Here is a 52,920-nt window from a genome sequence, read left to right as displayed (position 1 = left end):
TGAGGGGAGAACAAGCCAGCTTCATCAAAGCGTTGCTCTGCAGCGAGGCGTCCATGCGTCCAGAGATCTTCAATGCCGGTCTCCGTGTCTTGTCAGCTGCCATCTCCGAGGATGGCGGGAATTGCTGGCATTAAGCGGGCCGCCTTGACTGCCGCAAGGCCCGGTGCGAACGGAGACAATCCGGCCGCGATCAGGTCTGCGTTGATGGACGCCGAAAACCTGTCTCGGCAGGCGGCTTAGGCATCATTCCTGGGTTCACGGCGGCGCTTGCGCGATGCCGCCGTCTTGGCCGGAGGCTTCTTGATCTCGGCTTCGAGCGCTGGCACGTCGGCGGTCGATGCCGCGATCAGCCGCTCGCCTGAGCTCTCGAGCTCACGCGCGCGAATGCGCTTCTCTTGGCGCAATCGCAGCCCGTACCCGGCCGCCGCGCCACCAGCGGTCGAGATCGTCAGCAGGCCAAGGGTCAGGAATTGCGCGAACATCATCGCGATCCCGACCCCGACGACCCCGCCCACCGCAACGCCGGTGCGGAGCTTGGCGCCGCTGGAGTCCTTCTTCTTGCGCGCCGCCAGCTTCGCCTTCTCGCGCTCGGCCTGCATGCGCAGCTTTTCGCGCTCGCGGGTGTGGCGCTTGTTCTGCTGGGCCAGCGTCTGCTCGCGCACCGTCCCGACCACCGAATCGAACCAGAGCGCCACCAGGAAGCCGAGCAGCGCCGCCAAGGCCGCGAACAGATAGGCGGTCTGCTCGAGGTCGGTCATCAGCGCGGTATAGGTCAGCAACGCGGTGGCGGCCTGCAACAGCAGGATGCCGATCAGGAACCGAAGCATACCGCTGATACGTCCACCCAACATCAGACACCCTCCATCCGCAAGCAGCTGCTACTGGATCGAGCACCCGCCAGCGCAATCGCTGCGTCCGGTGCCTTGGCACGACTCGTCGATGACGCCGTCCCCGCCGAATCGCCTCGGGTGATTGGAGCAACAGCCTGGGCCTGGGCCCGGGCGGTGCCGTCGATCAGCCAGATCCACTCCTGGTCCGGGGCCGGCGCGGCACCGCTGTCGACCTGGCGGTTCGGGAAGATCTCCCTCAGCCGTCGCGCAATCGCAGCCAGGCTTTCGGGCCGGCCGAGCATGTCGCCCGGGATCGGGCGATCGTAGACATCCACCACCGAGTACATGTACTCGGGGCCGAGCGGCTGCAGATCGACGACCAGCAGGGGCTGCGTTGCGCTCATCGGCACCAGGGCTGGACGCAGGCTGGTCACGAGGAACGGACCCGAGGAGGCCTCCAGCCGATCCGCGAGCCCGACATGGCCGTAGAGCCGCAACTGGCGCGCCAGCACCAACCGTGCCTCGGCCGAGAGCCCCGGATAAACCCGCTCATACAGCTCTCCGTCGGGGCGCAGCACGTCCACCTGTATCAGGAAACCGTGGCGCCCGGTGTCGTCATTGCCGCCGGCCCCATTGCTGTTCATCACATAGGTATCGATTGCCCGCAGCAGCTCGCCATAGGCTGCAACATCAACCGGCGAGCGGGCGTCGGTCGGGCCGCCGAGCAGAAAGCTGTAAAGCCCATAACCCGCGCGCGCGTCCGCATAGAGCTCGGCGAGACGATTCGCAAGCTCGGTCTCGACACCGCTCGGTGCCGGGAAGTAGGCCATTGCATAGAGCACGCCGACCTCGGAATCATCGTCGCGCGTCGGACCCACCGGCCAGCGCGGGGGACGCTTCCAGTGCTCGACCCCGAGCTGATTGGGCTGCGGGGGTGCGCCGAGCTCGAACGTCAGCGAAGCCCCCTTATCATGGGTCACGCCTCCCTCGCTCAACGCAGGGCCTTCGGCTCCGGCGCGATCCGTCGCCGCGCGATCGCCATCGCGCCCGGTGTCCTGTCCGCCGCCGGGGCCGCCCCCCGTTCCGGCGCAGGCGGCGAGCAGGGCGGCAGCAATCAGCACTGTGCTTCTCAGCACTTCAAGCATTGCGATCTCGTTAGCAGCAGGATTGGTAGGCCTCGATCGAGCGCCAGCGTGGCAACCGACCGCGAGACCGCTCGCCATGCGTGGCTAGGCCCATCATAGCCGATCCGCCAGTTCCGCATCAGCGCTTGCCGGCGCCGCCGCACCGCTTCGAGATGGTGGTCGTGTCGGCGCCGGTTGTGAACTGCCAGAGCCGATCCAATCCGCGCTCAATCTGGCGTTGAGCCCGAGGCACGTTCGGCCTCATCGAAGCGGAGGTCAGGCATCGGTCTTATCGGCATCGGTTGCGAACCGCCAGAGCCGGTCCAATCTCCGCCCAGTCTGGCGTTGAACCTCAGGCAGGTTCGGCCCCATCGAAGCGGGGCATCGCGCGCCAAGACGCAGCGCAAGCGACCGAGCGCAGTCAGCAGCACTGGCGGACCGGAGTCATCATGCAAGGCATCATCGATAAACCCTTTTCCCCGGCCTGCGAAGAGAACAAGCAGCCCATCCTCGAGGTGCTCAAACCGCGGCTCATCGCTGCACACTCGGTGCTCGAGATCGGCAGCGGCACCGGCCAGCATGCAGTGCATTTCGCCGCGGCGATGCCGCACCTACGCTGGCAGTGCACCGATGTCCCGGCCCATCTGCCGGGTATTCGGCAATGGCTGGATGAGGCAAAGCTGCCGAATCTCCCGGCCCCGCTCGCCCTAGACATGGAGACAGACTGGCTCGCCGCATTCAGCGGCCGGGGCTACGACGCCGTCTTCAGCGCCAATACCGCCCACATCATGTCGCTCGCGCAGGTCGAGCGCCTGTTCGCCGGGGTCGGTGCGCTGTTGCCTGCCGGCGGCCGTTTCCTACTCTATGGGCCGTTCAGTATCGACGGCCAGCACACCAGCGAGAGCAACGCGCGGTTCGACCAGTCGCTCCAGCTACAGAATCCGGCCAGCGGCGTCCGCGATCGGCGCGAGCTCGAGCGCTTCGCCGCCGAGGCAGGGCTGGCACTCGAGGAGGACATCGCGATGCCGGTCAACAACCGCACGCTGGTCTGGCGTCGCTTGGCGAGTGCTGCGGCACCGGTCGATGGCGGCACCTCCGGCCAGTGAGCGCGCGGATCATTCGAGGACCATACCACCATGCGTGACAGTCAATCCGATCTCGACCGCGCCCGCGCCGCCTGGCGCTATCGCGGCCAACAACGCCCGCCGTTCGCCGAGACGCCCGGGCCGGGACAGGAGTCGGTCTGGGATTATCCTCGCCCGCCGGCCTATGTCCCCGATTCACGCCGCATTGCTGTCTATGCGGGCGATGCGCTGGTCGCTGAGAGCTCAAGGAGCATCCGCGCGCTGGAGACCGGCAGCCCGCCCGCGTTCTATCTTCCGCCCGAGTCGGTCCGGTCGGAACTGCTGCAAGCATCAGCGCGACGGACCTTCTGCGAGTGGAAGGGCGAGGCCGAGTACTTCGATGTGGACGGCAGCGAGGGTTTGATTCGCAACGCGATCTGGCGTTATCCCAATGCAGGCGACGACGCCGCCGTGATCGCCGGCTGGTATGCCTGCTACCCCGCGTTACTGCGGTGCTTCGTCGACGATGAGCCGGTGCAGGCCCAGCCGGGCGGCTACTATGGGGGATGGATCACCAGTGAGATCGTTGGACCATGGAAAGGCACAGCTGGCACCGGCCACTGGTGAAGGTCCGGTGCCAGCACGTTTCAGCACTGGTCTGGCACTGGTCTGGCACGGGCCTGACATCGCTCGCTAGCTGATCGCGATCCGCTGCCGCTTGCTCTCCTCAGGCTTGGGCAGATGGATCTCGAGCAGGCCCTTCTCGAAGGTCGCCTCAGCGGCTTCGGTGTCGAGCCCGGGCGGCAGCCGCAATGTCCGGCTGAAGGCACCGTGCAGGATCTCGGCGCGATAGACATTCTCCTCTTCGCGCTTCTCCTCATGCGCCCGCTCACCGCGGATGGTCAGCATGTCACCGGCCACCTCGATGTGCACATGCTCCTTGTCGATGCCGGGAAGCTCGGCCCGCACCAGCAGCTCAGCCTCGCGGTCGATCATGTCGACCCGCGGCATCCGCACGTCCAGGTCGGGTTGGAAGGGTGCCCAATCCGGCCAGATGTCGCGGAACGGCTGCAGTAGCCCGCGCCGCATCATCTGCTCGAACGACCGATCCATTTCATCGAACCAATGGGACTCGTGACGTTGTAGGGCTTTGGTCTCTTTGCTCTTTGCGCTCATCGCGTTCCTCCTGATCACTTTGCCATCTCCTACCTCTAACTATAGCGCACCGTGACGCTGTGGCAAGCGACTGAGAGAACCCGAAAAGCCTTCAAGAACAGAACGATAGAAACCGTTCTCTGGCTGCAGACCACCGTTTTGGTTGCCGTACCGGTTTTTGGTTGCCGTACCGGTTTTTGGTTGCCGTACCGGTTTTTGGTTGCCGTACCGGAGCTAGCCGGAAGCCAGCCCGTCCAGCCAGTGAGTAAGGGTGCGTCGGCGCCGCCAGAAACGCCGCAGGTCGCGGCGCTCGAGCCGCCAGCGACGGCCGTCTGTGAGGTCCAGCTCGATGCCGCCGACGCGGCCTCGACCGAGCGCAGCGAGCGCCGGGTCAAGCCCGGCTTCCAGCTCCCTGAGCGCCTCGATCCAACGCAGCGGATCGGCGTCCTGCAGCGCCTGCCGCAGCCCTTCAAACACCACCAGCGAGCCTGCCAGTCTGGGATCGGCGGCAGCCGCCTCCTCGCTCAAGGCCGCGTGCGAGGCGGTGATCCCTGCCGCATCGGCAAGGCCCTGAGCGAGCGCAGAGCCCGCGACCAAGCGCTGAAATCCAGGCGCTTCCAGCGGCCGCCATGTCCCGCCTCCCCAGAGCCAGAGGGCGTTGATCGCCGGCTGTCCGCGACGCTCGCGCTCGGCATTGACCGGCGACTGGAACAGCGCCATCTGCACCTCGCTCAAGAACCCGGACCAGTGCTTGGCGTCGGTCCCAGCGGGCGAGGCGCTGTCGATGCTGCAGCCATCGACCTGGTCGAGCGGTTGGGTCTCGAGTGCCGGCGGGGCCGGTGGCTGCAGGTACCAGCGCGAAGGCGCCGGCGCGCTTAGTCTTAGGCCATCATCGGCGAATTCGCGATTCAATGCTGCGACCAGGGCCTCTGCCTCATCCACTGAGAGCGCGAAATGGCTGGCACCGAACAGCCGGAGCTGGTCGCGGTCGGCACGCAGATGCACCGGATCAGCATGCAGCAGATAGCCGGAGCGATCCCAGTCTGGATCATCGGCGGCGCGGGCATAGGGTGCACTCGCCTCGGCGCCGAAACGCTGCAGCAGCACCTGGGTCAGCCCGCGCCGCTCGGCTGCATCCGCCCCGTCGTCGTCCTGGCGCTGGCCCCGGGAGAGCAGACGACTCAACGCCGGCGTGGTCGGGACCTGCTCGGCAGGCAGCGGCACCGGTCCAAGCAGGCCCGGTGCCAGCACCACCAGGTCCCGAGGAGCGTCTTCTGGTTCTGTCCTCTTCATACCCGAAAGCCTGCAGCTGTTGATCGCTTCATCCGCATCCCGACCAGCGGATCGTCCTTCCCAGCACTGCATCACCCGCCCCCGCATGACCCTTGCCGACCCGCCCTGTGCTCAGCAACGCGGCACGCAGCGATGAGGCGACCACCCAAGCGGCCCGTCCTCAAGTGAGAGGCTACGGGCCGAGTCAGGGGGTTCCCGAGTCGAATATACCCATCGCAAACCGATTTTCGGTTTTCCTCGACCGTGCCGAGCATTGACGTGCCTTGGGTATAACTCGACCGCGTCCCGATGCTTAGGCGATTTCTGTCAAAGCTCATACCGCCTTGCCGGTCTTTTCGCTCGCCTTCTTCGTCGCGCCGCCGGTCACATAGCCCGGCTATGCTCCCGGCGACGCTCCTCGAAGGCAAACGAAAATCCTGCGCAATTCGGTACGAGCTTTTCCGGCAATCGCCTTAGCCGCCAAGACTCAGTTGGTCGCCTGGCAAAGGGCGTTCAATCTCCGTGCAGGCAAGCGCTCAGAGCTCGCGCGTCGCATTGAACCGGATCTCGGGCCAGCGCTCCTGGGTCAGATCCAGATTGACCCGGGTCGGCGCGAGATAGACCAGCTGTTCGTCGCCGTCGAGCGCCAGGTTCTCGTAGGCCTTCTCCTTGAAGCGCGCCAGCATCTTCGGGTCATCGCATTCGACCCAGCGCGCGGTGTTGACGCCCACCCCCTCGACCACGGCCTCGACCCCGTACTCGCCCTTGAGCCGGTAGGCCGCGACCTCGAACTGCAGCACACCGACCGCGCCGAGGATGATGTCGTTGTTCTTCAATGGCCGGAAGACCTGAGTCGCGCCCTCCTCGCAGAGCTGAAGGACACCCTTCTGCAGTGCCTTGAGCTTGAGCGGGTCCTTGAGCACGACGCGGCGGAAGAGCTCCGGTGCGAAATACGGGATACCCTCGTACTTGAGGTCTTCGCCCTCGCTGAAGGTGTCGCCGATCTGGATGGTGCCGTGGTTGTGCAGGCCGATGATGTCGCCGGGCCAGGCCTCCTCGACCTGTCGGCGCTCGTCGGCCTGGAAGGTGATCGCATTGGCGACCTGCACCGATTTGCCGATGCGCACGTGGCGCATCTTCATGCCCTTCTTGTAGCTGCCCGAGCACACGCGCAGGAAGGCGACGCGGTCGCGGTGGGCCGGGTCCATGTTCGCCTGGATCTTGAACACGAAGCCCGTGAACTTCGGCTCGGCCGGCTCCACCGGGCGCTCGCGGGTCGGGCGCGGGCGCGGCGGCGGCGCATAGGCGACGAAGGCATCGAGCAGCTCCTTGACGCCGAAGTTGTTGATCGCCGAGCCGAAGAAGACCGGTGTCTGCTTGCCCGCTGCGTAGTCGTCCAGATTCAGCGGGTGACTGGCGCCCTGGACCAGCTCGAGCTCGTCACGCAGCTCATCGGCCTGATCGCCGAGCAGGTCGTTCATGCGCGGGTTATCGAGCCCGTCGATCACCTCGCCGGTCTGGATCTTGCCGCCGTGCGTCGCGCTGAACAGGTGGGTGCGGTCGTGGCGCAGGTCGTAGACGCCCTTGAAGCGCTTGCCCATCCCGATCGGCCAGGTCACCGGCGCGCACTGGATCTGCAGCACCTGCTCGATCTCGTCGAGCACCTCGATCGCATCGCGTCCCTCGCGGTCGAGCTTGTTGACGAAGGTCAGGATCGGGGTGCTGCGCAGCCGGCAGACGTCCATCAATTTGATGGTCCGCTCCTCGACACCCTTGGCGACGTCGATCACCATCAATGCCGAATCGACCGCGGTCAGCGTGCGGTAGGTATCCTCGGAGAAGTCGCCGTGGCCCGGGGTGTCGAGTAGGTTGACGATCGACTCGCCGTATGGGAACTGCATCACCGACGAGGTCACCGAGATCCCGCGCTGCTTCTCGAGCTCCATCCAGTCCGAGGTCGCATGCCGCGCGGCCTTGCGGCCCTTGACGGTTCCGGCCAGCTGGATGGCGCCGCCGAACAGCAGCAGCTTCTCGGTCAGCGTGGTCTTCCCGGCATCCGGGTGCGAGATGATCGCGAAGGTCCGCCGGCGGGCGAGCTCGTCTTGCAGCTGGGACATGATCTCCGCTTGCACTCTATGAAACGTGGCAAAACCGCGCAGTATAACAGAGACTTGGCCATCATGACGCTGGATGATCCCGCCGCCGACCGGGAGCCGTGCAACGCTGCCTGTTGAGGTCGATCCCGAACGCGGATCAGTGCCCGACCATCTTCGAGAACAGGCTAATGATCACGACACCCGCGACGATCAACGCGATGCCGATCAGGCCGGCTAGATCCGGCACCTGGCCGAACACCAAGGCGGCAACCACCGCAACCAGCACGATCCCGAGACCGGCCCAGACCGCGTAGGCAATCCCGACCGGGATCGTCTTCAGCACGAGCGACAGGCAGTAGAAGGCGACCCCGTAGCCGAGCACGACGAGCAGGCTCGGCCCGAGCCGGCTGAAGCCGTCGGCCGCCTTCAACGCATTGGTCGCGATCACCTCGGCGACGATCGCGACAACGAGGTAGAGATAGGCCATAGCATATCGAGTCCAGACGTGATTTCCCGATTTCGGAGCACCCGGTCACGGCAGCTCCGGGGAACACATGATGGACAATTCCTAAGGCGATTGCCGGAAAAGCTCGTACCGAATTGCGCAGGATTGTCGTTTGCCTTCGAGGAGCGTCGCCGGGAGCATAGCCGGGCTATGTGACCGGCGGCGCGACGAAGAAGGCGAGCGAACAGACCAGCAAGGCGGTATGAGCTTTGACAGAAATCGCCTAAGCAGTGTTCGCAGGAGCAAGAACGGACGATCCGATGAATGAGCAACATGAGCCCCAAGAGAACCTTCAGGTCTTCACCGCGACCGGCGTCGAGCTCGACCGCTACGTCCCAGCGCTAGCGGACCTACGCATCCGGGTGTTCCGGGAGTTCCCCTACCTCTACGACGGTGACGCTGATTACGAGGCGCGTTATCTGCAAACCTACCGCGATGCCGAGGGCAGCGTCGTGGTGGTCGTGACCGACGGCGAGCGCATCGTCGGCGCCTCGACCGCGCTGCCGATGGCCGAGGAGACCGACGAGGTCAAGGCCCCGTTCGTCGCCCACGGCTATGATCCGAGCCGGATCTTCTATTTGGGCGAATCGGTGCTGCTGCCCGACTATCGCGGCCGCGGACTCGGCGTGCGATTCTTCGAAGAGCGCGAGCGGCATGCCCGTGCCCTGAGCGAGCAGCAGGGCCTGCAATTCGACTGGTACGCCTTCTGTGCGGTGCAGCGCAGCGATGATGACCCGCGGCGACCCGCCGACCACGTGCCGCTGGATCGCTTTTGGACCAAGCGCGGCTATCGACGCCACCCGGAGCTGACGACGACCTTCAGCTGGCAGGAGCTCGGCGATACAGATGAGACCGCGAAACCGATGGTATTCTGGCTCAAGCCAGCCGACTAGTGCATCGCGTCAGCAATACCGAGACCCTCTTTCTGCCATTTGGGCTCTCAGCGCTGTAGGAGCCCGCTTGCGGGCGACCAGGCCGCGCTCACGGCTGCGAAGATCGCCCGCAAGCGGGTTCCTACCCCACGACCAGCTGCGAAAATCGCCCGCAAGCGGGCTCCTACCCTACGACCGGTGTGGGCAGCGACAACCGGTCTTGGGATTCCCGCTGTCTTGCACTAACCTGCGGCCTCGAGCAGGCGCTCGATCGCCTCAGGCGACATCGGTCGACCGAACAGAAACCCCTGGGCAACGCGACAACCTTTTCCACTCAGGAAAGCGGCCTGATCTTCCGTCTCGACGCCCTCGGCGATCACAGCCAGGCTCAATGCTCGGCTCATCGCGATCACTGCATCGCAGATGGCCATATCGTCCTGTTCATCGGGGATGCCGCGCACGAAGCCTTGGTCGAGCTTGAGCCTGCTGATCGGCAGCCGCTTGAGGTGGCTGAGGCACGAATAGCCGGTCCCGAAGTCATCGATCGCGATCCCGACCCCTTTGGCATGGAGCGTCTGCAGCTTCTCCACTCCGGAGTCGGCACGCCGCATGACGAAGTTCTCGCTGATCTCCAGCTCGAGACAGCTCGCCGGCAATCCCGTTTCGGCGAGCGTGCGCTCGACGTCTCCAACGAACTCGCGGTCATGGACCTGTCGCCCCGCCACATTGACCCCGACCCAGTCAAATTCGAAACCTTGATCCAGCCAACGCCGCGCCTGGGCGCAGGCGCAGCGCAAGACCCAGCGCCCGATCTCCAGGATCAGGCCGGTCTGTTCGGCAATGGGAATGAAACGCATCGGCGGGATGACGCCTTCTTCCGGGTGATGCCAGCGCAGCAACGCCTCGACCCCGAGCAAGCGACCCGATTCGAGATCGATCTGAGGCTGATACAGGAGTCGAAACTCGTCGCGCTCCAGCGCGCCGCGCAGCGCATTCTCGAGGAACACATGCTCGAAGGCCGCCGCTGTCATCTCGGCGGTATAGAACGCATAGCTGTTCCCACCCTCTTCCTTGGCGCGATACATCGCCGCGTCGGCGTTGCGCAACAGGGCTGCGACCGTATTGCCGTCGTCCGGATACAGGCTGATCCCGATGCTGGCGGTGACGCGCACGGAGCTGCCCTCGATCAGAAAGGGCTCCTTCAGGGCCTCGATCAGCTTGCGCGCGACCGGCGCGACATGCGTGGCGCCCTCGACCGCTTCCAGCAGGACCACGAACTCGTCGCCGCTGATGCGGGCAACCGTGTCCTCGGCCCTGAGGGTATCGGTCAGGCGCCGGCTGAACTGTTGCAACAGCTGATCACCGGCCGGATGCCCCAGGCTGTCGTTGATGTGCTTGAAACGATCGAGGTCGGTGAACAACACCGCCAAAGCGCCATGGTTACGGGCGGCATGATGGATAGCGTGGCCCAGCCGGGCATCGAACAATAGCCGGTTGGGCAGGTTGGTCAGCGGATCATGATGCGCGAGATGATCCAGACGCGCTTCGGACTCTTTGAGCGAGGTGATATCGGCGAACACACCGACATAGCCGGTCGCTTGGCCCTGTTGATCCGAGACGACGCTGATGGTCAATAACTCCGGATAGATCGCCCCATCCTTGCGGCGGTTCCAGATCTCGCCGTGCCATTGGCCTCGCCCCTCCAATGACTGCCACATCCGCTGATAGAAGCTGCGATCGTGCCGGTCCGATTTCAGCAAACGTGGGTTTTGGCCAATCACCTCCTCTTTGCGATAGCCGGTAATACCGCAAAAGGCAGGATTGACATCGCGAATCTCGCCATCCAATGCGGTGATCACGACCCCTTCCGCCGTGCTGGCGAACACGGCCGCTGCCTCGCGCAGCTTCTCCTCAACCGCCTTACGCTCGGTGATGTCCATGACGATCCCGTCCCAGAACACCCCGCGATCGGCTGATCGATACGGTAGCGAGCGCACTGCGATCCATTTGCGACTGCCATCTGGCAGGCACTGCGGCAGCTCCATCTCAAACAGGCTCAGATCACGCACAGACCGTTCGTTGGCCTGATGCACAGCGTCCCGATAGGGCTGTTCGGTCAGCTCAAAGGCGGCCGTTGCGTCGGCCAGCATCCGCTCGCGACTGATCCCCAGGATCTGCTCAATGCCCTTCGAGGCATAGGTGAAGCGATACTCGCCGCTCGGGGTTCGGTGAAGCCGGTAGATCGCCCCGCCCGGCAGGTTGTCGCCGAGCGACTCCAAGCGCTCGGCCGTTTCCTTGGCGGCCGCTTCGGCCTGCTTGCGCTCGGTCACATCAAGCATCAGCCCCTCGAGGACGAGCTGCCCTCGGCGGTTGATATCCGGCACGCCCCGACCCTGCTCCCAAACCCAGATCAGACGGCCGTCTCGACGACGAAGGCGGTATTCGACACGAAATGCTCGATCGGCCTTCAGGGCCTGCTGGATCTGTTCGCAGACGGGCTCTCGATCCTCTGGATGAATGAGCGCCGCATAGGCGATCGTTGCATTGCCGATCAGCTCTTCTGGCGCATAACCGGTCAGCAGGTGCACAGAACGGCTGACATAGCGTATCGTCCAGCTGTGGTCATTCTCGCAGCGGTAGGCGATCCCCGGCAGACTCTCGACCAAGGTCTCGAAGCGTCGCCCGGTCTCCTGGTGCTGTTTCAGGCGCGAGCGCAGAAGCAGGAACAGCAGGGCCGAGGTGACGGCGACGAAGCCCAGACCCTTGGCCGTTTGCCAGGGCACGAGGTCCTGCCCACCGGGTGTTGGAAGGGCCACAAGCCAATCGCTGACGAGAATCCAGCTCGCGGCGATCGCTGCATAGGCGAGCGAGATAGACCGGGCGGTGCGGGAGGGCGAAGACTGATCCGGACGATGGGGCATGGCACGGGCGGCGAGCGGCAGACTGAATCCGAGCGCGTCGCGCGTCATCTCGGAGTCAGCTCGTCGTTATGACAGGAGGCTTATCTCGCATCGATGCACTCATCCCCGCATCATACGCTAGGAGCGAGCGCTCGAGGTCGCATTCAAGATCAGCACGCCGATACACCCACCACCGAGGCAGAGCAGGACCCAGAGCAGCCAGCTGGAGGTCCCAGGATCGCTCGCTGCGGCGTTGCCTGCCAGCCCGAGCATCAATGTCGCCCCGATCGCCAGCAGTCGCTTGCTGACACCGAGCAGGGAGAGCGCCGTCGCGCGCAGACCGGAGACCCCGAACTCGAGCACCCAGGACTTGGTGAGCGGCAGCAGGGCGAGCAGCAACGACTGCGCGAATCCCAGTAGGATCGGGGCCGCCACGGCATCGGAAGCGCGCACCGGGGTCTGCCCCAGGACGATGGCCGATGCCATCAAGCCGAGGGCGGTCGCGATGAAACCGCCCAACAGCAGGGCACGCGCTCGGTCACTGAGCCGCTGGCGAGGCCAGAGGCGGGCCAGTAGTGCCGTCAGGCCCAGCATGACCAGCACTACGGTCAGATTGAACGAAAAGATGCTGAGCGCGCGCTCGCCCACCTCTCGACCCGGCAGCAAGGTGGCTGGTGCGAAATGGTCCATGAACTGCACCAGCAGGTTGATGCAGGCCCCGACTAGGATCGCCGCCACCAGCCTGAACCGCCCGAACGCGAGCACGGCCCAGTACTCCCGGAGAGGCAATGCGAGCCCCGAAAGAGGTCGCGCCGAGTGAACGTCTCGTTCTCCATCGGGGGCGGGTCGCAGCAGGAACACCACGCCAGTGAGGACCAGACAAAGGAAGTACGGCGCCGTCACCAACTGCGGTGCGCTCGCCGACTCCAGCGACGCCGACCAGTTCAGACCAAACAGTAGCGGGAAGGCGAGCGTGGCAGCACCGAGGTAGCCGCTGTTATAGAGCAGAAAGCCGGTGCTGAGCTCCAGGTCCGTCGCACCCTGTCCGCGATGTCGTTCCATGGCCGAATCCAGCCACGCATCAACCGACGCATGGTGCAAACCGAGCCCGACCCCGAACAGGGCGCCGGCGGCCCAGAGCAAAGCGACCGCGTCGAGCACCACACCCAGCATCGCCAGTACCGCCCAGGCGCCGAAGGCCGTCGCCGACGCGAGGATAGCCAGCGATCGGCTCACGCGGTCGGAGAGACGTGCAGCGATGATCTCACCGAGCAACATCCCGGCAAAGCTGAAACCGAGCAGCAACATGACCGAGGCGCCGCCCGCGGCGACCTGGCGGTAGACCCAGACATCGAGCGTGTAGCGGAAGCCGACCAGACCGCCGAATGCCGCATTGAGCCCCAGATAGCGGGGCCAGATCAGCATGCTCGCGGCACGCTGTCGAACCGCAGTCATCCTCGCCGCAGTAGCATCAGGGTCGCGTACTCGGCTCGTGGCAATTGATAGGCCCTGACCCGTGTCCGATCCAGCAGCCGAGGAATATCAACAATGCTCAGCGACTCCTCTTCCGGGACCGCGGTGCTGAACTTGGCCATCACCTTGTCGAGCAGCTGCCGCGCCGTCTCGTCTCTGATCCGGCCCGCCCGAAAGTTGCTATCCAGCACCGCTAGCCAAGGCTGCAGCTGCTGGTTGATGCGCTCGATGTCGGTCTCCTTGTCGCGTGCATCAAGAAAGACCAGGGGAGGCGGATGGCGCAGCGACGAGAGGGCCGGCTTCATGTACCAGAGGCTCGAATCCGCGATCGGGAAGGACGGGTCCAGACTCGCCGCGGCAAGATCGACGGTACCGGCGGCGGCGTTCGAGAACCGCCGCATGTTCACGACCAGATAATCCTCGCTCACTGGGTCATCGTAAATGGTCAGGATGAAGCAATCCACCGGATCGGACGAGATCTCCTCGATCCCCCGCCGCCCACGCGCCGTGAGGTCGGTGATGGACTTCTCCAGCACCAGCTGGCCAAACCGCTGATCACCGATGAACAGGGCCGACTTGGCCGTCGCTCCCTCCTTGGTCGGGGTGGATTGAAAGCGGATATGGGCCTTGGCCCCTTCGCGCGAGCCGTGAATGCGCTGCAGCTTGATGACGCCCTGCTCGAAGTAGACGAACACCGTCGTCACCCGCGGCTCGATCACCTTGCTGAGATCCTTGGTCTCGAACATGATCGCGAGCAGACTGCTCAGCGTGTGCGATTCCTCATCGTCGAACAGCTCGCGGACGGTCTTCTGCTCCGTCTTCCAATCATCATAGGAGGCCCAGCCATGACGCCGTTCGAGGTCGGCGGCGATCTGCAGCACATCGTCGATGGACTCGAGATCCAGAGACTGCTCCGGGGGAAACAGCTTCTCGGGCGGCAACATGTAGAAGAAGAACAGCATGCCAGCGAACCACAGCGCCGCAGGGCCGACGATGCTGATCGTGACCCCCATGACGGTCCCCTTCAGCGCCGTCGCGTTCGCGAACAGCAGCGAGCTGGCGGTCGAGAGCGCGAAGAACAGCAGGACGACCACGACCACGTAGGTCACCGGCTCCCGTTCCTGCTCGAAGAATACGTAAACCACGGTCGCCGCCAGCGCGACCAGTACCGTGATGGAGGCCACGAGGAACAGATACTTCGGGTTGATCTGGTGCACCGCGCCCGACGGCGCCTGGGGCGGTCTCGTCTCAGCTGAACCGGCAGTTCCGAGGTCATCGCTCATGACGGCTGATCTCCAGTCTCGCATCCACCGGTTGAGGGGCCCGTCGCAGAGCAGCGGATCGCCATGCTAGGTGCGTCCGCCCGCGCGGAGCATGTCCAGCGCTGCATCGCGGGTCTCGGCAGTGCGACGCGACCAGCCGCGACCGAAGGTCTCCCAGTGCGACAGGCCCCGATAGTAGTTCAGCCGCGCATCACTGAATTGCTTGATCAGGTGCTCGGCGTCGTTCTGGCTCACGGCTCCAAGCGTGATCGGCCCGATCTGCCCATCGGCCTCGACGGCGACGATCCTCTGCAGCATCTTCGCGGCACGGCTCACCCCGGCATTCACGCCGAAATCGAAGGTCACCAAATCGACCCCGATCGGCAACTGATCGCAGTTCAGCGCATTCCAATAGTTCGCGCGATAGATCTCCCGGGCCTCGTCTTCCGAGAGCTCCTTGACATCATCCTTGGTGATCGACTCGCCCCGCCAAGCCCGAAGCGTCTGGAATGTGATGCCCATGTTGGTCGCGCCTCCCGGATCGCTCGGATGATCCACATAGCCGCCTTCATGACCGAGGATGATGTCGACACAGCGGCGGAACTGCCGGGTGCTCTTCTTCGGCGCCAACGTCGGCGTCGCGGCGACCGGCTCGCGCGCGACGCGCTGGATCAGCTCACGTGCCTGCCGCGACTGGTTGTCGACGATGCGCTCGGTCGCACTCAAGCTATCGCGTTGCATCGCGGCGACCTGAGACTGCGTCTGCAGCGCGATATCGTCCTTATTGCGCGACCCGCTCGACGAGCCGAGCCAGAAGCTGACCACGGTCGCGAATCCGGCGGTGAGCGCCCCAACCGCGATATTGACGATCTGCAGCAGCGCCTGATCCGCCTGGCTCGCTGGATCGAGTCCGGCACTGATCAGATAGAGCAGCACAGCGAAGAACCCCACCGTCACGACAGCAGAGACGATGACCGGCCCCCAGGCTAATGGACTATTGAGCCGAACCAGCCCCGTCATGGTCGCACGAGCGTCCTGCTTGTCCTGCAACGTGGTCTTGAACTGATCGAATTGGAGACGGATCGCCTCGAGCTGCCCCTCGCGCTCCTTTTGCCTCAATTCGGCCTCGCGCCGATCGGCTTCGGCCTCGATCTCGGCAAGACGCACCCGAAGCTCCGCTGCGACCTTTGGGTCCTGCAGTTCCAGGTCGGCCTGTTGCGGATCATCGGTTCCGAGGAAATTCCGGACCGTGTCGGCCACCTTTTCTTCAACATCCGGCATCACCTTATCGGCAATGCGTTTTGCAAGGCCGGGAAGCTGCGAGATCGCCAGACTCACCAAAGGATTCATTCTGCGTCTCCAGGGAAGGACGGATGACGGTGAACCGCCGCGCTACACTGCGAGCGCATGCTGCGGAATGCGCACTCTCATCGACGCAATTCGGCGTTCAGTCAATTCGATGCAGCCAGCGCGACCAGCCGACGGAGGAGAAGCTAGCGCTAAAGCAGACTCTTGGCAAGCACAGAGGCACGGCCGCAGCGCAACGGTTGCGCTCGATATCGCGATCGATCGACCATCACGACGTCAATATCGGCCAGTACCAGTATCGAAGCCACTCCGGGCTCGCCGCGACCAATTGATCACCAGAAGCCGAAAGACCGCACAAAAGGCAACGTTAGCCTCAAGGTTCTGAATCAGTCGCTCATGCAGACCATGAGGCCAATATCGCAGGACGGGTTAGAAAACCAAACAGAACGCCCCTAAGGCGATAGGAAACAGTGGATCAACAGAAACGACTTTTCCCGATTTCGGAGCGATCGCTCGCAGCAGCCGCTTAGTCTCCCAGCAGCCGCTTAGTGAGGACCGAACAGGTCCTTGAATGCCTGCAGCGTCGTCTCGCGCCCCAGCTCACCGATCGCGGTCGTGAGCGGGATCGCCTTGGGGCAGACGCGCACGCAGTTCTGAGCGTTGCCGCAGTCGCTGAGCCCGCCGTCGGCCATGATCGCGTGCAGGCGCTCGGCCTTGTCGTAACGGCCGGTCGGATGCGCGTTCATCAGCCGCACCTGGGCCAACGGCGCCGGGCCGACGAAGGACGCCTCGGGGCCGAACTGGGAACCGAACTGGGGGCCGAACTGGGGGCAGGCAGCCATGCAGCAGCCGCAGCTCATGCAGCGGCTGTAGAGATAGTTCGCTTGCCACTCCTTGGGTGAGACGCGCGGCGCGCGCTCATGGACGTCCCAAGGCCCATCGAGCTTGATCCAGGCCTTGACGCGCTTCAGGTGCGCGAACAGCGCCGCGCGATCGACCATCAGGTCGCGCACGACCGGGAACTTGGGCAGCGGCTCGAGCCGGATCGGCGCCTCGAGCTCGGCGATCAGCGCCGAGCAGGCCGGTCGCGGCGAGCCGTTGATCAGCATCGCGCAGGCGCCGCAGACCTCCTCCATGCAGTTGTGCTCGAACGCGACCGGATCGACCCGCGTCCCGTCCTGGGTCACGCAGTGCTCGCGCAGGTCCATCAGCAGCGAGACGACATTGGCGCCCGGGCGCACCGGGCATACGAAGGTCTGCCAATACGGCTTGGTGGTCGGGCCGTCCTGGCGTCGGATCTGGAGCTCGACGGTCTCGCAGGCGGGCGATTCGGATGGCATCCGGGCTTGCATCAGCGATAATCCCGCGGCTGCTCGGGCGCCAGCAGCCCGAGATCGACCGGTTCGAAGTGGATCTGCGGCCCGTCCGGGCCCGGCTCGGCGAGCGTGGTCTTGAGCCATTCGGCGTTGTTCGCCTTCCAGCGCTCGCGGTAGGCCTCGAACGCGGGCTCACCCGGGAAGCTGTCCGCTGGCATCGCGATGTCGAAGGCCGGCTTGAAATGGGCGCCGCGGCACTCGTCGCGCGCGCGGGCGCTCGCGGCCATCACCTGCGCCAGCCGCACCATGTCCAGCACCTGGCGCGCATGGGCCAGGCTCTGATTGGCCCAGGTGCTCGACTCGCCCAGGTCGAGCCGCTCGAAGCGCTGCTCGAGCGCGCTCAGGTCCGCGATCGCCCCATCCAGCCCGGCGTTGTCGCGGATCACGCCGACCTTGGTCGTCATCAGCTCACCGAGCTCCCGATGGAGTCGGAACGGGTTCTGATCGCCGCTGGAGCGCATCAGGCGTTGGTTGATCTCGGCCTGGCGGGCCGTTTCGGCATCGAAGCTCGCCGCCGGCGCCGCGTCGGCCCCGCGCTCGAGCCCACTCAGATAGCTGGCCACCGCCTCGCCGGCGACGCGCCCGGAATAGGAGGCCGACAGCAGCGAGTTGGCGCCGAGCCGATTGGCGCCATGGTAGGCATAATCGCACTCGCCGCAGGCATAGAGCCCGGCGATGCTGGTGGCATGGTTGCGCGGGCTGCCGCGTCTCATCCCACCGGTCGCGGGGTCCTTCTCGTAGTCGACCCAGAGCCCGCCCATCGCATAGTGCGCGGCCGGGAAGATCTCCATCGGTGTCGTCAGCGGGTCCTGGCCGGCGAACTTGCGGTAGATCGACAGGATCGCGCCGAGCCGGGTCGAGACGAAGCCGCGCTCGAGATGGGTCAGGTCCAGATAGACCCGATCGCCGCCGCCGATCCCGAGGCCGAGCTCGCGCGTGACCTTCCAGATCGCGCGCGAGGCGATGTCGCGCGGCACCGTGTTGCCGTAGCTCGGATACCAGTCCTCGAGGAAATAGAAGCGCTCCGCTTCCGGGATGCGCAGCGGCGCGCGCCGATCAGCCGGGTCCTTGGGCACCCAGACCCGACCGCCCTCGCCGCGCGCCGCCTCGGTCATCAGCCGCGTCTTGTCCGCGCCGAGCATCGCGGTCGGATGGAACTGGAAGAATTCGGCATTGGCGAAGCGCGCGCCCTGCTGATAGACCCGGCTCGCGGCGGCGCCGGTGGAGTTGGTCGAGCAGGTCGTCTTGGGCGCATAGATCTGGCCGAGACCGCCGGTCGCGAGCACGACCGCATCGGCGCGGAAGGCGCGCACCTCGAGGCTGCGCAGGTCCATCGCGACGATGCCGCGGCAGACCCCATCATCATCCCGGACGATCGACAGGAACTCCCACCACTCCTGCTTCGCGACCTGCCCCTCGGTCTCGAGCCGCCGGACCTGCTGGTCAACGCCATAGAGCAACTGCTGGCCGGTGCTGGCGCCGGCGAAGCAGGTGCGCTTGTTCTTGACGCCGCCGAACAGGCGCTGATCCAAGAGCCCCTCGGGCGTGCGCGAGAAGGTCACGCCCATGCGCTCGAAGGTGCGGATCAGCCCGGGCGCGTCCTCGCACATCGACTGGATCGGCGGCTGATTGGCGAGATAGCTGCCGCCCTTGATGGTGTCGACGATATGCTGCTGGACGCTGTCGTGCTGGCCCTTGCCGTCGAGCACCGCGTTGATGCCGCCCTGGGCGCAGGCCGAGTGCGAGCGCATCACCTCGAACAGCGAGAACAGGGTCACCCGATGCCCGGCCGCGGCGATTGCGAGCGTCGCCCAGAGGCCGCCGAGCCCGCCGCCGATGACGATGACCTGGCCGCCCTTCTGTCCCCCGCTCATGCGCCACCCCCGGCCGCCGGCGCGATCAGGAACCCGAGCAACCCGTGCACCCCGAGCGCCGCGAGCAGCAGCCCGAGGCCGGCGCAGACCCAGCCGAAGCGGCGCTGCGCCTCGGCGCTCGCAGTCAGCCCCCAGACGATCGCGGCGGTCGCGAGCCCGTTCGCGAGGTGGAACACCGCCAGCAGCAGGCCGGCGAGATAGAGCGCGAAGACCGCCGGCTGCGCCAGCGCCTGGCGCATATGCGTGAACAGATCGGCGCTGATCGACGGATCGAACAGCCCGGCGATGCGCGTCAGCCCGACATGCAGCAGCAGGAACAGGATCAGCCCGACGCCGGAGAGCCGCTGCAGCCAATAGAGCCGATTACGGAGATAACCATAGCGGCGCGGCTCGGCGCGGCCGTGGCCGATGATCACCAGTCCATAGCCGGCATGGAACAGCAGCGGCAGCGCGATCAGGAACAGCTCGAACAGCAGCAGATAGTTCAGGCCTTGGAGCGCGCCGACGACCTCGTCGTTGTAGTGCGCGGCGCCGAAGCGTGACTGCGAGTTCTCCCACAGATGGAAGACCAGGAAGGCGCCGATCGGCACCAGGCCGAGCAGCGAGTGCAGCCGGCGCAGCAGGAAGTGCGAATTCTCGATGGAGGAAGACATGGGACCCCGAAGCCGCGAATGCCCCTTCAGCGTAGCGGCTTCGCCCCTCATGCCCGTTGATCGACCTCACAACATCGGAATATTCGCATGCGCTCAAATCACTGCACCCAGTCGATCCCCCAAGACGCCACCGATTCCGGCGAGGCGGCCTCGCCGTCCTGACGCGCAATGACGGTGCATCCCATGTCGCGGGCGGTCTGCGTCATGCAGACCAGGGCGGTGCGCGCGCGCGGCGACTCGGCCGCAAGACGCATCAGCTCGGCATCGACGATGACGAAGGCGACGGGCAGCTCGACCAGGAAGCGGATGGTCGATTGCTGACCGCCGAAGCCGACAACCCCCAGCTTGCAACCGCGCTCGAGCAGCGGCTGCAGACCCGCCAAGACCTGCTTCGCGCCCTGGGCGAATTGGGCTTCGTCGACGGTCAGCACCAGGCCGGGATCGCTGTGCCCTGATCGGTCCGCCGGCACCCGCTCGGCGAGGGCCTCCATGTAGCTCGGGTGCAGCACCGAGTCGCGGGATAGGCGCACGAAGACCAAGCACTCATCTTGTCCCGCTTCTTCCGGTGGTGCTGCAGCCAGCCGCTCGGCCGCCGCCGTCACCAGGATCTGGTCGATGCGATGCATCAGACCGAGCTGCTGCGCGACCTCGATACAGCCCTGCTCGTCGAGCAGACCGCCAGCGGGATGCGGCACCTGGGCGACCAACTCCCGCGCGCGTTGCCTGCTCGAGCGCAGCGCCAGGATCGGCCGTTCGCAGACCTCGATGGTCTCCTCCCGCAGGGCCTCTTGCAGCACCGCCGCGCGCGAGATCGCCGCCTGACCTTCCTCGGCGCCATCGAACAGCGCACGGTTACGGCCGCGGCGCTTGGCCTGATAGAGCGCGGCATCGGCCCGCTGGATCACCGCCTCGAGGCTGTCCGCACCGGGCCGGAACAGCGCCAGCCCAGCACTGATGGACAGGCGCACCGCGTGCCCCGCGGCGTCGATCGGCTCCGCGCCGATCCGTGCCCGCACGCGCTCGATGGTCGCCATCGCCGTCGCGGCGCTGCTGTCCGGGATCACCAGGATGAACTCGTCACCGCCCCAACGCCCGACCCAGTCGGCCGAGCGCAGCTCGTGTCGGAGCATCTCGCCGGCACGATGCAGGACCGCATCGCCGGCCAGGTGCCCATATGCGTCGTTGATCTCCTTGAAATGGTCCAGGTCCAGGATCGCGATCGCAAAAGGCTGACCGGAGCGCTTGGCTTGGCCGTGAATCGTTTGGATCGAGCGCATGATCCCACGCCGATTCAAGACATCCGTCGCCGCATCATGCTCGACCAGGTACATCACCTGCCCCTCGGCCTCGCGCCGGCGCGTGATGTCCAGGTGGGTCCCAGCCGTTTGCAGCCCGGCCCTATCCGTCTTCCGGTCATGCACCCGAGAGCGATCCAGCACCCAGACCCAATGGCCCGAGCGGTGACGCATCCGGTACTCGGCCTCGAAGGAATCGACCTCGCCGTCGATCACCGGCTTCACCCGGGCCTCGACCGCCGCGCGATCCTCGGGATGGATCATCTCGAGCCAGGTGTGCCAGTCGAGCCTCAGCTCGCCGGGACGGTATCCCAGCATCGCCAGGTAACGCGCATCCACCTCGAACGCACCCTCAGGCATCCGCGCCGAGTAGGTGCCGATCTGCCCGCCTTCGAGCGCCTGATCGAGCAGCTGCTGGGCCAGATCGCGCTCGCGCTCGGCGCGCTTGCGGTCGGTGATATCCAGTACGGTGAACACCAGCCCGGCCCTCAGATCGGCCGGATCGAGCGCCGCCGAGCGCAGCAGGACGTCGACCAAGGTGCCATCGCGTCGGCGCATGACGGCCTCGATCTCGCCGACGCCATAGGCCCGAACCTGGGCGTGCTTGACGCGCGCGACGCGCTCGAACTCAGCCGTGTTGGGATAGATCATGCGCGCGCTTTGGCCGATCAGTTCCTCTTCGGAATAGCCGAGCAGCGCGAGCAGGCGTTGGTTCACCGACTGGAACACCCGTTCACAGACGACCCCGATCCCGACCGGGGCCGCCTTGAGCAGCGTCTTCAACTCCTGGTTGCTGCGGCGCAGCCGCTGCTGCGCCTGATGGAGCTCGGTGATGTCGGTGAGGGTCGTCAGACAGTGATGCGAGCCATCCGCATCCGTCATCACGCAACTATCGAGGCGCAGCTCGCGCGCGCGCTCCTGACGCCGTGCCTCGAGCTGGAACTCATCCGATACGAGCCCTTTGCCGGCAAAGGCCGCATTGAGGTGGCTGAGCAGATGCGAGCGTTCCTGTCCGCCCAGGATCGAGGCCAGCGGCCAGCCATCGAGCAGGCCGCGTTCCCGGCGGAGCAGGCGCGCGGCGGCGAGATTCGAGCGCGAGATGTTGCCGTTGAGATCGAGCTGCAGATAGGCGACTGGCGCGAAATCGAACAGCACGGCAGACTGTTCACGGGAGACCTCGAGCTCGGTTTGGGCCGCAGCCAGCTCGCGGTTGCTGAGCTCGAGCTCGATCTGATGCAGCTCCAGCTCATGCAATCGGCGCCGCGCGTCATCGTCGGACTCGGCCCGCAGCGTTTGCTCGGCGCGGGTCAGCAACCGGACGAGATCCTCGCGGTCAACGTGCTCGTACTTCGACATTCCCACCTCCTGCCGCACCAGCGGCCGCTGCCTGCAAGAAGCTTCCAGCGAAGTGCACCGATCAAACCCTGCGCGATTCGGTCCCAGGCCGTCCCTACTTCAAACCATAGTGCAACATCCTCACCGGCACCATTGCGCCGCCAGGGCGGGAATCGATGGTTGTAGCATAGTCTTCATCTCGACCTCAGGCATCCGCGCGCTGTCTAATGCGCGAGCCGCGGCCAGCCGAGCTCGACCCGATTCAATCGAGCACAGAAGTCAGCGCGATCGCCATGCCGGATCGGCCCTCTACACCACCTGAGCGCGCTGCATCGCCGGCAACCGCCGAGCGCCTCAGCGGTGCGGTCGAGCGCGTGACCTTCCACAGCCCTGAGTCCGGCTTCTGCGTGCTGCGCATCAAGGCGCGCGGGCAGCGGGAGCTGGTCACCGTCGTCGGCCAGGCCGCGAGCGTGACCGCCGGCGAGTACATCGAGGCCAACGGCGCCTGGGTCACCGATCGCAAGCACGGCCTGCAGTTCAAGGCCCAGTTCCTGCGCGTGATCCCGCCCAGCACGCGCGACGGCATCGAGCGCTACCTCGGCTCCGGGATGGTCAAGGGCATCGGGCCGCATTTCGCGCGCACCCTGGTGCAGGCGTTCGGCGATACGGTCTTCGACGTCATCGAGGACAGCCCGGAGCGCCTGCTCGAGCTGCCCGGTATCGGCAAGAAGCGCCAGCAGCGGGTCACCGCGGCCTGGGCCGAGCAGAAGGTGATCCGATCGATCATGGTGTTCCTGCAGTCGCACGGGGTCGGCACCGCACGCGCGGTGCGCATCTACAAGACCTATGGCGACGCGGCGCTCGAGCGGGTGCGCGAGAACCCGTACCGGCTCGCGCTGGATATCCACGGCATCGGCTTCAAGACCGCTGACGCGCTCGCGCAGCGCCTCGGCATCCCGCCCGATTCACTGCTGCGCGCCCAGGCCGGGGTGCGCCATGTGCTGCAGGAGATCGCCGGTCAAGGCCATTGCGCCGCCTGGAGGGAGGCGTTGATCGAGCAGGGCGCGGCCTTGCTCGCAATCCCGCCGGCCCTAGTCGAGCAGGCGATCGACGCCGAGCTCGCCGACGAGCGCTTGGTCGCCGAGACCATCGATGCCCAGCCGGTCCTCGCATTGACGCCACTGCAGCGCGCCGAGCAGGGCATCGCCCTCAGCGTGCAGCGACTGCTGGCCGGCGCGCCGCCCTGGGGGCCGATCGACCCGGAGCGCGCCCTGCCCTGGGTCGAGCGGCAGACCGGGCTGACCCTGGCCGCATCGCAGCGCGCCGGCATCGCGCAGGCGGTCAACGGCAAGCTCGGCATCGTCACCGGCGGCCCCGGGGTCGGCAAGACCACGGTGGTCGACGCCATCCTGCGCATCCTGCTCGCGAAGGGCGCGCGCGTGCTGCTCTGCGCGCCGACCGGTCGCGCCGCCAAGCGCTTGAGCGAGACCACCGGCCGCGAGGCCAAGACCATCCACCGGCTGCTCGAATTCGATCCGCAGTCGATGGCCTTCAAGCGTGACCCGTACCGCCCGCTCGAGACCGATCTGCTGGTCTGCGACGAGGTCTCGATGGTCGACACGGTGCTGATGAACCAGCTCCTGCGCGCGGTGCCGACCAACGCGGCCGTGCTCCTGGTCGGCGACGTCGATCAATTGCCCTCGGTCGGCCCGGGTGCGGTGCTCGCGGACCTGATCGCCTCCGAGCAGGTGCCCACCGTGCGCCTGACCGAGGTCTTCCGCCAGGCCGCGGCCTCGCGCATCATCGTCAACGCGCACCGGATCAACGCCGGACAGTTGCCGCAGGCGCCGCGCGACGAGCAGCCGGACAGCGATTTCTACCTGATCCGCTGCGAGACGCCCGAGCAGATCCAGGAGCGGCTGATCAAGGTCGTCAGCGAGCGCATCCCGCAGCGCTTCGGGCTCGACCCGGTGCGCGAGGTCCAGGTGCTGACGCCGATGAACCGGGGCGGCCTCGGCGCCCGCGCCCTGAACAGCGCGCTGCAGCAATGCCTGAACCCGAGCGCGCAGCCGCGCATCGAGCGCTTCGGCTGGACCTATGCACCCGGCGACAAGGTGATCCAGCTCGTCAACGATTACGACAAGGAGGTCTTCAACGGCGACATCGGCCGCGTCGAGACCATCGAGGTCGACGAGGGCCTGATCGGCATCGACTTCGATGGCCGCCGCATCACCTACGAGACCGGCGAGCTCGATCAGCTTGCGCTCGCCTACGCGACCAGCGTGCACAAGGCGCAGGGCTCAGAATACCCGGCGGTCGTGATCCCGCTCGCGACCCAGCACTACAGCCTGCTGCAGCGCAACCTGCTCTACACCGCGGTCACCCGCGGCAAGGCCCTGGTCGTGCTCATCGCCCAGCCCAAGGCGCTCGCGATCGCGGTGCGCCAGGTCGGAGGCACGCGGCTGACCAGACTGCGCGAACGGCTCGTGGAGGCAGGCGATGCCGAGCTCGGCCTATCACTGTGCTGAGCCGCCCGAGCGGTTTTCCTGGCACGGTTCTCGTTTTGGGAGACGACTCGCTTTAGACTATGGGGCTTTTGCAGTACCCGGGCATCAGCGAGCCCTAGGGTGCCTCTTCTCGACAGCACGGGGGCCGCGCCGAAGACGCAGCAGGCCCGCGAACGTGCTGTCTAGCCACGGAAAAACGACCACGGATCAAGATCAACCCATGCGGCACGCCGCAATCCGAGACTCATCTTGAGTACCCCGAGAATCCTCCTCGACAATGCCGCCGACAAGCTCCCGAGCCCCGATGGCATCGCGCTCGCGATCATGGAGCTCTGGCAGGACGAGAATACGACCGTCGACCAGCTCACCCAGCTTGTCCAAGCAGACCCTGCACTCTCCGGCCGCCTGCTGAAACTGGCCAACTCGGCAAGCCTGGGCTCGCGCCCCGTGAGCCCGATCAACGGCGCCATCGTCAAGGTCGGCATGAAGACCGTGGGCCAACTGGCGGTCGCGTTCTCGCTGATCGACAAAGAGGTCGACGGCCAATGCGAGGCGTTCGACTATCAGCAGTTCTGGTCCCAGTCGCTCTGCATGGCATTGGTCTGCCGCGGCCTCGGACGGCTCTGCAATCTCGCGCCACCCGATGAGCTGTTCTCCTGTGCGCTGATGTCCCGGATCGGACTGCTGGCGCTTGCGACCATCTATCCGCACGAGCTCTCCGAGCTGATCGAGAGCACCCCGCGTGATCTCGCCGGCGCCGAGCGGGGAAGGTTCGGATTCGATCACAACGAGGTTTCAGCGGAGATGCTCGCGGACTTTGGGGTCCCGCCGGTGTTGGCAGAGCCCGCCCGCTTCCATGAGCGACCCGAGCAGTCGGGCTACGCCCCGAGATCGCGACCGGCTCAGCTCACGCACCTGTTCGGCTTGGCATTCCGGTTGTCCGATTCGATGGTCCGCGCCGGGCTCGAGCAGACCGAGAAATCGATCGAGACGCTGCCGGGGCCACGACGGCTCGGGCTCTCGACCGAGCAGGTCTCCGAGGTCTTGCAACAGAGCATCTCCGAGTGGCAGGAGTGGTCGCATCTACTGGACCTCCCAAGCCCGTCGCTGCAGCCGGGCGCCGAGACCGAGCCCGAGACGGCCCCGACCACGGCAGGACCAGAGACCGACGATGAGGATGCGCATCTCCGCGTGCTATTGATCGGCCAATGGGGCCGAGAGCACCGCTTGAAGGCCCTGCTCGACGAGGCCAGGGGCGTGACCGCCCAGTGCTACAGCGACCAGAAGGAGATGCTGCGGGCAGCACTGCAGATCAGACCCCAACTGATCATCCTTGCGGAGCATGAAGACAGGGAAACAGGCAACAAACTATGCAGGCTGATCCGCTCGACCGAGTGGGGCCGATTGGTCTACATCATGGCGATCGTCGACAAGTCCGATTGCGATCAGATGGCCCAGGTCTTTCGCGCCGGCGTCGATGCCTGCATCCAGAGTCAGATCGGACTGCCGGAGCTCGATGCACGGATGGTCGCGGTACGCCGGATGCTCGCACTCCAGAACACCTGGCAGAAGGATCGCGCCGAGCTACGCCAGATCGCGAACGAGCTCGCCCTCAGCCAGCGGCGGATGGAGGTCTTGTCGCTCACCGACCAGCTCACCGGCCTTCCGAATCGGCGCGCCGCACTTGCCGCAATGAAGCAGGCCTGGAGCATGAGCTGCCGGTCGGAGCTACCGATGTCGGTCATCATGATCGATATTGATCACTTCAAGCGGGTCAACGATACCTTTGGGCACCCGGTCGGCGATCGCGTGCTGATGGAGGTCGCCAAAGCGCTCAGGGCAGAGGTGCGCGAAAGCGAGGGGATCTACCGGATGGGGGGCGAGGAGTTTCTCTTGCTCAGCTCGACCGGGGGGATCAAGCAGCTCGTCATCGCCGCGGAGCGGCTGCGACGGCGCATCGCGGCGCTGCGTATCGAGGTCGAACAAGAGCTCCTCCAGGTCACCATCAGCCTCGGGCTTGCCGAGCGGGAACCGGAGCATGAGCGTTTCGATGCGATGCTCGTCGCGGCCGACAAAGCCCTCTACGCTGCGAAGGCACATGGCCGTAATTGCATCTTCTACCACCGCAAGCAACAGGTGCACCATCTCAAAGTGCCTCGGCAACCATAGCTCGCTACCAGGCACGATGTTGCGATAGGCCCATCGATCTCCTGACCCGCACCGGTTTCAGCAGATCACGCACTGGGCGTCTGCGGCGAGGTTCCCGCCGCTGGGGAAGCGGCTGCGTCCAAGCGCCTTAGGATCGCCCGCAGCCGCCGCTGATCGGCGACGACCTGCTCGGCGTACTGGGCGCAGGCGGTGACCAGCGCCTTCGAGTTATCTGGAAGCTGTTTGGCCATCGCGGCTTCGAACCGGGTCGAGCGGCGGTCGCCGCGCGCGTGGGCCAGCGCGAGCGCCTGACCGCAGGCTTGGGCATAGGCCTTGAGCTGCTTGCCCGGCTTCTTCGGCGCCAGTGCGATCTCTTCCGGATCGATGCCGACCCGGGCGTGATGACGCGAGCGCACGAGCCAGGGCGTATCCTCCCAGATGGCCTCGTCGAGCACCAGATCGGGGGCCCGCTGCATCAGGCGCTGACAGTCGATGGTCAGATGCGCCGACTGTAGCCGGTTCACCGGACTGATGTCCGGGAACCAGTAGAGGGGCGAGGCCGGACGTTGCTGTTTGACCTCGACGACATGGCAGAGCGCGAGGTCTTCGCCGCCGGCGAACCCCTCGGGACCGACCAGCAGGTAGAAGCGCTCGAGGTCGACCGAGCCGGTGCCGGCACCGAGACGGCGCACCAGGTCCAGGATCGCGTCGTCGACATAGGGGCGGAAGGCCTCGCGCACGGCCTCGGCGCGCTCGGTGTCGAGTCGGGCGAAGCGGCCAGGGCGGTCCCGAAAGACCAGCCGCCCGGCATCGATACGGACCTCTTTGGCGAGCGTGCTCTTGGTCTCGAAGTCCTTCCCGCCGGCCGCCCGCCGGCATGCCTTGCGGAACGCCTTGCCGAGCACGTGCTTCTTGGGAAAGGCGTCGAGCGCTTCGAACCGAAGCCCCGGATCGCGCACGCAGTGCCGGCAGGTGCGGCGATAGGCGTCCAGAAAGGCATGGCCAGCCTCCTCGGCGTCGCCGGCGCTCGGCGCTTCGAGCTCGGCTGGATCATCGACCTCATCGGACTGGTAACGCCCATCGACGAGGCCGCGGCAATACTCGGCCGTCAGGGCCAGACTCACCAGATAGCGGGCGATGTCCCAGACCGCTGGGCCGACGCAGGCGTCATCGTAGTCGTTCGGGCAGAACACGACCTGGTCGCCATGCGAACCCTGCTCGGTGAGGAATCCGAAATTGGCGACGTGGCAATCGCCCATCACCGTCGTCAGCGGCGGGCTCTCGCTCAATGCGGCCGGCAGCTCGAGCCGTCCCTGCTGGATGTCCGCATAGAAGAGCTGTGCCGAGCCGCGCAGGAAGCGAAATGGGTTCTCGGCCATCTTGCTGTGCTTCTTGCTCGGCGCCTCGGCCGCGCCGGGATCGGAGCCGTCCACCCGTAACAGCTCGGAGCGGATCAGATGCTGGCGGGCGTCGTCGGATTGCGTCATGGTCTGAGCTCTAGGCAGGTTGCAAGCGGTGGAATCGACGTCATCAGATGATGCGGACGCCAGTATGAACGAGCCCGGCGCCTCCAGATAAGGGGGTGCAGCCTGAGCGCGATGTTCCGCGCGCCGGGTTGATGCCCGCGACACCCCCTGCACCGTCACCGCGGCGACAGAGGTGAGGCTGACCCCGTGCGCCACGCCCTCGACACGAATCGGAGCCAAGCCATGACCAAGCCGAGCGAGCTGCTCTTCGTCTACAACGCCGATGGTGGTCTCTTCGACCAACTGACCGATGCCGCCCACAAGGCGTTCTCGCCCTCGAGCTACCAATGCAATCTCTGCAAGATCACCTATGGCCTGCTGACCGAGAAGCGTGCCTGGCGCCGGTTCATCGAGGGCCTGCCGATCCCCTGTCGCTTTCTGCACCGGGACGCGATGCAGCGGCGCTTTCCGGCACTGGAGATTCCGCTGCCTGCGGTGCTGCGGGTCGAGGGCGGTGACGCGCCCGAGGTCTGCATCGACGCCGACAGCCTGAACCGCTGCGACGACCTCGATGCCTTGATGCACCTGGTGCGCTCGGCCTGCGTCGAACTCGAGGAGCCGGGCGGGGGCGAGCTGGCCTGGGACGAGCCGGCCTGAGACGAAGAGGCTCGCTGCACCGACAGGGAGCGACGCGAAGCGCTAAGGCGATTGCCGGAAAAGCTCGTACCGAATTGCGCAGGATTTTCGTTTGCCTTCGAGGAGCGTCGCCGGGAGCATAGCCGGGCTATGTGACCGGCGGCGCGACGAAGAAGGCGAGCGAAAAGACCAGCAAGGCGGTATGAGCTTTGACACAAATCGCCTAAGATCGCGCTAACCGCCGTCGAATCCCTTTCTGATCTCGAAACCAGGATGACCCCGACCAACCGTCTGCGCGCGCTGCTCGCCCAGGACCAGCTGATCCCAATGCCCTGCTGTGGCGACGCGCTCGGCGCTATGCTGATCGAGCAGGCCGGCTTTCCGCTCGGCTTCATGTCCGGCTTTGCGGCCGCCGCGCATCGCCTCGGCGGCCCGGACACCGGGCTGATGTCCTATGCCGAGGTGCTCGATCAGGGCCGCAGCATCACCGACGCGGTCGCGATCCCGGTCATCGGCGACGGCGACACCGGTTATGGCAACCCGCTCAATGTGCAACGCACCCTGCGCGGCTTCGCCAAGGCCGGTTTCGCCGGGATCATGATCGAGGATCAGGTCGCCCCGAAGCGCTGCGGCCATACCCGCGGCAAGGCCGTGGTCGAGCGCGAGGAGGCCTACGACCGCATCCGCGCCGCGGTCGAGGCGCGCGCCGCCGGCGCCGATCTCCTGATCGTCGCGCGCACCGATGCGCTGGCGCTGATCGGACTCGACGAGGCGATCGAGCGCGCCAACCACTTCCGCGCGCTCGGCGCCGACATCCTGTTCATCGAGGCGCCGACAACGACCGACCAGATGGTCCGCATCTGCCGCGAAGCGCCCGGCGTCCATCTCGCGAACATGCTCGAGGGCGGCGCCACACCGATCCTGCCGCCAGCCGAGCTCGCGGCGCTCGGCTACCGCATCGCCGCCTACCCATTGGCGCTGCTCTCGGCAGCGATGCAGGCGATGGTCGACGCGCTCGCTGCGTTTCGGGCCGGACAGCATCCGCAGCGGCTGATGGAGTTCGCCGAGGTGCGCCGCCGCTTGGGCTTCGATGCCTATGATGCCGCTGCGCGCCGGTTCGGCCCCGGCGGCGAAGCGCGCTGCGAGCGGTCTGACGACAAGCGGAGCTGAACAGCACCCCCACCGCGTGGGACGCTGCGCCGATGCCAACCGATTCCGACAACCCCGCACCCGCCGGCTCGCTGCGCGAGCGGCTGGCGGCCTGCGACTTCGCGCAGCGGCCGGCACTTGAGGCCAGCCTCACGGCCGCCTGGTCCGACATCCAATGGCGCGCCGACCGCTGCACGCCGAGCTCGATCCTGTGCTTCCAGCGCTTCGATGACGGCCGGCCCGACGCCGAGCTCATCGAGCGCTATCTGCTGAACAGCGCCTTCGGCGCCCTGGTCGTCAACCGCCCGCTCCAAGGGCTCGAGCGCCTCGGGGAACGGCCGGTCTTCGTGACCGCGCCGGGGTCATGGCACCAGACCCTGAAGCGGCTCTGCGATCACTTCTACCCGCTCGGCCCGGGGGATTGGCAGATCGCCGGGGTGACCGGCACCAACGGCAAGACCACGACGGTCAAGTACTGCGAGGCGATACTCTTGGCCGCGGGTCGGCGCGTGCTCAGCATCGGTACGCTCGGGCTGAGCCTGAACGGCCAGCCCGTCGCCGAGACCGGCTTCACCTCCCCGCCTTACATCGAGCTGCGGCGCATCCTCAGCGCGTATCGGGGGCGAGCCGAGACGTTGGTGATGGAGATCTCGAGCCACGCGCTGGATCAAGGCCGGGTCTATGGCCTGCCGCTCGACGCCGCCGCCTGGACCAACTTCAGCCAGGATCACCTCGACTACCATGGCGATGAGGCGAGCTATTTCGCCGCCAAGGCGCGCATCCTCGAGCTGCTCAAAACGGGGGTCCCGCTGTTGACCAGCAGTGCGGAGGTCGCTGATCGGCTTCGGGCCCGATTCGGCCCCGGCGCGCCGGTGGGGCGGCTCGAGGTGCCCGAGCTGCCGGCCGCGGTGCTCGCCGAGCGTCCCTTCCTCAGGCTCGGCTACAACCGCGAGAACTATGCGCTGGCAAAGGCGTTGGCGACCAGGTTGCTCGGCACCGAGCCCGCTGAGCCTTGGCGCCGGCTGCAGCCGGTCGACGGGCGTTTCGACTGCCATGTCTATCGCAACCGGACCATCGTCATCGATTTCGCCCACACGCCGGATGCGCTCGCCAATATCCTCGGTGCGATTCGCGCGGGGTTCCCGGCGGCCCGAGTGCTGACCCTGTTCGGCTGTGGTGGCGATCGCGATCCGGCGAAGCGCCCATTGATGGGTGCCGCGGTCTGCCGTGATGCCGACCACGTGATCCTGACCTCCGATAATCCGCGCTACGAGGACCCCCAGGCGATCATCGACGACACACTGAGGGGGATGACCGCGTGCCGGACCCCACCGCAGGTGGTGCCAGATCGCAGCGAGGCCGTGCGCGCACTCTTCGATCTGCTCACAAGCCGCCCAATGGAAGAGCCCTGGGTCGCGCTGATCGCCGGCAAGGGACATGAGCGCTACATCGATCAAGACGGCGTCAAGCGCCCGTACAGCGATCAGGAGGAGGTCGCGCGCAACCTCCAGCGTCTAGGCTGGAGCGACGAATGAGGCGATCCTGGCTGGCACGACCGCCGAGCTGGATGCCAGCCTTACGCCTGATCGCGTTGCTGACACCGCTGCTTTCGGGCTGCGCCGGCGGGCCGCCCGGCTCGACGATGACCATGACCGGCTGCATGGACCCACAGCAGGCCGACGCCAGCGATCTGCGCCGCAACCGCGCCCAGATCCGCGGCACCCCGCTCTGCTATCGGCTGCAGCGACTGCACGAGGGCCCATTCCACTGGACCTTCCATATCCTCGAGCATCGCCAGCACCCGAACGGACCATTCTGGGTGCTCCCGCACGACGACGAGAACACCGCCTTCGATGTCGCCGTGCAGGCCGTGATCGACTACGGCGGCGGTCTGCTCGCGATCGACAGCAGCGGGCAGCGCCACTTCCACGGTCAGGACCCGAACCGCAACTTCAGCCGCACCCGCGCCGAGGCCAATCGCTGTAGCGGCCAGCGCCAGCCAGCGCCCGGCTACGTCGCGGCGGTACTGGACCACTACCGTGGGCGTCAGGGTCCGATCCTGGCACTGCACAACAACCAGGATGGCTGGGGCGGCAATGGCGGCCGCGGCAGCATCTCGCTGCACCGTCCGATACCCGCACATGACCGCTATCCAGGGCACGGCTCGGGGCTGTTACGAGACGAGGACAACCTGATCTTCATGGCCGGCCGGCGCCCGCTGCGCGCGGATACGCGCATGCGCCGGGAGATCGCCCGCCTCAACGCGGCGGGCCTCAATGTGGTCTATAAGCAGGTGGGCCAGCGCAACTTCGACTGCTCCCTTTCCGATTACGTCGCGCTCCATCGGCTCGGTGACTACTTCAATATCGAGGCCCAGCATGGTGCACTCGACGCGCAACAGCAGATGGTCGAACGTCTACTCGAGGCCATCGGCATTGCCCCGCTCGACGCAGCCCCGAGTTCGCCGTTTCTGGAGCCTCCTTCCTGAGGGCGGAACCGGATGCCGAGCGCAGCGATGCAGCCAGACCCGATGATCCACGGCGGGAGCGCCTCTTGAGCTGGCGGATGTTCTACTCAACGCCCTCTGGTCTCGCGGTCGGCATCCTGCTGGCGATCCTGTTCCCGGCCGGAGCGGGCTGGGTCAGTTGGCTCGGCGACATCTTCTTGTCGCTGTTCAAGGTGCTGATCCTGCCGCTGATCCTGGTCTCGCTGTTCGCCGCAATCGCCGGCGGCGCCGATCTGGCCCGGCTCGGCCGCCGCACGCTCGGTTTCTATCTGCTCACCTCGACCTTCGCCGCCGGGATCGGCACCCTGCTCGGCTTCCTGTTCTCACGGACGATCGCGCCCGGCCTACTCGATCTGACGCCCAGCGCGGACCCAACGGCGGCCCTGGCCGATGGCTTCAGCCTGGCACTGTTGATCGAGAACCTCGTCCCATCGAACCTGTTCGCATCGCTGGCCGAGGGCAATATCCTGCACATCGTCCTGCTCGCCCTGTTCGCCGCATTGGCCAGCAGGGGGCTCGAGACGACCCAGCGGCAATGGCTTGTCACCGGCGCCGACGCACTGAACGCGCTGCTGATGCGGATGCTCTCGGTGCTCTTGCAGATCGCCCCGGTCGGCATCGCCGCGCTGGTCTACGCGAGCCTGGCCGCCATCGACTGGTCCAACGTGCTTGCGCTGCGGCCATTCCTCTGGGCGGTCCTCTCGGCGGCCTTGGCGCATGCGGCCATCTTCCTGCCAGCGCTGCTCGCTTTCGGGACCGGGCGGCAGCCGTGGCGGTTCTTCCTGCAGGTTCGAGCCGCGCTCGCGACCGCGCTCGCCACCGCCTCGAGCGCAGCGACCTATCCGGTCTCCAAGCAGGTCCTGGAGCGTCGGGTCCGCCTTAGCCCACGCACGACGAGCTTCAGCCTGCCGCTCGGGGCGACGCTGAACATGGACGGCTCAGCCCTCTATCAGTCCATCCTACTGATCTTCATGGCCCAGCTCGCCGGTGCCGAGGTCTCACTCTGGCAGGCGCTGCTGATCGTGCTGCTGACCATGGCCTCGAGCGCCGGCACCGCCGGCATCCCGGGAGGCGGCATCGCGATGATGGCCTTCATGCTGGACCTCCTCGGTCTGCCCCAGACCTATCTGGCGCTCTACCTGGTCGTCGACCGCTTCTTCGATTACCCGATCACCGCACTCAATGTCTGGGGCGACCTGATCGTCGCGGCGCTCGTTGATCAGCAGCCAGATTCGACCTCGAGCACCGATACGAGCCCGCAAGACGGACGTCGTCCTTATTAAACCGCGTCTAGCACGGGATGCGTAGTTTCTCTTCTTCTGGGTCAAGGGCCGTCTGGGTCCAGAGTCGATCAGCGACTTCGAAGACGTGACGATTGATGGTGTCAACAAACTCACGTACGCGCCTGATCAGCTCCTCCGTCGTGGCATGGCAATGGTGAGACGTGACCTCTTCGCGCAGCCAACGCCACAGTGCCTCGACCGGCATGAAGTCGGGGCTGTAACCGGGCAGCGGCATCAGGGTGATGCGCAGCTCCTCGGCCAGTGCGGTGACGTCGCGGGCGCGGTGATAGGAGGCGCCATCCCACAGGACGACCAGCTCGCCGTGGGGATGCAGTCCGCGCAGGCGCCGCAGCACCTCGAGAGTGTGCTCGGTATTGGCGCGCGGAAACTCCCAGATCTCGACCTGTCCGGCATTGAAGAGGGACATCCCATAGAAGCTGACTTTGGCCGCGAGCCCCGGGGAATGGGAGCCGACCCACAGGCGCTCACCCTCGGGCGCCCACCCATAGCCGAGGTCCGCGTCCTGATGGATATGGGCCTCGTCGATGTACACCAGCGTCGGCGCCTCCTCCTCAAGCGTGCGCGCAAGCAGCGCTTGGAGTTGCTCGGCGAAGGCGGCGCGCTTGGCGGTATTGGCGCGATTGAGCAACGCCTTGGCCTTTTTCCACGACATCCCCAAGCGCTTGAGGGCGCGGCGCACGGTCTCACGGCAGACACACAGGGCATCGGTCTCGTTCAGCCAGGCCGCCAGCTTCTTCAGCGTCCAGCGGGGCGGAGCCGCACAGGTCTCGGGCTGCGCGCAGGGCACCAAGCGGGTGCTCCCCGCCTCGCGCTCGACACTCGGCGCCGCCGCTGCGGCCAGCCCCGCGCGCAGCAGGGCGTCGAGCGCCTGCTCATACTCGGGGCAAAAAGGGGGAGGACCGCCGGTGCGGCGAAACACCAGCGCGTCGGGACCCTCGGCGTTATACCAATGGACCCAGCGAATCAGCGTCTGGGGGTGGCGTTGGCTACTGCGCGCGATGCGGCTCGCTCCCTGCTGCTGTTGGGCGAGCTCATAGAGCGCCAGAAAACGCTCGCGTGTCCGCGGGTGCTCGCTGAGCAGCGACAGCTGCCTGAGGTCTTCGGGGGGTTTGCTGCCATTTGGCAAGATCCAACGTCAACATGCAACAATCCGGTGAACAACAGGATCAAAACACGCAGCCACGAGAGAGATGGCGCAACGGAGTGCCGACAGTAGCACAACAATTACGCATCTCAATCTGGACGCGGTTTAATGCAGCGCTGCTTTGCCGAGTATCAGCGTGTCCTGAAGCCGGGCCGCTGGATGACCGTGGTCTTCTCCAACAGCCGGGCGGGCGTCTGGAATGCCATCCAGGTCGCGCTGCAACAGGCCGGCTTCGTGGTCGCCGAGGTCACAGCGCTGGACAAGAAGCAGGGCAGCTACCGCCAGGTCACCTCAACCACGGCCGTCAAGCAGGACCTGGTCATCTCGGTCTACAAGCCCAACGGCGGTCTCGAGCAGCGCCTGACCGAGCGCGGCGCCAGCCCAGAGTCCGCATGGGACTTCGTGGAGACGCATCTACGGCAACTGCCGGTGACCAAGCACTGGAACAACGAACTGGAGCAGGTCGTCGAACGCGACCCGCGGCGGGTCTACGACCACATGGTCGCTTGGTTCGTCCGTCACGACTTCCCGGTCCCGCTGTCCAGCGACGAGTTCCTCGCCGGCTTGCAGCAGCGCAACTTCCCGGAGCGGGACGGCATGATCTTCCTGCCGTCGCAGGTCGGCGAGTACGACAGGCCGCGCGCCCAGGTCGAGCATTCTCCGCAGATGGAGCTGTTCGCCTCCGACGAGCGCAGCGCCATCGACTGGCTGGCAGAGTTCCTAAAGAAGCGTCCCTCGACCTACCAGGAGGTCCATCCCGAGTTCATCACCCAGTTGGGCGCCGGCTGGCGCAAGCACGAGGAGAAGCCCGAGCTGAGCGCATTGCTGGAGGACAACTTCCTGCGATATGAAGGACATGGGGAGGGCACCGACCCGGTGCCGACGCAGATCAACAACTACTTGTCGAAGAACTTCCACGACTATCGCGGCCTGGACAAGGATGACCCGCGCCTGGTAGCCAAGGCCAAAGAGCGCTGGTACGTGCCGGACCCGAACAAGGCGGCGGATCTGGAGCGGCGGCGGGAAAAGTCGCTGCTGAAGGAGTTCGAGACCTACCGGACCCACACCGGCCGGCGGCTCAGGGAATTCCGTCTCGAGGTGCTGCGCGCCGGCTTCAAGGCGGCTTGGTCGCAGAAGGACCTCCAGACCATCATCAAGGTCGCCGGCAAGATCCCCGAGGTCGCCCTTCAGGAAGACGAGAAGCTGCTGCTCTGGTATGACCAAGCCCTGACACTGAGCGAGACGGGCGGCTGAGCCGCCCTACGGAGGCACTATGCTGCAAGCTATCGAAGCCGAGATCAGCCCTGACGGGAAGGTGACCCTGCTAGAGCCGGTGCATTTGGCGCAGCGGTCGCGGGCGGTAGTGACCATCCTCGCGCCTATCGACGAGACCGCCCCGAAGCGCGGTTCTGCTGCGGCACTGCTCAGCGTCCTTGATAGCCCCGAGCTCGCCAGCGCAAAGCCCGGTGATCCGGAGCGGATGGAACGCGAGATCGCTGCGAATCGGGATGCCTGGGGCGATTAGCCGGATGGACAAGATCTATCTCGACTCCTGCCTCGTGATCTACCTGGTCGAGCGCCATCCCCGCTTCCACGGTCCCTTGCGTGCGCGCCTCGCGGAGACAGCCGATGCCACGTTTTGCGTGTCGGTGCTCACCCGATTGGAGGTCCTGACACGTCCACTGCGCGAGCATGACGACCCATTAGTCCGACGCTACGAGTCTTTTCTCGGCGTGCAGGAGCGCTTGGCGCTCGACGATGACATCGTCAACGCGGCTTTGAACTGGCGGGTCTCAGGCCTGAAGACCCCGGATGCGTTGCACGTTGCGCTGGCGAAACGGTACGCGTGCACCGCCTTCTGGACCAACGACGATCGTTTGGCGAAGGCGGCCCCCGGTTGGAGCGAGAATGCGCTGAAGGATGTCGGACCATGAGATCGTCCTATCTCGAGGTGACGTTCCGCCACGGACGCCCATTGACAGCCTACCTGTACCTCCCGCGTTCGCCCGGTGACAGGAGCGATCGTGTCGAGCAAGCCGGTTCGGGCCTGCTGGTGGATTACACCGCCGATGGCAAGCCGATCGGCATCGAGATCACCGCGCCCGCGCAGGTCGGCATCGCGGAGCTGAACCACGTGCTTGCTGCTCTGCGCGCGCCAGCCGTGACCAACGAGGACATCGCGCCGCTGCGCGCGACTTGAACTCGGCACACCACCCCTCATGTGGCCCCACAAGTTGCCCCCCAAGTCGCCGGACTGTTGCGCTGATCTCTGCTCCGCGGCCTGCCACGCAACGGCAGATCGGTCAGAAACATGAGCGAGGCACTCAACGTCGGCGACTGGTGCCGGCACACTCGCCACACGACACCGTGCCGGATCATCGACCGGCAGTCGATCTGGAACGAGACGGTGTTTCGGGTCTGGCTGCCGACCAAGGACGCCATCATTCGCGCCAGGGAGTCGGACCTGGCGCCGCTGGCCAGCCTCGAACCGACCGAGAACGAGATCCTGCACACGGCGGCAGCCGCCAAGCTGCTGGATGCGCTGGAAGACAACCTGCTGCTGGCGCCGATCCAGTCGAGCGTCATGCCCCTGCCCCACCAGTTGCATGCCCTGAACAAGGCCCTATCGGGAGCAAGTTCCAGGGGACGCATCCGCTATCTGCTGGCGGACGAGGTTGGCCTCGGAAAGACCATCGAGGCCGGGCTGATCCTGCGCGAGCTGAAGCTGCGCGGGATGGTGCGGCGCGTGCTGGTGGTGGCACCAAAGAGCCTGGTGCGTCAATGGCAGGCGGAGATGCGCCTGCACTTCGGCGAGTCGTTCCGGTTGATCGAACCGGCCGAGCTCGCCGCGCTCCGCTCCTTCGTCTCGTCGGCCGTGCCGGGAGACCGATCCGGTACCGGGGAGCGGGATGACAATCTCTGGTTGATGCACGATCAGGTCATCTGCTCCATCGACTTAGGTCTTGTCCGCTGGAAGGCCGCCGAGGCTGGAGCCTGGAGCGGTTGGCGACCTACAACCGGGAGCGCTTCGAGGACTTGGTCGCCGCATCCTGGGACCTGGTCATCGTAGACGAATCCCATCGCCTCGGCGGCAGTAGTGAGCAGGTGGCGCGTTACAAGCTCGGCGCCGCGCTGGCCGAGGCGGCTCCGTATCTGCTGCTGCTCTCTGCCACGCCCCACCAGGGCAACACGGACCATTTCCTGCGCTTGATCCAACTGCTGGATCGGGAGGCATTCCCAGACGAGGGCAGTATCACCCGCGATCGCGTGCGGCCGTTTGTGATCCGCACCGAGAAGCGCGAGGCCATTGATGCCGAGGGGAAGCCACTGTTCAAGCCAAGGATGACGCGGCTTCAGGCGGTGACCTGGCAAGCGCGGCACGCCGCCCAGCAGCGTCTCTATGAGGCGGTGACCGATTACGTGCGCCATGGCTACAAACAGGCCATGGCCGCCCAGCAGCGGCATATCGGGTTTCTGATGATCCTGATGCAGCGCCTGGTGACATCAAGCACGGCGGCGGTTCGCGCGACGCTTTCGATGCGGCTGGAGGCGCTGAACGCCCCTTCGCAGCCAGTTGCACAGGGGGCATCGCTATCGCTCTTCGAGGATGAGACAGATCCGGAGCAGTGGGCAGAGCTGGACGGCCAATCTCGGGCAGACATGGCGGTGCAGACTGCCGTCGAGACCCTGGACGGCCTGGCACGCGAGAAGTCCGAGGTCGAGATGCTGCTCGACTTGGCGCGCGAGACCGAAGCCGCCGGCACCGACGCCAAGGCCGAGGCCCTGCTGGAGCTGATCTATGGGCTGCAGCAAGCCGAGTCTGATCCCACCATCAAGGTGCTGGTCTTCACCGAGTTCGTGCCGACGCAACGCATGTTGGCGGACTATCTCGATGGACGTGGCTTCACCATCGCCCTGCTCAACGGCAGCATGGATCTGGATGCCCGAACGCAGGCCCAGGTGGCCTTCTCGCAGGACGCGCAGATCCTGATCTCGACCGACGCCGGCGGCGAGAGCCTCAACCTCCAGTTCTGCCACGTCGTGGTCAACTTCGACATGCCTTGGAACCCGATGCGCCCTGATCCCGATCGGGAGCAGCGGATCGGCCGCGTCGACCGCATCGGCCAGCAGCATGTGGTCCGGGCGACCAACTTCGTGCTCGAAGAGACCGTGGAGTACCGGGTGCGTCAGGTCCTGGAGGAGAAGCTCACGGTGATCGCCAAGGAGTTCGGCGTGGACAAGGCCGCGGACGTGATGGACTCGGTGGAGGCGGAGCCCTGGTTCGACGAGTTGTTCGTCAAAGGGATCACGGACCCGGAATCCGTCGACCAGCAGTGCGATGCGGTGGTAACGCAGATCCGGGAGAAGGTCGCGGAGTCGCGCCAAGGCAGCGATCTGATCACCGAGGGGACGTCAGAAGGGCAACGGTTCTCCGCGGAGGAGGCACGGCAGTGGCCGGATCATCCGGCGCAGTTCTGGCTGGAGCGCACGATTACCACCGGTCTCCCCGTCCGCGGCGGCGAGGCGGTCCAGGAGGGAGATCACTGGCGCATCCGCTGGCTGGACGGCAGCGAGTCGGCGCGGGCCTGGTTCGACGCCCGGACTGCCGAAGCCCGGCCGGAACTGGAATGGATCACCCTGGAGGACGCGCACGCCCGCGCGCTCCTGTGTGGACAGGGGGCCAAACTGCCGCGCTGTGTCGCGGGACAGCCGATTCCGCGGGTGCGGATCGCTGGGCTGCCGGAGACGGTCACCGGCGTCTGGTCCCTGTGGGAGATCTCACTGTCCGCGGACGCCTTCAACCGCAAGCGCTTCCTGCCCATCTTCGTCAACGATAACGGGCGGGCCTTCCTGCCCACCGCCCGGCGCATCTGGGATCTCCTGCTCACGGAGCGCCTGGAGTTGGTGGAGGCCCTAGCCCCAGCCGACTCGCCGCATTGGGACCAGTCGCTCACCGCGGCGACCGGCCAAGGCGAGCAGCACATCCAGGAGCTGATGGAGCTGCACCGCACGCGCCTCCATGAGGCTCGCGAACGTGCCCGTTACGCCTTCGAGGCCCGAGATCAGGCGATTGGCCGCATCGGTCTGCCAGCCGTGCGAGCCTACCGCCGCCGGCGTCTCGAGCAGGAGCACAAGGAGCGGATGGCTACCCTCAATGCCGCAGAGACCAGCCTCCCGGACCTCAACGCGATCATGATGCTTCGCGTTGGACCTGGCTTTGCCTCGGAATCCGGCGCCGCGAGAGGTGCATCATGATCGCGCTGGAACGTCTGCTCGACCGGATTATGGTGGATAATCCCAACACCACGGTCCCGCAGGGACTCTTCCGCTTTGAGAGCCGCACCTATCCGAATATCGCGCTACGCGAGGCCTTGCTGAACGCCTTTGTCCATGCGGACTACCGCACCCACGACCCGATCCTGGTCAAGCAGTTCAAGCACCGCATCGAGATCGGCGCCTGCGCGAGGCCATTGATGCTCCATTTCTCTCAGAGATTGGCGCAGCGATTGGGGGGTGCCAGTCTGAAGCCATTCGCCGCATCCTATGCGCGTTCTATGCGGTCGCCGATAGACGCAATATGGCTCGGCGGGAAACGTCAGGCATCCTATGCGCGTTCTATACGCGTTCTATGCGTGTTCTATGCCGCCGCCGATAGGCGCAACAAAGCTCGGCGGGAAACGTCAGGTGAGTACGCCCCGAACCGCGGCGCCGCGGACGACCGCTCACATGGACATCAACCAGACCGATAAGCTTCTGCAGAGAGTGCAACATGAGACAGTGGACACTGCAAGACGCCAAGGAAAACCTGAGCGAGCTCGTGCGGCTCGCAGCCGGGCACGAGCCCCAAGAGATCATCGTGCACGGTGAGCCCGCTGTGGTAATCCTCTCCCGCGCCGACTACGACGCGTTGATCAAGCCGCGGCAATCCTTTGTCGAACTGGTTCGCAGCTCGCCCCTCTACGGTGCCGATGACGTCGAGTTCCCGCGTGACAAGAGCCTGACCCGCGAGATCGACCTGTGACTTGGCTGATCGACACCAACTTCGAGCTGCCCGACGTGCACCTGGCCAATCCTCGGAAGCACAACTAAGAGACGCGCCCATGCTGGACGAAACCGCAATCCGCGAGGCGGCTGTTGGGCTGGCAGCTGCCGCGCATACCCCACTGAAGGTAATCCTATTCGGCTCTTACGCGCGGGGGGATGCCGACGCGGGGTCCGATCTGGATCTGATGGTGATCGAGCGGGAGATTCCCGACTACAACGAGGAGTATCTGCGCCTGCATCAAACCGTGGACGGGCTCGGTATCGGGGTTGACCTGCTGCTGTTTACCGAGGCGGAGTTCGAACAGAAGCGCGACTGGTGGACAACCCCGGTCTATTGGGCATCCAGGGAAGGCAAGGTGCTCTATGAGCAGCCATAGCGCCCAAGCGCGAGCGCTGTTTGATGCGGCGCTGCGCGATCGGTTGACCCTTCGGCTGTTGCGCGATTCGGGCCAAGCGCCGGAAGAAGTCATGGGATTTCATGCCCAGCAAGCCTGCGAGAAGCTCATCAAGGCCGTGCTCGTGATGCATGGCGTCGTTTTCGAGCGTACCCATGATCTTGCCGCGCTCGCGGCCCTTTGTGACGCCCACGGCGTCCCAGCCCCAGCGGACCGGAATGCGCTGCGCATCCTCAACAACTTCGCCGTCCGCTTTCGCTACGACACCTGCCCGGCAGCCCTGATCGACATGGTCGCGACGTCCAGCTTGGTAGAGACCTTGACCGAATGGGCGACACGGGAGATCGCCTCGTCCGGATGCAACGCCGGGTGACATCGAGCACCGCGTCGCTTCGCGCGACGCTCCTTAACGCCATCGCGATGCTTCGCGTTGGACCTGGCTTTGCCTCGGAATCCGACGCCGCGAGAAGAGCATTATGAGCCTCTGGAGCGAGCGCATCCTCGGGGAGTTTCCGCCGGACCTGGCGCGGTTCTGGATCGCCGCGGACCCGGACGATGTCTTGCTGGACGAGCACATCCTGTCCGAGCTGCGCGGCCGTGGCTTCGAGGTCCTACCGTTCGAGGATGCGATCGCCTTCCGGGTTGACTACGAAGCACGCTGGAGACGGGCTTGGGACCAAGGCGAGCCTGGGCCGGCCCCCGGTTCGGCAAAAGCGCTGGTGCTCCATCCCAAATCCTCGGGGCCGGGCGACCTGCCGTGGGACTACGTGCGCCAGGCTCGCCTGGTCCGACTCAGCCTGGCGAATCTGTTTCCTCTCTTAAGCTATGGCGTGGTCCACCGACTCGGCGCCGAGTACAGGGAGGCGCTATTCGAGGCGCATGCCAAGCATGCCTCTCAATCGCCTGATCAGAGTTGGGGCGGGGCCGCGACCAAGGACTTCATCCTGACTCACATCTTCCAGCTCGGGCCGCATCTGATCTCGGACAACGTGGACCTGTGGCGGGAGCTGCTTCGGCTCCACTACCGCCGCTGCCCGCCGCGGCAGCGCCGGCGATGCTGCACCAGGTCCCGCGCTTTCTGGCCATGCGGCGCGGTGCCTTCGATGCGAAGGTGGCGTTTCTCGTGTTCGACGGGCTGGCAATGGATCAGTGGGTACAGATCCGCGAGCATGTCACCGGGCTCGCGCCCCGCGGCGATCTGAGGCCGTTCGCGGATCGTGGCGCCGAGCTCCTGGGGGAAGTCGAGGCGTCGGCAGTGCCGGCCCTGTGCTGGGGCATGGCGATCTCGGCCTACCCCTTCTTCGGGAAAGTCGCCGAGCTGACCGGACGTCTCACATCCATCCAGGGCGACTGCGCATCCAAGGAGGTTCATCGCCGCATGGCCGAGACCTATGGAGAGCGAGAAACCGCCTATCGCGCCGCCAACCGCGTCATACAGAGCCAAGCCGACTGGGGCGCCCTTGAGCGCGTCGGCAAAGGCCGGCGCATCATCCGAAGGCCGCCCATGAACGTCTCGCACGACGGCCTGATCGCCTGGCTTATCGAGGCAGCGCTCCGTTACACCGGCAAGGCCATGTCCGTGGCCACGCTCGAATCATCAGCAGTTCTCTATCCATTCAGCCTTGACCAGCCGCTGGCTTTCGTCGCATCCAAGAGCCCTGCTCTCGAGCTGCGAGCTGACGGGAGTCGAGCCCAGAACGTGGCGATTGGACAGCTGCGCTGAGCTTCACCGAGGTCGATGACCCCCGAGCCGACCACACGGGGGTGATCTGCGCAGGGGGCGCTGGTCGGAGACCGGGTGGGTCTACCGGATCACGTCTGTGGCGCAACGGAGACAGCCAGTATTCCGTAACCTCTGGTGTGCCCGTCTCTTGATCGATGAGCTTCGCGCTGCCGGCGCCTTGGATTGGTCGACAACCTGGGCGTTTGTCGTCATGCCCGATCATCTGCACTGGCTGTAGCATTGAAGGAGGCCGATCTATCGCGACTGGTTTTGCGCGTGACGTCTCGATCCACGGGTTGGTGCAGTCGGTTCGCGATTATCCGCATTGGGATGCCCGGTGGGTATGAACAGGCATCATCGCCCGCAAGCGGGCTCCTACGGCCTCGGCGACTGTTGCCGACACACGCGCCACACCACACCGTGCTGGATCATCAACCGGCAGCCCTCGCCGCTGGACCCAAACTCGCCCGGTCGAGATGCCGCAGATTCAGGGCTCGATCTCGTCGATGATCTCGTTCGAGGTCAATTCAGCGATGCGCTCCGGCGTGTAGCCGAGCGCCTCATAGTCGAGCAGGCCATCGGGCTGGTGGCAGGCTTTGCAGTCATGCCCTTCCCGCTGGATGCCGTGATTGACCATCAGCGTGCCCATCTGGCGCATCCAATGCGGCTCGACCTGCGGCCCCAGCTTGTTGTCGTCGGTGAGCGGATAGAGGGTCTTCCAGCCATCGACGCCGAAGTAGGCCATGAACTCGTCCATCATGTAGAGCTTGAAGGGCTCTTGGTACATGCGCCGGACAATCGGGTCCTGGATCGCCTTGACCACCGCCGCGCGCGAATCGCCGGTCTCGTAGTAGGTGGCATAGTCGAACGGCAGGATCATCGCGCCGAACGGTCCCTGGTTGTTCATATCCTCAAACATCATCGCGTTGAACGGCTTGAACGGATAGATCCGGCTCTCGCCCTCCTCCATCGCGGCCTTCAGATTCTCGGCGACCATCTTGCGGCGCTTCTCTAGCATCTCCGGTGACAACTGAGAGAGCGGATCGGTCGCCATCTCGACGTAGCGATCGATATCGATATCCGGATACTGTTTCTTGAGTTCGCGGGCCTTCTCACGCACTGCAGCGATCACGTCCGGATTATCGATCCGGGCAATCTGCTCCATCAGCGGGTTGTAGCTGCCGTCGCCTTCCGGGTTGCTGCCGAGCGCATTGGCCAGGAAGGTGCCATTGCCGTTGAACCAGAGGTACATCAGCCCCTCGCCGGGCTTGCCGGAGCGGAACACGTCAGTTGGTTCCCAGATCCCTTCTTCGGCGTTCCAGGTGGGGTGCACCCAATCGCGCAGCACCACGTTGTTCGGCTGCAGCTCCGTGATATGGCAAGTCTCGCAGGCGAGCCGGGCGACATGGCCGTTGAGCAGCGCCCGGTGCTCCGAGACGTTGTGCGGCGCCTGAGAATGGCAGCTCTCGCAGCTGACCTCTTTGTGCGGCAGATCGCTCGCGACCAGGTCGACACCCTTGCGGCCGCGTGGGATCTTGTGCCCCTCGGGCACATGGCAGTCGGTACACTTGATACCGGCGGCCGCATGCGCGTCAGACTGCGGACTGAACGGATTACCCCGCTTGGCGCCGGTGTGCAGCAGGCGCTGATGCTTATCGCCCAGATGCTTGGCGGCGACGTTATGGATGTAGGCGTCACCGCCCATGTTGTGCTGATGGCAGTTCAAGCAGTTCTCGTTCGAGGCCCGCCCGACCGTCAAGGCCGAGCGCATGCTGCGATCCTGATTCCAGCGCAGACCGTGCTTGTCCTGGATCACATAGCGCTGATTCATGTCGTACTCGGCGGCATGGCAGATCAGGCAGTCGATGCCCTCCTTTGCCTCTTTCGGCACGTCACCGACCGGCATCATCTTCTCGGTCGCCGGGTGATAATTGCCGCCGATATGACACTGCCCGCAGCCTTCACTGCGCAGTACAACGCCGTCCGACAACCCTTCTCCATCACCATGGCCGGTCTTGCCCGGATCGTTCAGTGCGAGCGAGATGCCCTCGACCGTCGCCGGATCGGCTTCGACCGGTGAGCGCTCAGCCGCCTCGTCGAGACCATGCTCGGGACGGCTCGCGACCAATGCCGCCCAGCCAGTCCAGGAGAAGCTGCCCGGAATGCCGCAGGCGCGGTTGATCTTGCCGACCGGGATCTTGCGCGCGCCCTCGGCATTGACCTGACGGCCGTCATAGCCGTAGGTCGAGAAGGCGCCGCCAGCGGCGGTCTGGAACTTGAAATGCACCGTGTTGACGATGTCCTCAAGCGTATCGACGGTCTCCACCGTCCCGTCCTCATGGGTGATATCGATCGTCGCATGGCACTCGAGGCAGGTCTTGGGACCTTCGTACTCGCGGATGCCGGCCTCGCGAAAGTATTCGATATGCGGATAGCCGCCCTCTTCGATGAACGATGGGGTGTTCATCAGGATATCGATCTTGACCTCACGCGCGAACGAATCGTCCTCCTCGGTCACGACGGCTTCGGCCCGCTCGCGACGCTTCGCCTCGGTCAGCTCGAGCGCCAGTTGCTCGAACTCGGCCTCGCTCAGCTCTCGGGTATCGTAGGTCAGCGGGGCGTTCTCGACCCCGGTGTAGAGATCGAAGAAGACCGGATAGACCACCTTGTAGAGCACCGCCGGCAGCAACAGCACGGCGAGCACGATCGCGACACGGCGTCGGGTCTTGGTTGCGAAGAGGGAGCGGATGTTCATGGACTTGGCTCTCGAGAGAAACGCGTTACGGGCCACAGTGAGATTGGACAGGGCGGTCGCGCTGTTGTTGCAGCAACGCGGTTTTGCAACCGCTATGGGCTCGCGGCTGGTCCCCAGCTGGTTGCAGGTTTGGGGCGCGGCAGCCTCACCCGCTCGACTGCTCCTTGTGCCAGCCGGTGACCATCGCCTTGAGATTGGTCGTCGGCGTCTCCCCGGTGGTGATGATGTAGCTATGGACGATCAGGAACAGCGCCAACATCCAGGCCACGACCAGATGGACGATCGCAATGATCCAGACGGTACCGATACCGAACAGGGTCTCCGGCAGCGAGGTCGAGAACAGGAACGCCCAACCGCTGAGGATCAGCACGGGCATCAGACCGTACATGACGCCAACGTAGCTCAGGGTCTGCAGGGCGTTGAGCTTGTGCTCGGCGCTGACATGGAACGGATGCGGCGCGCCGACGAAGATACCGTGGAGGTAATAACGCGTCTGCGCGATCAGGTCCTTCGGCAGGGTGCGGAGATTGATCAGGTAGTGCTTACCATTGCCACCCCAAAGGTTTCCGATCACGAACAGGAGCCATGACCCGGTGAGCAGGACACCGGCCGTATTGTGGATCGGCACCGCGACATCGAACGGGATCAGCCAGTTCAGCGTGAAATGCATGCTGACCCCGGTGACCAGCAGCGTCACGAAGATCAGCGCGTTCAGCCAATGCCAGAGCCGCAGCCAGAGCGGATACAGATAGAGCGCGGTCATTTCGAGGTCTCCTGCTCGCGGTGGAAACGGTAGCGGGCATAGCCGTGCGCGGCGACGCCGAGGATCATCAGCAGGATCACGCCAAGACCGATCCAGTCCATCCAGGGGTTGCGGGTCATGCCGACGATATAGGCATCGTTGTAGATCGCCTGCGCGAAGAAACCCTTCTCGTCACGCGCCTGCTCGGTGCGATAGTTGTAGAGCTGACTCAACAGCGCCGACCCTTTGCTGTGACACTCGACGCAGAGCTGGTTGCTGTCCTCGGCCGCCAAGACGTTGTGCGACGGGCGCTCTAGGATGCGGCCCTCGAGCGGGGTATGACAATCCAGGCAACGGACGGCCCCCCAGTGCGCCTGCGGCCTTGGCAGCCACTCGTGCCCTTTTGGCACCGGCGTCAACAGCTCCGTATGGCAGTCGAGACAGGTCCCGTTGGTCTCGGTCACCACCTGTGCGATGGACTCGCCAGCATTGACCGGATGGAAGGTATGCGGGTTGTGGCAGGAGAAGCAGGAGAAGTCTTCGACGTCCTCGGTCACATGGACGCTCTTCTCGTACTCGTGATGGAGCCCGACCAGATTCGGTGCGCCGTCGTCCTCACGCTCTTCGTGGCACTCGACGCACTGCAGCGCCTCGTCGGCACTGCTGGTCCGATGTGGGTAGTGAGAATAGCCGCGGTCATGGCAATCACTGCAAGCCAGCTCATGGTGCACGGAATGGCGATAAGCGTCACGATCGATCGACAAGTTGACGATCTTGCCGGTCTCGCGGTCGCGGTAGGCCATGGTCTCCATCCAGTGGCAGCGCATACAGTCCCGGCTGTCTTCCTTGAGCAATCCTGACTTCTTGGCGGTCTGGACGGCGGCGCCGTAGGCCGCGGCTGTGGACAGCGCGAACGCTGACGCCGTCAGCGCGAGCAAGACCAGCAGCAACAGCCGGCGCAGCGCGGTGCCGCACTGGCCGTAGGCCAAGCAGGAGAATCCTGAACGGGGATCAGACAGCGGACTGAGAAGCATGATGGGGCGCCTCTAGACTTGAGGAGACCAGCGAACCGGGGCCGACTTCCACCTTAAGCGCGCTCACCCTGACCGGTGAATGACGCCAGGCAATAAAGGAACCGTATTTCAGTCTTTGCTAATCGAGAGGGTCGCCACCAGCAGGCCCCGTCACTCAGCAGGTCGGCCTCGAAGCGGCGATCCTCGTTGACACGGTTGGCATCGGTGATGAGCAGGCTGGAGATGATGCAGTCGCGCCTCGGCTGGATTCAGGGGCCATATCCCGGGGCCTATTCCGGGGCCTACTCAGGGGCATCTTCAGGGGCCCGTGAGACCCGAGGCCTGCGAAACGGCACCGCACCACCGCGACCTCTGCTAGGCTCTCGCACCAAGTCTAAACCGAGTCAGGAGCCCCAGTTAATGAGCAGTGACCATCTCATCGGCCAAAACGAGCGTGCACAGCTCGGCGAGGGCCTGCCCTGGGCGCAGGTGCTGGCGAGCTTGAAGCTCAACAGCGACGGACTCATCCCGGCGATCGCGCAGCAGCACGATACCGGGGAGGTGCTGATGATGGCCTGGATGAACCGCGACGCGCTGACCGAAACCCTGGCCACCCGCCGGGTCTGTTACTGGTCGCGCTCGCGGCAGGCGTTTTGGCGCAAGGGCGAGTCATCCGGTCAGGTCCAACACCTGAAAGAGGCGCGCCTGGACTGCGACGGGGACACCCTGCTGCTGCTGGTGGATCAGACCGGCCCCGCCTGCCATACCGGCCGCAAGAGCTGCTTCTATAACGCGATTCGGGACGAGCGCGTCGAGGTCATCACGGAACCGATCGTCGATCCGGACCGACTCTATAATCGATGACCCCGATGCACTGCACCGCAACGACCTCGGTCACGCTGGCCCCGAGATCATCCTAAGAAACCCTAACAGCATGACTGCTGCGGCTTCGAAATCAGACATTTGCGCAAGTCAAGCGGGCGTTTTGCTAGCGCTTCTAAGCCGATCGACATGAGGAACCTGAGCCAATGAAACGATATGCATCCCTTGTCCTGGTCATCCTTACGAGCGTGACGACCCTGTCACTGCTTAGCGGCTGCCCTGCCAGCATGTCGGCCTCCTCGTACACTCGGGATCAGGCTCGCAGCGCGCAGGACGTCCAATACGGCACGGTGCAAAGCGTGCGCTCGGTGCGGATCGAAGGGACCAAGAGCGGTGCCGGTACGCTCGCCGGCGGCGCGATCGGCGGCCTGCTAGGCAATGAGGTCGGCGCCGGTACCGGTCGCACTCTGGCGACCATTGGTGGCGGTATCGCAGGGGCCGTTGCCGGTTCGGCTGTCGAAGAGGGGGTCACGCGCCAGCGCGGACTCGAGATCACGGTGCAGCTCGACAACGGCCGTACGGTTGCGGTAACCCAAGCCGCCGATGAATCTTTCGCACCCGGCGATCGCGTACGGGTGCTCCGCGATGCGCGCGGAACGGCGCGCGTCGTGCGCTAAGGGGATTGCCGGAAAAGCTCGTACCGAATTGCGCAGGATTGTCGTTTGCCTTCGAGGAGCGTCGCCGGGAGCATAGCCGGGCTATGTGACCGGCGGCGCGACGAAGAAGGCGAGCGAAAAGACCAGCAAGGCGGTATGAGCTTTGACAGAAATCGCCTAAAACGAGCCAAGTGGCTGGGGGTGACCCCAGCGCCGTTACAACGGGAATGAGGTCGCCACAATGTGGAGCTGGAGCCTGAACTGGGCCGAGATCACGCCGAGCATTGTCGTTGGCACTTGCCCGATGACACCGGACGACCTCGAGCGCATCCACCACGAGGCGGGATGCAGCGCGGTGCTGTCCGTTCAGCATGATGACTGCATGGCCTACTGGGGCATCGACGAAGCGGCATTGCAGGCGCGCGCCGATGCCCTCGGCATGCAGCGAGCACGCCGTCCGATGCGCGACTTCATCGTCGAGGATCAGCGGCGGCATCTGGTCAATGCCGTCTGCGCGCTTGCAGCGATGCAGGCAGCAGGTCAGCGGACCTATGTCCACTGCACCGCCGGCCTTGGGCGCGCACCGTTGACGGTCTGGTCCTACTTGAGCTGGGTCGAAGGCATGCCGAGCGAGGATGCAGTGGCGCTGATCAAGGCCCGCCGCGCCGGCGCGGTGCCCGCGCCCGAGGCGCACCTGGGCTGCCGTGAAGACCTGCTGGCGCGCTATCGCGATGCCTATGCCGCTGCCGGCGGCCCGGATTGGCCCGATCCCGAGCGCTTGGATGACCCGGCCATCGCCCAGGCCGCGCTGCGCACGCTGTTGCTCGCGGAGCCCTGAGATGCCGTTCATCCTGCGCGCACCGGCTGCCTGAGCCGGCCGATGACGACACCGAAAGCCTGCACACATCAATGGCTTGACAGTGATCAATGTCAATCTCGGCGGCTTTTGTCAAAGTCTCCTATTTCCTTAGCGCAGTCTCGACACAGGTCCTCAACGAGAATGGTACTAGCGGATCGGGTCAACACCTTCGGCGTCGATCTGCTTCGTCGCTACGGCCACCGGGTACACAAGCTGGCCATCCATGCTGGCTTCACCTGCCCCAATCGTGACGGCTCGAAGGGGCGCGGCGGCTGCAGTTTCTGCAACAATGTGTCGTTTAATCCCAAAGCCGCTGCCAGCTCGGGCTCGCCATCGGGCCACGGGTCGGTCTCGTCATTGCCTGCAGAGCCGAGCATTGCAGCACAGATCGAGGCAGGGCGTCAGGTCGTGCGCCGCCGCACCGGGGCGACAAGCTTCCTCGCCTATTTTCAGGCCTATACCAACACCTACGACGATATCTCGCGTCTCGGCCAGCTCTATCGTGAGGCGCTCGATGAGCCTGACGTCATCGGGCTCTCGGTCGGTACCCGTCCGGACTGTGTGCCTGATGCGGTGCTCGACCTGCTCGCCGGCTACCGCTCCGAAGGCTATGAGGTCTGGCTCGAGCTCGGTCTTCAGTCCGCCTTCGACGCGACGCTCGAGCGAGTCAACCGCGGCCATAGCTTCGCCGACTATCGGCGCGCCGTGCGTGCAGCGCGACTGCGCGGCATCCCGGTCTGCACCCATCTGATCATCGGCCTACCGGGCGAAGACCGGTGCGCGGCCCTGGGGACCCTCGATCGAGTGTTGGCGCTCGGTACCGATGGCCTGAAGCTGCATCCACTGCATGTGGTCCAGCGCACCCTGCTGGCGCACCAGTGGCGCCGCGGCGGTTACCAGCCGCTCGCACTCGAGGAGTACATCGAGACCGCAGCAGACCTGATCGAGCGCACACCGGCGGAGGTGCTCTACCATCGTGTCACCGGAACGGCGCAGCGCGACATCCTGCTCGCGCCCGAGTGGTGCTCGAAGAAGTGGATCGTACTCAACGGCATCGAGAGCGCGCTGCGGCGCCGCGGCACACGACAGGGCGACCGGGTGCGCGAGCAGCAGCAATCCAGTGCACCAGAACCGATGGTCAAGGTCGCCTGAGGACGGGGCACCAGAGCCTGGCAGGTCACAGCGGGCGAGCGCCGGGGGGCCGGGGGGGGAGCGGCAGCCAGGCGCCACCTCTTGGCTGGCAGCAGTCAGGTGCCAGGCGCTAACCCCCATTTGCTAGGCGCCAGGTGCTAAGCGGCAGGTGCCAGACCGGAGTATCGCCGGCGCAGCACTGACGAGTCTCCGCCTGCGACGGGCTCGACGACGCGGCCGCTAGCGGTTCCAGATTCAACCCCAGATTCAACCCCAGATTCTCAAACCATGAGTGATTCAGACGATGGAATTGGTTTGTCCCGCCGGTAATCTTCCGGCCCTCAAGGCGGCAGTCGACAACGGCGCCAATGCCGTCTATATCGGCTTTCGCGACGATACCAACGCGCGCCACTTCGCCGGCCTCAACTTTGCGCCGAACAAGATGGTCGACGGTATCCGCTATGCGCGCAGCAAGGGTGTGCGGGTCTTCATCGCGCTCAACACCTATCCGCGTCCGGACGGCTTCGACCGCTTCGAGCAGGCCGTCGATCGCGCTGCCGAGCTCGGCGTCGACGCGCTGATCGCGGCCGATCTCGGCGTGCTGGACTACGCGAGCCGGACCCATCCTAGGCTCAGCCTGCATCTCTCGGTGCAGGGCTCGGCGACCAATTACGAGGCGCTGCGCTTCTATCACGAGCACTTCGGCATCCGCCGCGCGGTATTGCCACGGGTGCTCTCGATCAGCCAGGTCCAGCACGTCATCGACCAGAGTCCGGTCGAGATCGAGGTATTCGCTTTCGGCAGCCTCTGCGTGATGGTCGAGGGCCGCTGCATCCTGTCCTCGTATGCGACGGGCCGGTCGCCGAACACCTTCGGCGCCTGCTCGCCGGCAAGCCACGTCGAGTGGATCGAGACCGAGGACAAGCTCGACACCCGACTCGGCGGCGTGCTGATCCAACGCCACCCCAAGGGTGAGAACGTCGGCTACCCGACCCTGTGCAAGGGCACCTTCAATACCGACGGTCAGACCTATCACGCGATCGAGGACGCGGTCAGCCTCAATGCGATGGAGCTGCTCCCGCAGATGGCCGCCGCCGGCGTCAAGGCGGTCAAGATCGAGGGTCGCCAGCGCAGTCCGGTCTATGTCGCCCAGGTCACCAAGATCTGGCGTGAGGCGCTCGACAGCTTCGCGAAGAATCCGGGCGGCTTCACCCCGAAACCGGAATGGACCAGCGCACTGGGGCGGGTCTCAGAGGGTGCCCAGACCACCCTCGGACCCTATCACCGGCCCTGGCAATAGTCGCCCTGTTGCCGCGATGCCGCTTCGATATTGCCCAGCAGCCAGCCGATACGCGGCAGCGTCTGCACCCAGGCAATCCCTCCACCCATCTCAAGGCGCAATAACCGGCCATTCTGTGCTGAGAACGGCTCGATAGCCACCGCAAGAATGTGCCCAGGAACGAATCAACGATGACCGAGCCACAGCCCCCAACCGCCGCCGCCCCCAGCAGCCGCCGCCCGCGCC

General features: G+C 65.4%; 47 protein-coding genes. 27 read left to right on the top strand and 20 right to left on the bottom strand.

The features are described 5' to 3' along the window. Positions 1 to 236: 236 nt before the first annotated feature. Both CKO40_RS16935 and CKO40_RS16930 read right to left on the bottom strand, forming a co-directional pair. A complete protein-coding gene (locus CKO40_RS16935) occupies positions 237 to 851 on the bottom strand; it encodes a hypothetical protein (RefSeq protein ID WP_200347632.1) in 615 nt (204 codons plus the stop codon). Further along, positions 851 to 1,975 (bottom strand): hypothetical protein, encoded by a 1,125-nt coding sequence (locus tag CKO40_RS16930; RefSeq protein ID WP_200347631.1) that lies wholly within the window; start codon positions 1,973 to 1,975, stop codon positions 851 to 853. Before CKO40_RS16930 ends, CKO40_RS16935 begins: the two co-directional genes overlap by 1 nt. 428 nt (positions 1,976 to 2,403) lie before the next feature. Between CKO40_RS16930 and CKO40_RS16925 the strand changes: the two genes are divergently transcribed. Together CKO40_RS16925 and CKO40_RS16920 are read left to right on the top strand one after the other, a co-directional pair. Next, positions 2,404 to 3,060: a DUF938 domain-containing protein gene (locus CKO40_RS16925; RefSeq protein ID WP_200347630.1), complete on the top strand. Its 657-nt coding sequence runs from the start codon at positions 2,404 to 2,406 to the stop codon at positions 3,058 to 3,060. A 30-nt stretch (positions 3,061 to 3,090) separates the two neighbouring features. Beyond that, positions 3,091 to 3,645, top strand: coding sequence for a DUF427 domain-containing protein (locus CKO40_RS16920; RefSeq protein WP_200347629.1), 555 nt, complete (start codon positions 3,091 to 3,093; stop codon positions 3,643 to 3,645). A gap of 66 nt (positions 3,646 to 3,711) precedes the next feature. Here CKO40_RS16920 and CKO40_RS16915 read toward each other — a convergent pair whose 3' ends face one another. The 4 genes from CKO40_RS16915 to CKO40_RS16900 form a co-directional block, all read right to left on the bottom strand. Beyond that, the gene (locus CKO40_RS16915; protein ID WP_200347628.1) at positions 3,712 to 4,194 is read right to left on the bottom strand and encodes an Hsp20/alpha crystallin family protein; all 483 of its coding nucleotides are present in this window, start codon (positions 4,192 to 4,194) and stop codon (positions 3,712 to 3,714) included. Between the two features lie 213 nt (positions 4,195 to 4,407). Then, positions 4,408 to 5,466: a hypothetical protein gene (locus CKO40_RS16910; RefSeq protein ID WP_200347627.1), complete on the bottom strand. Its 1,059-nt coding sequence runs from the start codon at positions 5,464 to 5,466 to the stop codon at positions 4,408 to 4,410. Positions 5,467 to 5,981: 515 nt separating this feature from the next. After that, positions 5,982 to 7,562 carry a peptide chain release factor 3 gene (locus tag CKO40_RS16905; protein ID WP_200347626.1) on the bottom strand — a complete coding sequence of 527 codons (1,581 nt, stop codon included), beginning with the start codon at positions 7,560 to 7,562 and terminating at the stop codon, positions 5,982 to 5,984. Between the two features lie 136 nt (positions 7,563 to 7,698). Next, a complete protein-coding gene (locus CKO40_RS16900) occupies positions 7,699 to 8,028 on the bottom strand; it encodes a DMT family transporter (protein WP_200347625.1) in 330 nt (109 codons plus the stop codon). A gap of 278 nt (positions 8,029 to 8,306) precedes the next feature. Here CKO40_RS16900 and CKO40_RS16895 point away from each other — a divergent pair, with 278 nt between their 5' ends. Continuing rightward, entirely contained in the window at positions 8,307 to 8,939 is a 633-nt protein-coding gene (locus tag CKO40_RS16895; protein ID WP_200347624.1) for a GNAT family N-acetyltransferase, read from the top strand. Between the two features lie 221 nt (positions 8,940 to 9,160). Here the strand turns inward: CKO40_RS16895 and CKO40_RS16890 are convergent, their stop codons facing one another. From CKO40_RS16890 to CKO40_RS16855, 8 genes are all read right to left on the bottom strand, one after another. Then, on the bottom strand, positions 9,161 to 11,887 hold the full coding sequence (locus CKO40_RS16890; protein ID WP_200347623.1) for a sensor domain-containing protein: 2,727 nt from the start codon (positions 11,885 to 11,887) through the stop codon (positions 9,161 to 9,163). A gap of 69 nt (positions 11,888 to 11,956) precedes the next feature. Then, positions 11,957 to 13,243 (bottom strand): MFS transporter, encoded by a 1,287-nt coding sequence (locus CKO40_RS16885; RefSeq protein ID WP_200347622.1) that lies wholly within the window; start codon positions 13,241 to 13,243, stop codon positions 11,957 to 11,959. 26 nt (positions 13,244 to 13,269) lie between these two features. Continuing rightward, entirely contained in the window at positions 13,270 to 14,574 is a 1,305-nt protein-coding gene (locus tag CKO40_RS16880; protein WP_200347621.1) for an FUSC family protein, read from the bottom strand. 66 nt (positions 14,575 to 14,640) lie between these two features. After that, positions 14,641 to 15,903, bottom strand: a complete 1,263-nt coding sequence (locus tag CKO40_RS16875; protein WP_200347620.1) for a glycoside hydrolase family 108 protein — start codon at positions 15,901 to 15,903, stop codon at positions 14,641 to 14,643. 503 nt (positions 15,904 to 16,406) lie between these two features. Then, positions 16,407 to 17,201 carry a succinate dehydrogenase iron-sulfur subunit gene (gene sdhB, locus CKO40_RS16870; protein WP_200347619.1) on the bottom strand — a complete coding sequence of 265 codons (795 nt, stop codon included), beginning with the start codon at positions 17,199 to 17,201 and terminating at the stop codon, positions 16,407 to 16,409. Between the two features lie 11 nt (positions 17,202 to 17,212). After that, positions 17,213 to 19,111, bottom strand: coding sequence for a succinate dehydrogenase (quinone) flavoprotein subunit (sdhA, locus tag CKO40_RS16865; RefSeq protein ID WP_200347618.1), 1,899 nt, complete (start codon positions 19,109 to 19,111; stop codon positions 17,213 to 17,215). Beyond that, on the bottom strand, positions 19,108 to 19,764 hold the full coding sequence (locus CKO40_RS16860; protein WP_200347617.1) for a succinate dehydrogenase/fumarate reductase transmembrane subunit: 657 nt from the start codon (positions 19,762 to 19,764) through the stop codon (positions 19,108 to 19,110). Before CKO40_RS16860 ends, sdhA begins: the two co-directional genes overlap by 4 nt. A gap of 98 nt (positions 19,765 to 19,862) precedes the next feature. After that, positions 19,863 to 22,415, bottom strand: coding sequence for a sensor domain-containing protein (locus tag CKO40_RS16855; RefSeq protein WP_200347616.1), 2,553 nt, complete (start codon positions 22,413 to 22,415; stop codon positions 19,863 to 19,865). Positions 22,416 to 22,687: 272 nt separating this feature from the next. On the opposite strand from CKO40_RS16855, the gene recD2 reads away from it, so the two are divergent. Together recD2 and CKO40_RS16845 are read left to right on the top strand one after the other, a co-directional pair. Then, positions 22,688 to 24,922 carry an SF1B family DNA helicase RecD2 gene (recD2, locus tag CKO40_RS16850; RefSeq protein WP_200347633.1) on the top strand — a complete coding sequence of 745 codons (2,235 nt, stop codon included), beginning with the start codon at positions 22,688 to 22,690 and terminating at the stop codon, positions 24,920 to 24,922. A gap of 228 nt (positions 24,923 to 25,150) precedes the next feature. Next, positions 25,151 to 27,070, top strand: a complete 1,920-nt coding sequence (locus CKO40_RS16845) for a diguanylate cyclase (protein ID WP_200347615.1) — start codon at positions 25,151 to 25,153, stop codon at positions 27,068 to 27,070. 65 nt (positions 27,071 to 27,135) lie between these two features. Here the strand turns inward: CKO40_RS16845 and CKO40_RS16840 are convergent, their stop codons facing one another. Beyond that, positions 27,136 to 28,536 (bottom strand): DUF2252 family protein, encoded by a 1,401-nt coding sequence (locus CKO40_RS16840; RefSeq protein ID WP_200347614.1) that lies wholly within the window; start codon positions 28,534 to 28,536, stop codon positions 27,136 to 27,138. Between the two features lie 222 nt (positions 28,537 to 28,758). On the opposite strand from CKO40_RS16840, the gene CKO40_RS16835 reads away from it, so the two are divergent. The 5 genes from CKO40_RS16835 to CKO40_RS16815 all read left to right on the top strand — a co-directional run bounded on the left by CKO40_RS16835 (position 28,759) and on the right by CKO40_RS16815 (position 34,089). Next, positions 28,759 to 29,172, top strand: coding sequence for a hypothetical protein (locus CKO40_RS16835; RefSeq protein ID WP_200347613.1), 414 nt, complete (start codon positions 28,759 to 28,761; stop codon positions 29,170 to 29,172). A gap of 252 nt (positions 29,173 to 29,424) precedes the next feature. Next, on the top strand, positions 29,425 to 30,321 hold the full coding sequence (locus CKO40_RS16830) for an isocitrate lyase/PEP mutase family protein (protein WP_200347612.1): 897 nt from the start codon (positions 29,425 to 29,427) through the stop codon (positions 30,319 to 30,321). A 32-nt stretch (positions 30,322 to 30,353) separates the two neighbouring features. Further along, the gene (locus tag CKO40_RS16825) at positions 30,354 to 31,835 is read left to right on the top strand and encodes a Mur ligase family protein (RefSeq protein WP_200347611.1); all 1,482 of its coding nucleotides are present in this window, start codon (positions 30,354 to 30,356) and stop codon (positions 31,833 to 31,835) included. Beyond that, positions 31,832 to 32,788 carry a hypothetical protein gene (locus CKO40_RS16820; RefSeq protein ID WP_200347610.1) on the top strand — a complete coding sequence of 319 codons (957 nt, stop codon included), beginning with the start codon at positions 31,832 to 31,834 and terminating at the stop codon, positions 32,786 to 32,788. The genes CKO40_RS16825 and CKO40_RS16820 overlap by 4 nt, the downstream gene beginning before the upstream one ends. A 77-nt stretch (positions 32,789 to 32,865) precedes the next feature. After that, positions 32,866 to 34,089, top strand: coding sequence for a dicarboxylate/amino acid:cation symporter (locus CKO40_RS16815; protein WP_200347609.1), 1,224 nt, complete (start codon positions 32,866 to 32,868; stop codon positions 34,087 to 34,089). Positions 34,090 to 34,096: 7 nt separating this feature from the next. On the opposite strand, the gene CKO40_RS16810 is transcribed toward CKO40_RS16815, so the two are convergent. Next, on the bottom strand, positions 34,097 to 35,236 hold the full coding sequence (locus tag CKO40_RS16810) for an IS630 family transposase (protein WP_200347608.1): 1,140 nt from the start codon (positions 35,234 to 35,236) through the stop codon (positions 34,097 to 34,099). Positions 35,237 to 35,362: 126 nt separating this feature from the next. Between CKO40_RS16810 and CKO40_RS16805 the strand changes: the two genes are divergently transcribed. The 12 genes from CKO40_RS16805 (at position 35,363) to CKO40_RS16755 (ending at position 43,417) form a co-directional block, all read left to right on the top strand. Continuing rightward, positions 35,363 to 36,508, top strand: a complete 1,146-nt coding sequence (locus CKO40_RS16805) for a hypothetical protein (RefSeq protein WP_242477137.1) — start codon at positions 35,363 to 35,365, stop codon at positions 36,506 to 36,508. A 19-nt stretch (positions 36,509 to 36,527) separates the two neighbouring features. Beyond that, positions 36,528 to 36,779, top strand: a complete 252-nt coding sequence (locus CKO40_RS16800; protein ID WP_200347607.1) for a hypothetical protein — start codon at positions 36,528 to 36,530, stop codon at positions 36,777 to 36,779. 4 nt (positions 36,780 to 36,783) lie between these two features. Then, the gene (locus CKO40_RS16795) at positions 36,784 to 37,188 is read left to right on the top strand and encodes a type II toxin-antitoxin system VapC family toxin (protein ID WP_200347606.1); all 405 of its coding nucleotides are present in this window, start codon (positions 36,784 to 36,786) and stop codon (positions 37,186 to 37,188) included. After that, complete coding sequence (locus tag CKO40_RS16790) at positions 37,185 to 37,454, top strand: DUF2283 domain-containing protein (RefSeq protein ID WP_200347605.1); 270 nt, start codon at positions 37,185 to 37,187, stop codon at positions 37,452 to 37,454. Before CKO40_RS16795 ends, CKO40_RS16790 begins: the two co-directional genes overlap by 4 nt. A 111-nt stretch (positions 37,455 to 37,565) precedes the next feature. Further along, a complete protein-coding gene (locus tag CKO40_RS25205; protein ID WP_242477136.1) occupies positions 37,566 to 38,324 on the top strand; it encodes an SNF2-related protein in 759 nt (252 codons plus the stop codon). Further along, the gene (locus CKO40_RS16785; protein WP_242477135.1) at positions 38,258 to 40,510 is read left to right on the top strand and encodes a DEAD/DEAH box helicase; all 2,253 of its coding nucleotides are present in this window, start codon (positions 38,258 to 38,260) and stop codon (positions 40,508 to 40,510) included. Before CKO40_RS25205 ends, CKO40_RS16785 begins: the two co-directional genes overlap by 67 nt. Beyond that, positions 40,507 to 41,004, top strand: coding sequence for a hypothetical protein (locus tag CKO40_RS16780; RefSeq protein ID WP_200347604.1), 498 nt, complete (start codon positions 40,507 to 40,509; stop codon positions 41,002 to 41,004). The genes CKO40_RS16785 and CKO40_RS16780 overlap by 4 nt, the downstream gene beginning before the upstream one ends. 20 nt (positions 41,005 to 41,024) lie before the next feature. Next, on the top strand, positions 41,025 to 41,276 hold the full coding sequence (locus CKO40_RS16775) for a type II toxin-antitoxin system Phd/YefM family antitoxin (protein WP_200347603.1): 252 nt from the start codon (positions 41,025 to 41,027) through the stop codon (positions 41,274 to 41,276). A gap of 79 nt (positions 41,277 to 41,355) precedes the next feature. Further along, positions 41,356 to 41,676: a nucleotidyltransferase domain-containing protein gene (locus tag CKO40_RS16770; RefSeq protein WP_200347602.1), complete on the top strand. Its 321-nt coding sequence runs from the start codon at positions 41,356 to 41,358 to the stop codon at positions 41,674 to 41,676. Then, positions 41,663 to 42,067, top strand: a complete 405-nt coding sequence (locus CKO40_RS16765) for a HEPN domain-containing protein (RefSeq protein WP_200347601.1) — start codon at positions 41,663 to 41,665, stop codon at positions 42,065 to 42,067. The genes CKO40_RS16770 and CKO40_RS16765 overlap by 14 nt, the downstream gene beginning before the upstream one ends. Before the next feature lie 103 nt (positions 42,068 to 42,170). Further along, positions 42,171 to 42,896 carry a hypothetical protein gene (locus tag CKO40_RS16760; protein ID WP_200347600.1) on the top strand — a complete coding sequence of 242 codons (726 nt, stop codon included), beginning with the start codon at positions 42,171 to 42,173 and terminating at the stop codon, positions 42,894 to 42,896. A 74-nt stretch (positions 42,897 to 42,970) separates the two neighbouring features. Then, the gene (locus CKO40_RS16755; RefSeq protein WP_200347599.1) at positions 42,971 to 43,417 is read left to right on the top strand and encodes a hypothetical protein; all 447 of its coding nucleotides are present in this window, start codon (positions 42,971 to 42,973) and stop codon (positions 43,415 to 43,417) included. A gap of 487 nt (positions 43,418 to 43,904) precedes the next feature. On the opposite strand, the gene CKO40_RS16750 is transcribed toward CKO40_RS16755, so the two are convergent. The 3 genes from CKO40_RS16750 to CKO40_RS16740 form a co-directional block, all read right to left on the bottom strand. Further along, positions 43,905 to 46,172, bottom strand: a complete 2,268-nt coding sequence (locus CKO40_RS16750) for a multiheme c-type cytochrome (RefSeq protein WP_200347598.1) — start codon at positions 46,170 to 46,172, stop codon at positions 43,905 to 43,907. Between the two features lie 145 nt (positions 46,173 to 46,317). After that, positions 46,318 to 46,935, bottom strand: coding sequence for a cytochrome b/b6 domain-containing protein (locus CKO40_RS16745; RefSeq protein WP_200347597.1), 618 nt, complete (start codon positions 46,933 to 46,935; stop codon positions 46,318 to 46,320). Then, entirely contained in the window at positions 46,932 to 47,903 is a 972-nt protein-coding gene (locus CKO40_RS16740) for a cytochrome c3 family protein (protein ID WP_207173687.1), read from the bottom strand. The genes CKO40_RS16745 and CKO40_RS16740 overlap by 4 nt, the downstream gene beginning before the upstream one ends. 444 nt (positions 47,904 to 48,347) lie before the next feature. On the opposite strand from CKO40_RS16740, the gene hisI reads away from it, so the two are divergent. The 5 genes from hisI to ubiU all read left to right on the top strand — a co-directional run bounded on the left by hisI (position 48,348) and on the right by ubiU (position 52,695). Next, the gene (gene hisI / locus CKO40_RS16735; protein WP_200347595.1) at positions 48,348 to 48,791 is read left to right on the top strand and encodes a phosphoribosyl-AMP cyclohydrolase; all 444 of its coding nucleotides are present in this window, start codon (positions 48,348 to 48,350) and stop codon (positions 48,789 to 48,791) included. Between the two features lie 164 nt (positions 48,792 to 48,955). Beyond that, complete coding sequence (locus tag CKO40_RS16730; RefSeq protein WP_200347594.1) at positions 48,956 to 49,426, top strand: outer membrane lipoprotein; 471 nt, start codon at positions 48,956 to 48,958, stop codon at positions 49,424 to 49,426. 220 nt (positions 49,427 to 49,646) lie between these two features. After that, positions 49,647 to 50,243 (top strand): dual specificity protein phosphatase family protein, encoded by a 597-nt coding sequence (locus CKO40_RS16725; protein WP_200347593.1) that lies wholly within the window; start codon positions 49,647 to 49,649, stop codon positions 50,241 to 50,243. A gap of 162 nt (positions 50,244 to 50,405) precedes the next feature. After that, positions 50,406 to 51,416: a tRNA modification radical SAM protein MnmL/YtqA gene (gene mnmL, locus CKO40_RS16720; protein ID WP_200347592.1), complete on the top strand. Its 1,011-nt coding sequence runs from the start codon at positions 50,406 to 50,408 to the stop codon at positions 51,414 to 51,416. 283 nt (positions 51,417 to 51,699) lie between these two features. Continuing rightward, a complete protein-coding gene (gene ubiU, locus CKO40_RS16715; RefSeq protein ID WP_200347591.1) occupies positions 51,700 to 52,695 on the top strand; it encodes a ubiquinone anaerobic biosynthesis protein UbiU in 996 nt (331 codons plus the stop codon). Here ubiU and CKO40_RS16710 read toward each other — a convergent pair. Beyond that, positions 52,677 to 52,835, bottom strand: coding sequence for a hypothetical protein (locus CKO40_RS16710; protein WP_200347590.1), 159 nt, complete (start codon positions 52,833 to 52,835; stop codon positions 52,677 to 52,679). The two genes, ubiU and CKO40_RS16710, sit on opposite strands and share 19 nt — an antisense overlap. Positions 52,836 to 52,920: the final 85 nt, after the last annotated feature.

The organism is Halochromatium glycolicum, from assembly GCF_016584085.1.
Lineage (GTDB): Bacteria > Pseudomonadota > Gammaproteobacteria > Chromatiales > Chromatiaceae > Lamprobacter > Lamprobacter glycolicus.
The sequence above is the reverse complement of the archived record's forward strand: the minus strand, read 5'-3'. Positions and strand labels throughout refer to the sequence as shown.

Bases quoted from the DNA above. Each gene is read 5' to 3' on its own strand.
- CKO40_RS16935 (WP_200347632.1), bottom strand. From the start codon at position 851: ATGTTGGGTGGACGTATCAGCGGTATGCTTCGGTTCCTGATCGGCATC.
- CKO40_RS16930 (WP_200347631.1), bottom strand. From the start codon at position 1,975: ATGCTTGAAGTGCTGAGAAGCACAGTGCTGATTGCTGCCGCCCTGCTC.
- CKO40_RS16925 (WP_200347630.1), top strand. From the start codon at position 2,404: ATGCAAGGCATCATCGATAAACCCTTTTCCCCGGCCTGCGAAGAGAAC.
- CKO40_RS16920 (WP_200347629.1), top strand. From the start codon at position 3,091: ATGCGTGACAGTCAATCCGATCTCGACCGCGCCCGCGCCGCCTGGCGC.
- CKO40_RS16915 (WP_200347628.1), bottom strand. From the start codon at position 4,194: ATGAGCGCAAAGAGCAAAGAGACCAAAGCCCTACAACGTCACGAGTCC.
- CKO40_RS16910 (WP_200347627.1), bottom strand. From the start codon at position 5,466: ATGAAGAGGACAGAACCAGAAGACGCTCCTCGGGACCTGGTGGTGCTG.
- CKO40_RS16905 (WP_200347626.1), bottom strand. From the start codon at position 7,562: ATGTCCCAGCTGCAAGACGAGCTCGCCCGCCGGCGGACCTTCGCGATC.
- CKO40_RS16900 (WP_200347625.1), bottom strand. From the start codon at position 8,028: ATGGCCTATCTCTACCTCGTTGTCGCGATCGTCGCCGAGGTGATCGCG.
- CKO40_RS16895 (WP_200347624.1), top strand. From the start codon at position 8,307: ATGAATGAGCAACATGAGCCCCAAGAGAACCTTCAGGTCTTCACCGCG.
- CKO40_RS16890 (WP_200347623.1), bottom strand. From the start codon at position 11,887: ATGACGCGCGACGCGCTCGGATTCAGTCTGCCGCTCGCCGCCCGTGCC.
- CKO40_RS16885 (WP_200347622.1), bottom strand. From the start codon at position 13,243: ATGCTGATCTGGCCCCGCTATCTGGGGCTCAATGCGGCATTCGGCGGT.
- CKO40_RS16880 (WP_200347621.1), bottom strand. From the start codon at position 14,574: ATGAGCGATGACCTCGGAACTGCCGGTTCAGCTGAGACGAGACCGCCC.
- CKO40_RS16875 (WP_200347620.1), bottom strand. From the start codon at position 15,903: ATGAATCCTTTGGTGAGTCTGGCGATCTCGCAGCTTCCCGGCCTTGCA.
- sdhB (WP_200347619.1), bottom strand. From the start codon at position 17,201: ATGCCATCCGAATCGCCCGCCTGCGAGACCGTCGAGCTCCAGATCCGA.
- sdhA (WP_200347618.1), bottom strand. From the start codon at position 19,111: ATGAGCGGGGGACAGAAGGGCGGCCAGGTCATCGTCATCGGCGGCGGG.
- CKO40_RS16860 (WP_200347617.1), bottom strand. From the start codon at position 19,764: ATGTCTTCCTCCATCGAGAATTCGCACTTCCTGCTGCGCCGGCTGCAC.
- CKO40_RS16855 (WP_200347616.1), bottom strand. From the start codon at position 22,415: ATGTCGAAGTACGAGCACGTTGACCGCGAGGATCTCGTCCGGTTGCTG.
- recD2 (WP_200347633.1), top strand. From the start codon at position 22,688: ATGCCGGATCGGCCCTCTACACCACCTGAGCGCGCTGCATCGCCGGCA.
- CKO40_RS16840 (WP_200347614.1), bottom strand. From the start codon at position 28,536: ATGACGCAATCCGACGACGCCCGCCAGCATCTGATCCGCTCCGAGCTG.
- CKO40_RS16835 (WP_200347613.1), top strand. From the start codon at position 28,759: ATGACCAAGCCGAGCGAGCTGCTCTTCGTCTACAACGCCGATGGTGGT.
- CKO40_RS16830 (WP_200347612.1), top strand. From the start codon at position 29,425: ATGACCCCGACCAACCGTCTGCGCGCGCTGCTCGCCCAGGACCAGCTG.
- CKO40_RS16825 (WP_200347611.1), top strand. From the start codon at position 30,354: ATGCCAACCGATTCCGACAACCCCGCACCCGCCGGCTCGCTGCGCGAG.
- CKO40_RS16820 (WP_200347610.1), top strand. From the start codon at position 31,832: ATGAGGCGATCCTGGCTGGCACGACCGCCGAGCTGGATGCCAGCCTTA.
- CKO40_RS16815 (WP_200347609.1), top strand. From the start codon at position 32,866: ATGTTCTACTCAACGCCCTCTGGTCTCGCGGTCGGCATCCTGCTGGCG.
- CKO40_RS16805 (WP_242477137.1), top strand. From the start codon at position 35,363: ATGCAGCGCTGCTTTGCCGAGTATCAGCGTGTCCTGAAGCCGGGCCGC.
- CKO40_RS16800 (WP_200347607.1), top strand. From the start codon at position 36,528: ATGCTGCAAGCTATCGAAGCCGAGATCAGCCCTGACGGGAAGGTGACC.
- CKO40_RS16795 (WP_200347606.1), top strand. From the start codon at position 36,784: ATGGACAAGATCTATCTCGACTCCTGCCTCGTGATCTACCTGGTCGAG.
- CKO40_RS16790 (WP_200347605.1), top strand. From the start codon at position 37,185: ATGAGATCGTCCTATCTCGAGGTGACGTTCCGCCACGGACGCCCATTG.
- CKO40_RS25205 (WP_242477136.1), top strand. From the start codon at position 37,566: ATGAGCGAGGCACTCAACGTCGGCGACTGGTGCCGGCACACTCGCCAC.
- CKO40_RS16780 (WP_200347604.1), top strand. From the start codon at position 40,507: ATGATCGCGCTGGAACGTCTGCTCGACCGGATTATGGTGGATAATCCC.
- CKO40_RS16775 (WP_200347603.1), top strand. From the start codon at position 41,025: ATGAGACAGTGGACACTGCAAGACGCCAAGGAAAACCTGAGCGAGCTC.
- CKO40_RS16770 (WP_200347602.1), top strand. From the start codon at position 41,356: ATGCTGGACGAAACCGCAATCCGCGAGGCGGCTGTTGGGCTGGCAGCT.
- CKO40_RS16765 (WP_200347601.1), top strand. From the start codon at position 41,663: ATGAGCAGCCATAGCGCCCAAGCGCGAGCGCTGTTTGATGCGGCGCTG.
- CKO40_RS16760 (WP_200347600.1), top strand. From the start codon at position 42,171: ATGAGCCTCTGGAGCGAGCGCATCCTCGGGGAGTTTCCGCCGGACCTG.
- CKO40_RS16755 (WP_200347599.1), top strand. From the start codon at position 42,971: ATGGCGATCTCGGCCTACCCCTTCTTCGGGAAAGTCGCCGAGCTGACC.
- CKO40_RS16750 (WP_200347598.1), bottom strand. From the start codon at position 46,172: ATGAACATCCGCTCCCTCTTCGCAACCAAGACCCGACGCCGTGTCGCG.
- CKO40_RS16745 (WP_200347597.1), bottom strand. From the start codon at position 46,935: ATGACCGCGCTCTATCTGTATCCGCTCTGGCTGCGGCTCTGGCATTGG.
- hisI (WP_200347595.1), top strand. From the start codon at position 48,348: ATGAGCAGTGACCATCTCATCGGCCAAAACGAGCGTGCACAGCTCGGC.
- CKO40_RS16730 (WP_200347594.1), top strand. From the start codon at position 48,956: ATGAAACGATATGCATCCCTTGTCCTGGTCATCCTTACGAGCGTGACG.
- CKO40_RS16725 (WP_200347593.1), top strand. From the start codon at position 49,647: ATGTGGAGCTGGAGCCTGAACTGGGCCGAGATCACGCCGAGCATTGTC.
- mnmL (WP_200347592.1), top strand. From the start codon at position 50,406: ATGGTACTAGCGGATCGGGTCAACACCTTCGGCGTCGATCTGCTTCGT.
- ubiU (WP_200347591.1), top strand. From the start codon at position 51,700: ATGGAATTGGTTTGTCCCGCCGGTAATCTTCCGGCCCTCAAGGCGGCA.